The organism is Pseudomonas mangrovi (genome assembly GCF_003052585.1).
Lineage (GTDB): Bacteria > Pseudomonadota > Gammaproteobacteria > Pseudomonadales > Pseudomonadaceae > Aquipseudomonas > Aquipseudomonas mangrovi.
The window spans coordinates 1-55,858 of the sequence record NZ_QASN01000003.1; the positions used below are offsets into that span (position 1 = coordinate 1).

Here is a 55,858-nt window from a genome sequence, read left to right on the forward strand (position 1 = left end):
GGGCTCTGTTGCAAAGATTGGCGGCAGTCAGAGGTAGGCTGTCGCTCTGCGCCGATCAGGCGGCTGCTGCGAAATGGTGGTTGAGCATGCCCATGGCCTCCGTCAGCGCCGAGGGCCCAATGCCAAAAGCTCTCTCCACAAGGCGCACCTCGCCCCTGATGCCGGGCTGCAGGCACCAGGGGCGAGCCTGTCCTTTGCGCAGGGCTCGCATGACTTCGAATCCCTTGATCGTGGCATAGGCCGTGGGGATCGATTTGAAACCGCGCACCGGCTTGATCAGTATCTTGAGCTTTCCGTGATCGGCCTCGATCACGTTATTGAGATACTTCACCTGCCGGTGGGCCGTCTCCCGGTCCAGCTTTCCTTCGCGCTTCAATTCGGTGATCGCTGCACCATAGCTCGGCGCTTTGTCGGTATTGAGCGTGGCAGGCTTTTCCCAGTGCTTCAGGCCTCGCAGGGCCTTGCCCAGGAACCGCTTCGCTGCCTTGGCGCTGCGGGTCGGCGACAGGTAGAAATCGATCGTGTCGCCCCGCTTGTCGACTGCCCGGTACAGGTAGGTCCACTTGCCCCGCACCTTGACGTAGGTTTCATCCAGGCGCCAGCTCGGATCAAAGCCACGCCGCCAGAACCAGCGCAGCCGCTTCTCCATCTCCGGGGCGTAGCACTGGACCCAGCGATAGATCGTCGTATGGTCGACCGAAATGCCGCGTTCCGCCAGCATTTCCTCAAGGTCGCGATAGCTGATCGGATAGCGACAATACCAGCGCACCGCCCACAGGATCACATCACCCTGGAAATGGCGCCACTTGAAATCCGTCATCGTTCCGTCCGTCCAATCTCCGCCAAGCATGCTCAAGCTTCACGATTTTTGCAACAGAGCCTATCGCTTTACTAGCTCCAAGCCTCATGTAAAGGACAAACAATGGCTTCGATTCGGCCTTCGCAATACGCCATGCAGAACCGCACCGATGGAGGGCCGTTTCTGCGCGTTGACCTTGTGGACGAAAACGGGAATATCGTAAGTCCTGGCGCCCCATCGGCGGACATTACGCTGGTCTACTTTAGTGACGTCAGCCTGCCAGTAGACTCTCACGATTGGCTCCTCATCATGGCAGTGACAGCTGAGGAGCTCACCTTCTATCCCAAGATCTCACGCAACGACAATGATAATTATGGCAAGCCTAGGTACGGTACCATTGAGCGTATTGAGCTTGTTGATCCATCCCTTCAGCTTGACGAGCTGCCTTACGATCAAGACAGTTTGGAAGCGTTGCTGTCCGAATTACCGCCCGGATTTAGAAAAGACTGGCGCTTCGGACTAGGGTTTCTATACGAGTACCGTTTCATCCCAGCTGCGATTGGCGAACTCGATGGCGTTGACACCCTGCGAATTCAGGCTGGTGAGGCTACAGACGAGGTTAGAATAGACGGCAATCGGTACTGTTTAGGTATCAATGAGTTCGAGGAGCTGTGCTCTCGAATCGAAAAAATCAGCCGTAGGCATCAGAGAGATACTGCTGAAGACAAGAAACTAGTCTGTTATTCCGGATTGCTGCACAAAGTGAATCCAGAGCTGTATCCGGCACGCGCACGAAGGCTACCCCCAGATGTGCTCAAAGATCTGGTCAATCTAGGCAGGGACAAGCTCTCGAACCAAGATCAGCGCTCCGCCACACGCTTGGTGAAGAAGAACGCCTCCTCCATCGCACGTAACGAGCCGCGTGCGCTTTATGAACTGAAAGCGGAGATCGAGCTTGTCACGCTGGGGCAACTGATCGAGGCCTACAAGAAGATGATGTCGCGAAATCTGAACGAAGATCATTGGCATCAATTCTTTACCGACAATGCATTTATCCTAGACATGGCTTTTGGTCATCCGGTGAAAATGGTGGCGTCAAAGCCCTACGTGGGCGGTAAGCAAGTTTCCGGGCAAGGTGGCCAGCACACAGACTTCCTTATGGCTGCGAGATCGACAAGAAACCTCGCTCTCATAGAGATCAAACACCCTCAAAAGGAGCTTGTCAGCAAAAACGAATATCGTACGGATGTCTACGGCCCATCGACAGAGCTCGGCGGTTCGATAGCACAGGCCCTGAGCCAACGGGCGCTTCTTCTGCAAGATGTGCTCAGCCTGACTGCAGACATGGAGGAACGAGCTCATGCGCACGCAGTTCCTATAGTGATCATCATTGGCCGAACACCAAGCGACAAAAAGCAGCAACGCTCGTTCGAGCAGTTCAGAAACAGCCTCAAAGATATTCAGATCACCACGTTCGATGAACTTCAGACTCGACTAGAAAGCATCCATCATGCATTGCAACCAGAGGATGCTTCGAAGGCTGAAGATGTAGAGTGCAACTAACTACAGTGCAGCCCATCTTCGCCACTTAGCGATAACGAGTAGCCACGTCAAGAAAGGGGCTTCGTCCACACAGGAAAACGCAAGCCCTCTGCTTTCTTGTCCGGCACGATGAACCCAAGGCTGTACCTCGCCCGTGTTATGGCAACGTACATCTTGTTCTGCGCTGTCTCGGCATCCGCAGGGAAAGGGGCAACGCCATCCAATACGAAATGCATCTGGCTCTCCGCCGGCAGAATCAGCACGCGATCAAAACCCAATCCTTTGCTGCTGCCAAAGTTGTAGCAGCGAGCCTGAGCAGGAAGAATCTTTGCTCCAGAAGTCACGTTCCAGCGCAGTACCATTGGGTCATACGCTGCGATGTAGTCATTGACGTCAGAATGCTTGACGATGAAAGCACCAAGGTGATGGGCGAGTTCAGGTGGGATGTTTTCAACGGCTGATTCAGTCGCCTTGTAGGCGCCCTTGTGCACCGCATCGGCGATCGTACAGATCGTTTGAATGCACCTCCAATTGCGCACGAGCGCCTCTTCTTTGAAGCCCATGGACTTGAACGCTGCAATCTTTTCTGTAGCCGTTTGAGGTGCCTTGTGGCCAAAAGTTGTTTCATACACTGTCTGTCGGAAGTCGCCCACGCAGGTGATGGGGGATCTCATTACCTTGCTCAGCGCCTTGAGCATCTCATAATCCCATCCAACCAAGTCTTGCACCTCATCGAAGTAAACTTGGCTATAGATATCGCCGAGACGAATCGCAGCAGCATTCTTTGTGGCCTTCGCCACCCGGGCCGCCAGCTTCGCCAGGAAGCCTGTGTGGGCTTTCGTCCCACCCTGAGTCAGAAAGTGGTCTGGGTTGTAGCTTTTGTCCTCCAGTTGCTCTTTGCGCCCAGGCAACATATAGGTCGACCCAGGCTTTAGATGAGGATTGCGTTCGTTGAAGAATATTCCGTCAATCCGCTGCGCAAACAGCGATTGCTGATACGGCCTCACCATGTCTTCCAGATAGAACGAGAACAGGCCTTTCACCACGAACCTATCACTGGACCTGCCAAAAGCCTCCAGGAATCGGCGTCGCAACTCCTGCTGATTGCTAGTGGTATAGGTCACTACAAGTACCTTGCCACCGCGCTCAATCTCTGCAATCGACTCAGTAATGATCTTTTGAGTCTTGCCTGATCCCGCGCCAGCTATGCACAGAGTGTTAGACAAAGCTCAGTACCTCGCCAAGGAAAGCCGGATACTTGAATGGCTCAGTGGTTTCAAACAACCTGATAGCTGAGTCGACCTTCTTTTTTCCTTTGCCATCACCATCAGCGCTCTTGAACCAGTCGACGACAAATGCACGCTTGTCATCGAATGTCGGTTCCGCGACTAGCAAATTGTAGGTCACAGATGAAAGCACGATTTTAGCAAACGCCAGCAGTTCTTTTTCCGACGTAGCATTTGCCGAGATCATGGCCGGCTCAAGCGAAAATTCATTATTGTCCGTAGATGAGACAAGTTTGATATTCGGGTACGCCGCATACTCTTTTTGCGCTTCGACCACGTTCTTCGCGTAATCGCCATCGTTATCCCGCAGTACATTCACTGCGGTACCAATTTCTTTGCCAATCTCGATGAATGTCTTGAAACCCACGCCACGCACTACGATGATGTCGATCCCATCCTGCTCAGGCAGACGACCCTTATTGTTATCCTGATAAATTTTCTTAAGAACCAATTCATCAGACGGGCCTTCTACCAACACCACCTTTCTGGACAAAGCAACACGTAGGGTATCGTAGCCTGGTAGCCGCTTCAGTGTCTTCACCACCCCTTTGTCTAATAGGTGCAGTCGCTTATATGAGCCATGGAGCAAGCAGATCTTGTCGATGCTCAATTTATTCAACACATACGAACTGTGAGTGGTAAGGAACAGTTGCTTACCGTTTCGCTGATCTTCAATGTCTTGTATAAGCCTGCTAAGCTCGACGTGTGATAAGTGATTTTCCGGCTCTTCCATCATCACAAGATCAATATCTTTCGACTTGTTATGGAGTGCCAACTTGATCTGCACCTTGCTCTGCTCACCCTTTCCAATCATATGAAAAGGCACGGCATCCACCTCAAGCTGCAAGCCACTCTGTAGGGCGCCCGCCGGCATCGTGTTGGCGGCAATGGTTAGTTTCTTGTCGGTGATTCTATTATCAGAATCCAAATCCTTGTTGACCGTTCTAACTTCATCAGTAGCGTTAAAGGACTGTAGGGTCTCACGATAATTGAGACTCAGACGGTACTCCTCGTCCTTCTTGAGCGCGGTATTCAGGACATTCGAGATGTATTGATTTTTCCCGAATGTAGGATGGATGCGAGTTGGGTCGATGTAGAGTGCCCGGAACTGCTTCGTCAACGGCTTGATGACGTTCCAAGAAAAATCCATCCACTCGATTTTGTAAAACTCCACTGGAATGCTGCTAATTGGAGCCCCGGCGGCCAAGTACTCTCGATAGGCCTCTGTGAAGTCTGGATCGAAGCTCGCTCTTACTTGAACCCCCTGAGCGTCTTTCAGCAGGCTGTTGTTCGTGCCGCGGTAATTAGGCACGCTCTTCATATACGCCTCGATTACGAGAACGGGTAAGTCTGCAGGATCCTTCGGGGAGGCTAAAAATTCAGCAACCGCGTCACTATTGAATAGATCGGGAGAAAATTCACTGCTGAATGATCGACCCCGATGCTGGAAGTTGAGCACGATCTCCAATGCTTCCAAGATTGTGCTTTTTCCAGCGTTGTTATCACCAACGAATATATTGACATCCTCGTTGAACTCAAAAGTTTTATCTTTGAATTTTTTGAAATTGAGTAAACGAAGCGATTCTACAAGCACAATTCAACTCCCTCTGAGGTAGCGGCGACCAGGAGGCGCCAGGCCGCTCGTGGCAGAACGCTATTGTGCAACACCTGCCCTGTCCAGTGCGGATGCGAAGCGTCGCTGGCCGGAGATGCCTTTGAAGGAGTTGTGAAAGGTAGATTGCATCATCAGTAGTGGATAACTGAATCGCCCCTGTTGCCCTAGGTACTGTGACGTACGGTGATGGAGCGGGCGCAGCCGTTCATGAAGGGCAACTAATGGCCGGTTTCGGTCTAGATGAGGGGAAGCTTCGAATCGCCTCCGCCAATCAGCTACTGCCGTTTTGTTGTAATCAAAGGGGAGACATCTTCTTTCTATGCAGAGACTTTCCGGGCGGCGTGGTGGTCGTCCGCCACGCTCCGGGCGACTATCCGGCCGGCAAGCAGAGCGATGTGTTCACGGCCGAGTTCAGGGTAACGCGCGTGCCCCGGTGCTCCAGCATAAAGAGACGTGTTCGTTCCAGGTCGCGACCGATGATCAGGCTGAGACAGACCACTTGTGGAGCGCGATCATCGACAATGGGGGCAGGTGAGCGCGTATGGCTGGTGCAGGGGCGAGTGGGGCGTTTCGTGGTAGATCACCCCGCATATCCTGACGGCTGCCATACCCAGCCCTGATCGAACGGCAGCAACGCGTGCGCTCGTGGCATGATGGCATGACGAAGATCGACATTGCCGCGATCGAGGCTTCGCTGAAGGCTTGATCTCCACCGCCTGAAAACTGATGCTTGCCTGTAGCCATATGCGTTTCTGGGGCTGCTGCGGCCTCTCCGCGTGACTTGCAGAGCTCCGTGCCGTCATCCTCCTCTGTTGCGACTCGGTCAAGCTGAATGGATCGTTGGTCAGGAGCTTCTATAAAACGCAGGCATAATCTTGTTATGATATAGCTGGGATCAAACTCGGCAGATGAAACTGTCGTATAGATTTACTTAAGAGTTTGTGTCGTATATTAAAAGCGTAGCCTCAATGCAGTGCCTTGCTTCGGATTGTCTCTGCGCCCGATTTTGGTAGTGTCTAGCTATCTTAATCCTTCGCAAGTAGTGCGGGATGTTGCAAGGTAGGCCATGCTTATATGGCAATTTGATTTTGTAAATATTTTAATTGGAAGCTAGTATTTATGATGATGGGCGAACAAGCGTCTCGGATTAATAGTGCTGCGGAGCATCGTCGCAAAAAGCTGCGCGGCAATGTGGGCAAGGCTGTTGTAGATTACGCAATGATCGAAGATGGCGACAAGGTTATGGCCTGCGTAAGTGGTGGCAAAGATTCATTCGTAATGCTTGACGCTTTGCTGCACTTGCAAAGAGTTGCGAAAATAAAATTCAGTGTTGTGGCGGTGAATCTTGATCAGAAGCAACCTGGCTTTCCAGAGCATATATTGCCAGAGTTTTTTGAGGCTAAAGGTATTGATTATTATATAATTGACAAGGATACTTATTCCGTTGTCAAGAGTAAGATTCCAGAAGGTAAGACTACTTGTTCTCTTTGCTCTAGGCTCAGAAGGGGCACGCTTTATAGTTTTGCCGAGGAAATTGGGGCTACTAAATTGGCACTCGGTCATCATATGGATGACATGGTTGAAACTTTGTTTCTGAACATGTTCTTCCAGGCGCAAATGAAAGGGATGCCTCCTAAGCTTCTTAGCGATGACAAGAGAAATATAGTTATCCGGCCGCTCGCCTACTGTCGTGAGAAGGATATAGCAAAGGTCGCTGCCGATAGCGCATATCCAATCATTCCGTGCAATCTCTGCGGCTCGCAAGAGAATTTGCAGAGGAAAAAAATCAAGTCGATGATTGCGGAGTGGGATTCGGTAAATCCTGGCTGCGTAGAAAACATCTTTCACAGCTTACAAAACGTAAGTCCATCCCAGTTAGCTGATCGTAGTCTCTTCAATTTTATAGATCTATCCATTGATAGGTCGGATGCCCGACCGCCCTACGAATTCGAAGCAGCCGAGGTTTCATCATCCAGCGTTGAAGGCCGGATTGATGTCGTTCGGATTTTGTAAAGGTTCAAGGTGATTTTTCGGGGGGGGAAGAGGGTGTTTAGAGGTCAGGAAGACGCAAAATTTACTTTTTCGCATTTTTCTGTAAAGCCAGATTTCTATTTAATTCATTTAAAATCAACAGGTTGCGATTATTCTGATGCTGTCCAGTTATGTGTTCTTAAGCTATAAGGGAAAGACAGCTACACCATGCTCGACGTGCTGCTCTATCTGCAGAAGGTCGCGCCGATCAGCTTCGAGATAGTCGCGGTGAACATGGACCAGAAGCAGCCGGGCTTTCCCGAGCACGTGCTGCCGGCCTATCTCGAATCCATCGGCGTGCCCTACCACATCATCGAGAAGGACACCTACTCGGTAGTGAAGGACAAGATCCCCGAGGGCAAGACCACCTGCTCGCTGTGCTCGCGTTTGCGTCGCGGCACGCTCTACACCTACGCCGACGAGATCGGCGCGACCAAGATGGCGCTGGGGCATCATCGCGACGACATCCTCGAGACCTTCTTCCTCAACATGTTCTACGGCGGCACCCTCAAGGCGATGCCACCCAAGCTACTTTCCGACGACGGCCGCAACGTGGTGATCCGTCCGCTGGCCTACTGCGCGGAGTCCGACATCGAGGCCTACAGTCAGCTCCGAGAGTTTCCGATCATCCCCTGCAACCTGTGCGGCTCGCAGGAGAACCTGCAGCGCCAGGTGGTCAAGGAAATGCTGCAGAACTGGGAACGCCAGTCGCCCGGCCGCACCGAGATCATGTTCCGCGCGCTGCAGAATGTGGTGCCCTCGCAACTGGCCGACCGCAACCTGTTCGACTTCACCAGCCTGCGCATCGACGACAGTGCGACGCCGCGCTTTCTCGACGTTATGAGTCTGTAGGCCCGCAGCCCGAAGTCGTGAGGCTCGACGTGCGGCCGTCATGCTGGCGGAGCTCGTTCCTGATGCGGCTCTCACTTCCTTGAGCGTGCGCGAGGGAACCATCCGTAATGGCGCAATGCGCTGCGTTTATTGCGCCCTACGAGGTGACCCTCTGCGGCAGGCGTAGGGCGGATTAGCCGCGGCGCGGCGTAATCCGCCAGGTGACGAAGCTCAGGCCTTGATGTCCAACGGCCTCGCGCACCGAGCGCTGTTGGACCTGGCCTGATCGGCCCCAGCTACGTTCCGATGGCCCTTCTGGATCGAACACGCTTGTATCGGTCGCACCGCCCGGTGTCGGCAACAAAACCTGTGTTTTTGCCTTGAACACGAGCGGTTGGCTGCAGTAAGGTCGCTGCTCGTTCTGGAGATCCGCATGCCATCCCCATCCTGCCAACCGTCTCGTCCCTGCCGTCAGCTCGCGCTGTCTTCGGTGCGTGCGTGGCCGGTTTTTATGGGTACTGGTTTAGCCACAGGCGCGCCTGATACCCCGCAGGCGCCCTAGTAACGCAGGGTCGCCACCAGAGACGTTTTCACGAACCCCCGGTCGGCAACCCGATCGGGGGTTTTGTTTTTCGGGCCGCGACTGGCCCGCCACTGACGAGGAACCACAGATGAACAGCTACCGCTATTACCGCAATGACTGGCGATTTAGCAGCCTCAGCGCCGCCCTGACAGCACGTGAACGAACACCCGACTAGCGTCGCCGCGGGATTGCCCGCGCCGGCCAAGGAACGCCAGACATGAATGCCCCTGCTCAGCTCGTTTCAGCAACTTCCCCTTCCATGGCTCGTCGCAGCGCGCAGCCGTTGCCCAGTCCCGCGCTGCTGCGCCAGCGTCTGCCGCTGGACGAACACCTCGCTACGCGCGTCGCCCGTGACCGCGAGCAGATTCGCGCCGTGCTCGACGGGCGTGACCCGCGCCTTCTGGTGGTGGTCGGTCCCTGCTCGTTGCATGACCCCCGCGCCGCCCTTGAATTCGCCGAGCGCCTGGAGCAACTGCGCCCACAACTCGAGGACCAGTTGGTGCTGGTGATGCGCACCTACGTGGAGAAGCCGCGTACCACCGTCGGCTGGAAGGGCCTGCTCTACGACCCGCACCTGGACGGCAGCGGCGACATGGCGGCGGGACTTGCGCTGTCGCGCCAGCTGATGCTGGAGATCCTTGCGCTCGGTCTGCCGATTGCCAGCGAGCTGCTGCAGCCACTGGCGGCGGGCTACTTCGATGATCTGCTGGGCTGGGCGGCGATAGGCGCGCGCACCAGCGAATCCCAGGTGCATCGTGAAATGGTCAGCGGCCTCGATCTGCCGGTCGGCTTCAAGAACGGCACCGACGGCAGCCTGGGTATCGCCTGCGACGCCATGCGATCGGCAGAGCATCCGCATCGTCACTTCGGCCTCGATGATCTTGGTCACCCGGCGCTACTGGAGACTCGCGGCAACCCCGACACTCATCTGGTCCTGCGTGGCGGCCACGGCGGCCCCAACCACGACCCGGCCAGCGTCGCCGCAGCGCGCCAGGCTCTGCAGCGACAGGGCATTGCCGCACGAATCATGGTCGACTGCAGCCACGCCAACAGTGGCAAGGACCCGCTGCGCCAGCCCGAGGTGCTGGATAGCGTGCTGCGCCAGCGCCTGGCCGGCGACCATAGCCTGCGCGGGGTGATGCTCGAGAGCCATCTGTTCGATGGCTGCCAGCCGTTGGGCGCCAACCTGCACTACGGGGTGTCGGTCACCGATGGTTGCCTGGGTTGGGAGAGCACCGCCCGGGCGTTGCGTGACGCGGCTGAGAGGTTGCGCGGTTGAGGGTTACTCAGCTGCGCAGGTCGAGCAGCAACTCCAGTGGTTCGACCTTCTCCCAGGCGTCCTGTTTGAAGCGGTGGTGGTAGGCGTCGATCGCTGCCAGGGAGCGCGTGGCAATGCGTTCGGCTTCGCGCTGCGAGCTGGCGCGCATGTAATAGATGAGCGAGTCGCCCTCAACGCTGGATTCGAGGAACACCGATTCGATTTCCACGCCCTCGGCTTTCAGCGTCTGCAACGCCTCCTGTCGGTGGGTGGAGACGAACGCTGCCCACTCGCGAACACGCGCCAGCATGTCTGGTTTGAGGCGGACTCGCACGCAAGTGACATCCTGTTGCCTGCTCACCGGCTGCTCCACATGCCGTGGGGCTGTAGAACGAATCCCCCAGGCTCTGTTAGTGCTGGCCAGCGGGCGGGATCGGGGTGCCAGTCGCCACCCTGCTTCGGCGCGTCGATGATCGCCATGGCGGCTGTGCCGAGCGCAATTTCCAGGTGCTCGTTCGCCGACGCAGCGCCCGCGTCGTCTGCCTGCGCTGCATTGGCGAAGGCCCTGAAGCGAGGCCAGTCGGCCGAGAAACGTGCCACCAGAATTCGCGCCAGGTCGTAGGAGAGCAGGCTGGCGTCATCGCTGCGCCGAAAGGACTGGCCCGACCAGAATTCCTGGATACGCGCCTCATCCCAGAACTGCTGATGTTTCTCGCGCATCTGCTGCGGTCCGAGGTCGGTCAGCGCCGATCGGCACAACTGCGCCTCCATGTTCACGGCAATGCCCTCGTTCAGCCAGACGGGAATGGGCAGATGGCTCAGGCAGTTGTGGGTCATCTCGTGGACGATGGTCGGCTCCAGCGTGCTGAAGTCGTCCTGCACCATGGCGAAGTGGCTGCAGCCGGCATTGATCTGCATGCCCGCGCTCAAGCCAAACTCGCCGGCTTCGGGGTAATAGCGCGAGACGTAGCGGTAGTAGCTCTCGTGGTCCGCGAAGACGATCAGGATGGCGTGGCCCCACTCAGGCTGGCCGGCAAGGCCGTCGAGCAGGCGAGTGATCTGCCGGCTCTTGCAGCGGATGAAGTCGAACAGCGAGGTCAGCTGCCGGTCGGCCATGCACGAGAGGATCAGGCAGTCGCCTTGCCTGGCGAGACGGTACGAGGGGCCCAGCGCGATTCCCAGATGCGCCAGCCAGATCTGCTCTGCTTCACTCCATGCCTGGGCGCGCATCTGCTCACCCGCAAGGTCTTCGAGCCAGTCGCTGAAGGCGCCCCAATCCGGTACGGGAATGCCTTCGATACATTCGAAGCTGTCGATGATCCGGGCGGCCGGGCGTGCGGCGAGCGAGCTTACCGTCGGCTCGGTGAGGAGGTCGAAGGGCAGCGGCCGTGCCGGCGGCGTCCTGCCTGGGGTGAGCGCGGAAATGAGTGTTCTGAACATGGTGGCCGGTTGTGTTGAAGAAGGATTCCTGGCGAATGCAAGGCATGCGGCGAGCGGTGATGAGGCCGTGTGGAGCGGCCTGCTACTGCGCCACCCGGAAACCCAGGAAGGGCGCGCGGAACTCGGCGTAGTTCCAGTTCACCCGGCGCGGATCGATGTTCGGCGCGTCGAACGACCAGGCGCCGCCGCGGTAGAGGTAGCTGGTGCACTGCTGGCTGCCCGGCTCGTTCAGCGGCACGCAGCTCGATACCCATTCGCTGACATTGCCCAGCATGTCGTGCAGGCCGAAGCGGTTGGCCGGAAAGGAGCCGACCGGTGCGCTCTGTACGCCGCCCCAGTCTCCAGCGCAGCCGTTGCAGTTGAGCATCTCAGGGTCCAGCGCATCGCCCCAGGGGAAGCGGCTGTCCGCGCCCGCCAGGGCGGCGTACTCCCACTCCTCGGAGGTGGGTAGGCGATAGGTCTGCTCGGTCTTTGCATTCAGCCAGCTCAGATAGCGCTGCACATCTTCCCAACTGACGTGGACCACCGGGCGCTCGCCGCGGCCCCAGCCTTCGTCGAACGGGTACTGGCAAACCTCGCCCGCAACGCAAGGCGGATGCACCTCCCGGTTGCGGTAGGCCCAGCCGGATGACTCCTCGTGGCAGCCGCCATCCGCGACACAGGCGTCCCACTGGGCGAAGGTGACTTCCATGGCCGCGAGTTTGAACGCCTTGATCGGCACCGTGCGCTCGACGTACTCGCTCGGATCGCAGATGCGCGCCAGGTCAGGGCAGGCGAGGGTCTGCAGCTCGCCGGCGGGGATCTCCAGCATCTGCGATGCTGGCGGCTGTCCTTCGGTCGCTGCGGCGGCGGCTACGAAAAACGGAATCGCCAGGGCGAGGGGGCGGGCTTTGCGGGGGAGGCTGGAAATGTTCATGGGGACGTCCGATGTCATGGTCTGCGGTTACTGGCGCGTGGCGGGTTCAGCCGAGACCCCCTAGCAGGCCTGGTGTGGATGCTCGATATAAGGAAGGAACGCTATCCGGGCGCCCTCTTTCAGTCCGCCGACCGCTTCGCGTCCTGATGATTGCGTCGCTGCTGGTTGCGCGGCACCCTTGCTGCCTTGTTCTGACGACCCGGGTTTGGCAATGCGCGACTATCAGTGGCTCCACGAATATTGTCTGAACCGCTTCGGCTCGGCCGCGGCGCTGGAGGCGCGGCTGCCACAACCGAAGAGCGCGGATGAGCTGCGCCAACCTGGCGATGACCGCTATCTGTCGCTGATCAGCTTGCGCATCTTCCGCGCGGGGCTCAAGCACAGCCTGGTGGACGCCAAGTGGCCGGCATTCGAGGCGTCGTTCTTCGGCTTCGATCCGCACAAGGTGGTGCTGATGGGTGGCGAACACCTGGAGCGCCTGATGCAGGACGCGCGGATCATCCGCCACCTGGGCAAGCTGAAGAGCGTGCCGCGCAACGCCCAGTTCGTGCTGGACGTGGCGCAGGAGCACGGCAGCTTCGGCGCGCTGTTGGCCGATTGGCCGGAGCGCGACATCACCGGTCTGTGGAAATACCTGAGCAAGCGCGGCACCCAGCTTGGTGGCCTGTCCGCGCCGCGCTTTCTGCGCATGGCCGGCAAGGACAGTTTCGTGCCCACCAATGACGTGGTCGCCGCGCTCAAGGCCCAGGGCATCGTCGACAAGGTGCCGACCAGTCTGAAGGAGCTGGCGGCGGTGCAGGCAGCCTTCAACACCTGGCAGGAACAGAGCGGGCGACCGCTGTGTCAGTTGTCGGTGATGCTGGCGCACACGGTCAATCACTGATCGCCACAGCCGGACGGAGGCAGCCCATGCAAGAAGACATCCTGCGCGTCGCCGAGGCCATCGAACGGGCCGAACGCATTCTCTTCATTACCGGCGCAGGCCTCTCGGCGGACTCCGGGCTGCCGACCTATCGCGGACTGGGCGGGCTGTACAACGGCCGCACCGAGGAAGGCCTGCCGATCGAGGCGGTGCTGTCCGGGCCGATGCTGCGCCAGGACCCGGCGCTGTGCTGGAAGTACCTGGCCGAGCTGGGCCGCGCCTGTCTCGCCGCCCAGCCCAATGCCGGCCACGAGGCGATTGCCGGGCTGCAGCGGCGCAAGCCGCAGTGCTGGCTGCTGACGCAGAACATCGATGGGCTGCATCGCGCCGCCGGCAGCCCGCCTGCACAACTGATCGAGATCCATGGCGAGCTGGCGCCGCTGTTCTGCCAGTCCTGCGGGCGGGAAGACCCCTCGCTGCTCGCGCACCTGGACCGCCCGCTGCCGCCGCGCTGTGAAGCCTGTGGCGGTGTACTGCGGCCGCCGGTGGTGCTGTTCGAGGAGATGCTGCCCGAGGAGGCCATCGATAACCTCTACCGCGAGCTGCGCACGGGCTTCGAGGTGACGCTGGCGGTAGGCACCACGGCAAGCTTTCCGTACATCGTCGAACCGGTGCTGGAAACCCGCCGGCGCGGTGGCCTGAGCGTGGAGATAAACCCGCAGCGGACCGCCCTGAGCGAGCGTGTCGACATCCATATCCCGCGGCGGGCCTTAGATGTTCTGCCGTTGATAGCAGGTCACAAATCCGCTCAATAGAAATTGCAAATGAAGGTCGTAGACGGCATAGTCGCGCCCTTGTTGAAGTCCACCGACACGGTCGTGCCCATGCTCAAACGCTTCGCACCCCTCGTGCCTTGTGCACTCGTAGTTCTGCTGTCCGCCTGCGCCAGCCAGGCCCCGCAGCCATCGATCAGTTACAGCGCACCCGTTGCACCGCCCGAGGAAATGCTCGACGAGGAGCCTATCGACTTCCTCAGCGACAGCAGCAAATCCTACGAACTGCCTCAGCTCACCGACAGCCTGCTGGCCCACGGTCTTTCGCTGGTCGGCACTCGCTATCGCTATGGCGGCAGCTCGGCCGAAACCGGCTTCGATTGCAGCGGCTTCGTTGGCTACCTGTTCAACGAAGAAGTGGGTCTCAAGCTGCCGCGCTCCACGCGCGAGATGATCAATCTGGATGCGCCCAGGGTCAGTCGCGCCGAGCTCGAGCCGGGTGACGTCATCTTCTTCAATGACCGTGGCCGTGGCCGTGTCAGCCATGCCGGCATCTATCTGGGCGATGACCAGTTCATCCATTCCTCGAGCAGTCGCAGCGGTGGCGTGCGTGTCGACAGCCTCGAAGACAGCTACTGGAAACGCAGCTACCTGCAGGCCAAGCGCGTCCTGGCGCTGGCACCGGGCGAGAGCGAGAAAGAGGTCGAGACGCGCTGATACGGGTCTTCCAGGCTTGCGGTCAGGCGTTTCGGCCGGCAGAGTAGGGCGAAACCGCAACGGGAGCGCCCTCCATGCAGTCGATGGCACGGTTTTCACTGCTGATCTGTTTCGCCTTTCTGGCCGCCTGTGCCGGCCGCCAGGCTCCGCCACCTTCCTTCGACCCCGCGCCACCCCAGGTGCTTTCCTCGCCTACCGAAGACGTGATGTTCCGTGCCCTGGGCCTGGTCGGCACGCCATATCGCTATGGCGGCAACACGCCTGAAAGCGGCTTCGACTGCAGCGGCCTGATCGGCTTCGTCTACCGCGACGCGGCCGGCATCCAGTTGCCGCGCTCCACCCGCGAGATGGTCGCCCAGCGCACTCCGAAGGTGGCCAGCGACGCCCTGCAGACCGGCGATCTGGTGTTCTTTGCCACCGGCGGCGCACGCCAGGTCAACCATGCCGGGATCTATGTCGGCGAAGGTCGTTTCGTGCATGCGCCCTCCAGCGGCGGCACGGTGCGCCTGGATCGCCTGGAGCAAGCCTATTGGCGCAACAGCTTTCTCGAGGCGCGGCGGGTGCTGCAGCCGGAGCGGATGGCGTTGAACTGACACCGATCTGCGCGACGAGCGGCCCGCTTGTTGGGCCTCGCTTTGCTCGGCGCCAACCTACAGGTAGGTTGGGCCGCCAGGCCCAACGGGCGGGTGCGAGTTGCCTCGGAGTCGGGGTGGCAGGAGGTGGTAGTCGATGGCCCGCTTGTTGGGCCTCGCTTTGCTTGGCGCCAACCTACGCGATGATCAACTGGATCAGCCCGGCGACCAGCAACAGAGCCCAGCCGGCGAAGGCTATCAGGGCGCGGGCCATTTCCTGATTGCCTGACTGTCCCGGCAGGCGTCGCGCCAGCGGCGCAGGCCAGAGCGCCAGGGCCGCGCCCCAGCAGGGCAGCCCGTAGATGGCCCAGACCGCAGGCAGTGCGCGTGGCAGCGGGCGGTCCAGCCCCAGCCAGGCGTGCAACGGGTTGTTCTCTCCCAGTAGCGTGCTGCTCAGCAACAGTGCGCCGGCGGCCAGCAGCGCCAGCCAGCCGCCGGGCGAAGGCAGGGGTAGCTCGCCGCTGTCGCGCCAGTGCAGCCAGGGCAGGGCCAGGCCGCCGAGGAACAGTGGCAGCAGCAGCGGTGTGAACAGCCAGTAGCCATTCATGGCGCTGCTCCGTAGGCGCGTTCGATCTGCGCCACCTCGACCCGATGCCAGGCGTACCAGCGCTCGCGACCCAGTTGCTGGGCCTGGCGGTGTTCGGGATCGTTGTTCCAGGCGCGAATCGCCGCCTCGTCCGGCCAGTAGGACAGGGCGATCTCCTCCTCGCCCTCGCTCAGCGCGTGAAACGCCAGGCAGCCGTAGCGTCCCAGCGCCAGTTCGCGCAGGCGTTCGGCGCTGCGTCGATAGTCTTCGTCGAGTTGTCGAATGCGCGCGCGAAAGATGACCACGTACATCGTCATTCCCCAGGGGCGGGTGGGCAAGGCCGCGACGCACCAGGCAGCAGGCGCACGCTCTGCTCGCGGTTGAATCGGTCGCCCTCGGGCGTGCTCTGCCAGGTGACGAAGCCGGGGCGATAGACGCACCAGTTCCACAGGTACTGAGCGCTGCCGTGCAGCATGCTGGTCTCGACGCGCCACTCGGCCATCCGGTTGAAGTGCACCCAGCCCTGCGCATCGCTATGGCCGGTTTGGCGCAGATGCTCGCTTTGGCCAAAGCGGTTGCGGCTGATCAGGGTCACTTCGGCGTCCGCCACGGGCATGCCGCGCTGATCCAGCAGCTGGAGGCGGGCGGCGGGTTGCAGGGTCTTGTTGACCGGGTAGGGCACGCAGCCGGCAAGAATCGCGGCAAGCGGCAGGCCGATGAGTGCTGCCTTCATCCTGGGCTGTCCATGGCGGAGGAAGGCGGAGTTAACCAGTCGCGCTCAGCGACTGCCAGTCTCGGCGCAAGGTTCTGCGACGCCCGTCAGCCTGCGGGCCAACCCAGTTCGAAATGCGCTGCGGCGACGAAGGCGCCGTCCCGGTAATCCCAGCGCTCGACCTGCACACGCTTGTCACCGCCAGCCTGGAAATGGATGCGGTTGAAGGAGTTCGGCGAGGTCCCGCGAATGCGCGAGGACAGCGTGGTGCCGGCCTGGACGATCCAGATCTCGCGGGCCAGGCTGGGGTACTGCTGGCTCAGCGGCAGCACGTAAGGCAGGTGGATGTGCCCACCCATCACCAGATCCAGCCCCGCCTTCGCCCAGCGACCGAGCGCCGCCATGGCGCCGTGCTGCAGGTTGCTCAGGTCGGAGATTTCCATCGAGCCGAACGGCTGGTGGGCGACGACGATGCGCAGCTTGGCCGGGTCGCTGGCGGCGAGCAGCTGGCAGACCCGCTGTACCTGGGACGAGCTGACCAGGCCGTCCTTGTGCCGGCGCGGGTGGGTGGTGTTGAGGCCGATCAGCAGCAGTTGGTCGTCCTCGTGGATCGGTTCCAGGTCATCGCCGAAGGCCTCGCGATAGTTGCCGTAGGGGCTGAGAAAGCGCTGCAGGACGTTGTACAGCGGCAGGTCATGGTTGCCCGGAATCACCAGCCTGCGCTCGATCGGCAGGCTGTCGACGAAGGCGCGGGCGGCGGCGAACTGGCCAATGCGGGCGCGCTGGGTGATGTCGCCGGAGAGCACCAGCAGATCGGCGCCATGCTCGCGGACATGTGCCTGCAGGGCCTCGACCACCTCCGCCTGCTCGGTGCCGAAGTGGGTGTCGGAGATGTGCAGGATGTGGCTCATGGAGAGGGATGACCTTGTCTGCAATGAATGAGCTGCGTGGTGCGACTGTCTGGCGGTTGCGTCGGGGGCGCCGCTGCTCTAACCTCCGCCGCTTGCCTCAGGTGCCCCCCGCTTTGACGGAGGGGTGAAACAGGGAAGCCGGTTCATTCGCAAGAAGATTCCGGCGCTGCCCCCGCAACGGTAGGCGAGTAGAGAAACCGTAACACAGCCACTGTGCGGCGCACGGGAAGGCACGGTTTCGGGAATGTACGGTGCGTCCGTGCCTTCCACTCGCAAGCCCGGAGACCGGCCTGGTGCATTTCACGGCAGTGCGGCGGGCGCTGAACGGGATGCGTGGCTCCGTTCCCGCTTCCTGCTGGTTTCCGTCGTCTGCTCCTTCGACCCTGAGTCGTGCGGGTGGGCACGACGGAGACAGACCTTGTTGCAGTTCCCTCATCTTTTGCGCCCGACGGCTTTCATCCTGTTCGGTTGCGCACCCCTGAGCGCTTTCGCCGCGGAACAACCCCTGCCACTCAACCCGCAGGTGGTCACCGCTACCCGCACCCTGGCTATGCCCATCGCTCCCGTTGCCTCCAGTACCCTGATCGAGCGCGAGCAGATCGAGCGCAGCCAGGCCCGGACCCTGCCGGAGCTTTTGCGCGGGCTCGCCGGGGTCAGCGTCACCAGCAACGGCGGCCGTGGCAAGAGCAGCTCGCTGTCGATTCGCGGCACCCAGGACAAGCACGTGCTGGTGCTGGTCGACGGGGTCAAGGTCGGCTCCGCCACCTCCGGCAGCGCGGCATTGCAGAGCATTCCGCTGGAACAGATCGAACGCATCGAAGTGGTACGTGGACCGCGCTCCAGCCTCTACGGTTCCGAAGCCATGGGCGGGGTCATCCAGATCTTCACCCGGCACGGCGAGCGCGAGGGCCTGCGCCCCTGGGTCTCGCTGGGTGCCGGCAGCCGTTCCAGTTTCGATGGCAGCGCCGGGGTGGCCGGCGGCAATGGTGCCGGCTGGTTCAGCCTTGGCCTGGCCGGTGAGTCCACCGACGGCATCAACGCCCGCGCCTACCGACCGTCCGCACCACGCGCCTACGAGTCGGATGCCGACGGCTACCGCGAGACCTCCGCCTCGCTACGCGCCGGCTACCGCTTTGCCAGTGGCCTTGAGCTTGACGGCAACTGGCTGCAGGCCGAGAGCCACAGCGACTTCGACACCCGCGCCAGCAACGGCAACAGCGGCCGCTACGCCTATAACGATGGCGAGCTGCAGGTCATCGGCGGCCGGGCGCGCTTCAATCCGCTCGAGCCCTGGGCGGTGACCCTGCAGGCCGGGCACAGCGAAGACCGCTCCGACGCCTTCCAGGACGACCGCTTCTTCTCGCGTTTCGATACCGCCCGGGAAAGCTTCGGCTGGCAGAACGACTTCAGCCTGGGTGATGACCACCTCGTCACCCTTGGCCTGGACTACCGCCGCGACCGCATCGACACCAGCAGCCGCTACGCCGAGGATTCGCGCAATAACAAGGCCGGCTATGCGCAGTACATGGGCGCCTTCGGCCGCCACGGCGTGCAGCTCGGCCTGCGTCGTGACCGCGACTCGCTGTTCGGCAGCCACGACACCGGCAGCCTCGGCTGGAGTTACGAGCTGACCCCCGAGCTACTGCTGTCCGCCTCCTGGGGCACGGCCTTCCGCGCGCCGACCTTCAACGATCTGTACTACCCGGCCAGCGGCAACACGGCCGGCAACCCGAACGTGCAGCCGGAGGAGTCGCAGAGCTACGAGCTGGGCCTGGCTGGCAATCACGCCTGGGGTCACTGGAGCCTGAATGCCTTCGAGAACCAGATCGACGACCTGATCATCTGGGCCCGCGACGGTGCCGTACTGCGCCCGGACAACGTCGAAACCGCGCGCATCCGCGGTCTGGAAGCGGTGCTCGGCACCGAGCTGGCCGGCTGGGATATCGCCACCAACCTGACCTTCCTCGACCCGCGCGACCGCAGCGCCGCCAACCACGGCAACCTGCTGCCGCGGCGTGCCCGGCGCACCCTGAACATCGATCTGGACCGCGACTTCGGTCGTGTCGGTGTCGGTGCAACCCTCTACGCCAGCAGTGAGCGTTTCGATGTGGCCAGCAACAGCGAGGCCTCGCGCCTGCCCGGCTACGCCCTGGTCGATCTGCGCAGCGAGTACCGCGTAAACGAGGAATGGCGCCTGCAGGCGCGCCTGAGCAACCTGTTCGACCGCGACTACGAAACCGCCCAGACCTACGAGCAACCGGGTCGGGCCATCCACTTCACCCTGCGCTATCAGGCGCTGTGACAACCAGACGCCCATGACGGGCACCAGGAGGAACTCTCGATGATCAAGCTCTCCACCAAGGCCCAACTGGCCATCGGCATCGCGCTGGTGCTGCTGATGGCCGTCACCCGCGGTCAGCACTTCGCCAGCGTGGAGAACCTGCCCAGCGCCTCCTGGTCGATCTTCTTCCTCGCCGGCTTCTACCTGCGTTCGCGGCTGGCGTTCGTCGCGCTGTTCGCCGAGGCGGTACTGCTCGACTACAGCTCGCTGGCCAACGGCAGCATCAGCGACTGGTGCCTGTCGCCTGTGTACTGGGCGCTGGTGCCGGCCTATGGCAGCCTGTGGCTGGCTGGCCGCCTGCTGGCGCGGGTGGCGCGCGAGGACCTGCGCAGCCTGGCGCTGCTGGTGCTGACCGTGGTGGTCGCCGCCTTCATTGCCTACCTGATCTCCGGCGGCATCTTCTACTTCTTTTCCGGGCGCCATCCCGAGGCGAGCGTGGAAGGCTTCGTCTGGCGCATCGGCCACTACCTGCCGCGCCATCTGAGCAACCTGGCCTTCTACGTCGGCTCGGCGCTGCTGCTGCACGTTGCGATCGTCTCGGCGCTGCGCCTGCGTCAGGCCCAGGAAGCCAACCGATGAGCGAGTCGGCCGAACGCGATGCGCGCCACGCCGCGCGCATGCAGCGCAAGAAGGCGCTGATCGACCAGAAGATCGCCGAGGCCCAGGACGAGTACGGCCTGCTGCTGGTGCACAGCGGCAACGGCAAGGGCAAGAGCAGCTCGGCGTTCGGCATGCTCGCCCGCGCCCTTGGCCACGGCATGCGCTGCGGCGTGGTGCAGTTCATCAAGGGCGCGGCGAGCACCGGCGAGGAGACCTTCTTCCGGCGCTTTCCCGACGAGGTCAGCTATCACGTGATGGGCGAAGGCTTCACCTGGGAAACCCAGGACCGCCAGCGCGACATCGCCAAGGCCAGTGAAGCCTGGGCCGTCGCGCGCCAGCTGCTCAGCGATGAAAGCATCGGTCTGGTGATCCTCGACGAGCTGAACATCGCCCTGAAGCACGGCTATCTGCAGCTTGAGCCGGTGCTCGCCGACATCCAGGCGCGGCCGCTGAACCAGCACGTGGTGGTCACCGGCCGCGGCGCGCCGGCGGCGCTGATCGAGGCAGCGGACACCGTCACCGAGATGACCTTGGTCAAGCACGCCTTCAAGGCCGGGGTGAAGGCACAGAAGGGCGTGGAGTTCTAACGCTTTTCTTCAGTGCAACGCGCCGCCGGGCTTTTCCCTCTCCCTCCGGGAGAGGGTGCCGCAGGCGGGTGAGGGATGGCGAGGTATGCAGGCAGGTGATCTCGGCTGGTATGCAGGGCAGGTTCCTGCCGCCAGACGCATCCCTCATCCGCCGCTGCGCGCCACCTTCTCCCGGTGGGAGAAGGAAAGTCAGGAGCGTCGTTGCGCAGCGCGCTGCCCGGCTTTTTCCCTCTCCCGCCGGGAGAGGGTGCCGAAGGCGGGTGAGGGATGGTGGGTGCTGCAGGGTGCTCGGTGCCGCCAGACGCAATCCTAATCCGCCACTGCGCACCACCTTCTCCCGGAGGGCGAAGGCCAACCAGCACAGAGGAACGACGATGACCGATCAGGCAACCCAGACGCTCGAACCCCGCACCTGTCCGGCGCTGCTGATCGCAGCACCGGCCTCGGGGCAGGGCAAGACCACGGTGACCGCCGCCCTGGCACGCCTGCACAGTCGTCAGGGCCGGCGGGTACGGGTATTCAAGTGCGGGCCGGACTTTCTCGATCCGATGATCCTCGCCCGCGCCAGTGGTCAGCCGGTGTATCAGCTGGATCTGTGGATGGTCGGTGAAGATGAAAGCCGCCGGCTGCTCTGGGACGCGGCCGGCGAGGCCGACCTGATTCTGATCGAAGGGGTGATGGGCCTGTTCGACGGCACGCCGTCGGCCGCCGATCTGGCGCGGCGCTTCGGCGTGCCGGTGCTAGCGGTGATCGACGGCAGCGCCATGGCGCAGACCTTCGGTGCGCTGGCCCATGGACTGGCCAGCTTCCAGCCCGACCTGCCGTTTTCCGGGGTACTGGGCAATCGGGTCGGCAGCGAGCGCCACGGGCAGATCCTGCGCGATGCGTTGCCCGCCGCCTTGCGCTGGTACGGCGCGCTACCGCGAAGCAGCGAGGTGGAACTGCCCAGCCGCCACCTGGGCCTGGTCCAGGCCGAGGAGCTGGCCGACCTGGACGCAGGTCTGGACGCTGCCGCCGATGCCCTGGCGGCCAGCGCCGACACCTCTCTGCCAACACCGGTGGACTTTGCCGCGCCGCCGGCCCGGCTGCTGGAAAAATCCCTGGCCGGGGTGCGCATCGGCGTGGCGCGCGACGCCGCGTTCGCCTTTCTCTACCAGGCCAACCTTGACCTGCTCGCCGAACTCGGCGCGCAGCTGAGCTTCTTCTCGCCGCTGGCCGATGCGGCGCTGCCCGAGGTCGATGCCCTCTACCTGCCCGGCGGCTACCCGGAGCTGCACCTGGATCAGTTGGCGAACAACCAGGCCATGCGTGCGGCAATCCGAGTCCATGCCGAGGCCGGCAAGCCGCTGCTGGCCGAATGCGGCGGGCTGCTTTACCTGCTCGACGGCCTGAGCGATGTGCAGGGCCGCCGCGCGCCCATGCTCGGTCTGCTGCCGGGCGAGGCCCGTCTGCAACCGAAGCTCACCGCCCTGGCGCTGCAGCAGATCGAGCTGCCCGAAGGTGGCCTGCGCGGCCACACCTATCACCACTCCAGTCTGGACACCACGCTGACGCCGCTGGCCTTCGGCGAATGCCCGAACTACCGCCGTACCCGCGAAGCCCTGTATCGTCGCGGCCGGCTGAATGCCAGCTACATCCATTTCTACCTGCCGTCGAACCCGGCAGCCGCCGCGGAGCTGTTTCGACCATGACTTCCCACGCCTACAGCGAGGCCGAGCGCGCCGCGCTCTACCGGGTAATCGGCGAGCGCCGTGACATGCGCCACTTCGCTGGCGGTGAGGTCGCCCCCGAGCTGCTTGCGCGTCTGCTGCAGGCCGCCAACCAGGCGCCCAGCGTCGGCCTGATGCAGCCCTGGCGCTTTTTGCGCATCAGCGATGCGAAGCTGCGCGAGGGCATAGGTGCACTGGTCGAGGCCGAGCGCCAGCGTACCGCCGAGGCGTTGGGCGAGCGCGGCGAGGCGTTCATGAAGCTCAAGGTCGAGGGCATCCGCGACTGTGCCGAGCTGCTGGTGGCGGCGCTGATGGACGGCCGCGAGCAGCACGTCTTCGGCCGCCGCACCCTGCCGGAGATGGACCTGGCCTCGCTCGCCTGCGCGATCCAGAACCTCTGGCTGGCGTCCCGCGCCGAGGGCCTGGGCATGGGCTGGGTGTCGCTGTTCGACCCGCTCGCGCTGGCCGAACTGCTCGGCATGCCGGCCGGGGCCAAGCCGGTGGCAGTCCTCTGCCTGGGGCCGGTAGCCGAGTTCTACCCGGCGCCGATGCTCGAACTGGAGGGTTGGACCCAGGCGCGGCCGTTGGCGGAGTTGGTGTTCGAGAATCGCTGGGGGGAGCAGGGGTGAGGGTTGCCCAGGGCTGCGTTGTGCGCGTGCCAGTTCGCGTGCGTTCGCCATTTATCGAGTTGGTTGATCGCTCTGGTTTCGCCCTGCCGGGCGAGTCCCTTTTTTCAGTCGCCCGGATGGCCGGCCCCAAAAAAGGAACCAAAAACGCTTGCCCCGTCGTCCGGCCCTGCGCTGCGCGCAGGGTGCCCTCGCTGCATCGTCGCTCCAAGGGGCCGTGGCTAGGCGTCCCCCGACAGAAGGGCCATCCATGGCCCTCTGCGCCTTTCGCCGCATCCCTGCGGCTCACCCCGCTACGCGACGATTCCGCTCAGCCGGACGAAAGGGGCGCTGGGTGTCGCCCGCGAGGCTGTGCAAGGCAGGCTGCTTCGCTTTTCGTAGGGTGGATAACGGCGCAGCCTTATCCACCGGACGGACTGTCGACTTTCAACGAAACGACCAGACGCGCAGGAGCCGGGTTCCCCTTCCGTCCGGTCGAGTGCAGGTGTCGTGCAGGGGGCGAGCGGCCGGGATGGCCGCGAGAGGCAGGGTTGGGCCAGGGATGGCCCATGCCTGCCGGCCCCCGGAGCGGCGCCGGAGCGAGGGGAGTCTGGCCGCGTAGCGGGCAGACCCGGATGTCGGGGTGCCCTTTTTCTTTGGTTACTTTCCTGTTGGGCAAGCAACAAGAAAGTGACTCGGCCGGGGGGCCGAAACCCGTTCCGGCGAGACACGCAGACAATGAGCCGTACACCAAATCCCCGGGCCACGCTTCGTACGGCCCCCGTTGGGCCTCGCGTCGCTCGGCACCAACCTACGCCGAGGGTGTCCATAGGTCAGGCCGTAAAGCCCCCGGAGTCGGCGGGGCGCGCTCATGAGCCTGTTCCTCAGTTGCTTGGCCGCCATCCTCCTCGATGCCTTCCTCGGCGAGCCGCGCCGCGCCCACCCGCTGGTCGCCTTCGGCCGGCTGGCAAACTGGCTCGAACGGCATTTCAACGGCCCTCTGTCGGCGGACGGCAGCGGCCGCGCCTGGCGCAGTCACGGCGTCACCGCCTGGTGCCTGGCGGTGCTGCCGCTGACCACGCTGGCCTGGCTGCTGGAGCAGATCCCCTATCTGGGGCCGCTGTTCGCCATCGGCTGCCTGTACCTGGCCCTGGGAATGCGCAGCCTCTATGAACACGCCTTGCCGGTGGCACAGGCGCTGCGCCTGGGCGACCTGACCGAGGCGCGCAAACGGGTCGGCTGGATGGTCAGTCGCGATACCTCGGTGCTGGATGCCGAGGGCGTGGCACGGGCCGGTACCGAGTCGGTGCTGGAGAACGGCAGCGACGCGGTCTTCGCCGCGCTGTTCTGGTTCATCCTGGCTGGCGCGCCGGGGGTGGTGCTGTATCGGCTGAGCAATACCCTGGATGCCATGTGGGGCTACCGCACGCCGCGGCTTGCGCGGTTCGGCTGGGCTGCGGCGCGCATCGACGATGTGCTCAACTATCTGCCGGCGCGGCTGGTCGCGCTCAGCTACGCGCTGCTTGGGCGTACCGCGCTTGCGCTGCGCTGCTGGCAGCGGCAGGCACCTGCCTGGGACAGCCCCAACGCCGGTCCGGTGATGGCCGCCGGGGCCGGTGCGCTGGGCGTCAGCCTGGGCGGTGCGGCGGTCTATCACGGTCGCAGCGAGGTACGTCCGCCGCTCGGCGAGGGGCCACCAGCGCGGGCGCGGGATATCGAGCGGGCGCTGTCGCTGGTGCAGGGAGCAGCCGGGCTCTGGCTGCTGGCATTGTTGTTGTGGGGAGTTGTACATGCTTGAACACGGAGGTCGCCTGCTGCAGGCAGCGCTCAAGTACCGCATCGAGCCGGCGCAGTGGCTGGACCTGTCCACCGGCATCGCGCCTTTCACGCTGCCGCTGCCGGCGATTGACGCCAGCGCCTGGCAGCGTTTGCCGGAGACCGAGGATGGCCTGGAGGCGGCGGCGCGCGACTATTATCGCGCCGCGGAGCTGCTGCCGCTGGCCGGTTCCCAGGCGGCGATCCAGGCCCTGCCGCGGTTGCGTGGGCGCAGCCGGGTCGGGGTGCTCTCGCCCTGTTATGGCGAGCATGCGCATGCCTGGCGCCGCGCCGGGCATGACCTGGTGGAGTGTGCCGAGGGGGCGATACGCCGCGCGCTGGACCGGCTCGACGTGCTGGTCGTGGTCAACCCCAACAATCCCACCGGCCGGCTGATCGAGGTGCAGCAACTGCTGCACTGGCATGCGCGGCTGGCCGAACGCGGCGGCTGGCTGATCGTTGACGAGGCCTTCATTGACTGCACTCCCGAGCACAGCCTGGCAGCTGAAAGCCACCGGCCCGGGCTGATCGTGCTGCGCTCCTTCGGCAAGTTCTTCGGTCTGGCCGGGGCGCGCCTGGGCTTCGCCCTGGCCGAGCGCGATCTGCTGACCTGCCTGCAGCGCGAACTCGGTCCCTGGACGCTGAGCGGGCCCAGCCGGCTGCTGGGTCGCAGCCTGTTGGCTGACGTTGCGGCGCAGCAGGTCCAGCGTGCGGCCCTGCTGAGTGCGGGTGAGCGCCTGGCGGAGCTGCTGCGCCAGCATGGCCTGGCGCCGCTGGGCGGCTGTGCGCTGTTCCACTGGCTGCTGCATGAGCAGGCTGCGCAACTGTTCGACTTCTGCGCCCGGCGCGGCATCCTGCTGCGCCTGTATCGCAACCCTCTAGGCCTGCGTTTCGGCCTGCCCGGCGACGAAGCCGGCTGGCAGCGCCTGGACGCCGCCCTGCTGGCCTGGAACGAGGAGAACCCATGAGCCTTACGCTGATGGTCCAGGGCACCACCTCGGACGCCGGCAAGAGCACCCTGGTGACCGCGCTCTGTCGCTGGGCGCGCCGCCAGGGTGCCGCCGTGGTGCCGTTCAAGCCGCAGAACATGGCGCTCAACAGTGCGGTGACGGCCGACGGCGGCGAGATCGGCCGCGCCCAGGCGGTGCAGGCCCAGGCCGCGGGGCTGGCGCCGCACACCGACATGAATCCGGTGCTGCTCAAGCCCAACAGCGACATCGGCGCCCAGGTGATCATCCACGGCCGCGCGGTGGCGAGCATGGATGCGGTGGCCTACCACGACTACAAGCGCGTCGCCCGCGAGGCGGTGCTGGCTTCGCATGCGCGGCTGAGCGCGGCCTATGAGCTGGTGATGGTGGAAGGCGCCGGCTCGCCCGCGGAGATCAACCTGCGCGCCGGCGACATCGCCAACATGGGCTTTGCCGAGGCGGTCGACTGCCCGGTGATCCTGATTGCCGACATCGACCGGGGCGGGGTATTCGCCCATCTGGTCGGCACCCTGGCGCTGCTCTCCGACAGCGAGCAGGCGCGGGTGGTCGGCTTCGTCATCAACCGTTTTCGCGGTGACCTGGCGCTGCTGCAGCCGGGCCTGGACTGGCTCGAGCAGCGCACCGGCAAGCCGGTGCTGGGCGTGCTGCCGTACCTCACCGACTTGCACCTGGAGGCCGAGGACGCCATCGATGCGCGCCAACTGGCCAAGGCCGGGCGCCTGCTGCGGGTGGTGGTGCCGGTGCTGCCGCGGATCAGCAACCACACCGACTTCGACCCGCTGCGCCTACATCCCCAGGTCGATCTGCAATTCATCGGCCCTGGCGAATCCATTCCGCCGGCCGACCTGATCATCCTGCCCGGCTCGAAAAGCGTGCGCGCCGACCTTGCACGGCTGCGCGAGCATGGCTGGGATGCGGCTATCGCCCGGCACCTGCGCTATGGCGGCAAGCTTTTGGGCATCTGCGGCGGGCTGCAGATGCTCGGCAGGCGTATCGCCGATCCCTTGGGCCTGGAAGGGCCGGCCGGAGAGAGCGACGGGCTCGGTTTGCTGGACTTTTCCACCGAGCTGGCTGCGGAAAAACAGCTGCGCAACGTCAACGGCCGGTTGTGCCTGGAGGATGTGCCGATCAGTGGCTACGAGATCCACGCCGGGATCAGCAGCGGGCCGGGGCTGAATGGCGCGGTCGGGCTGGACGATGGCCGCAGTGATGGCGCCCTGAGCGCCGACGGGCAGATCCTCGCCACCTACCTGCACGGACTGTTCGAACAGCCGCAGGCCTGCGAAGCCTTGCTGCGCTGGGCGGGGCTTGAGCAGGTCGAGGCGTTCGACTACCACGCCCTGCGCGAGCGCGACATCGAGCGCCTGGCCGACCTCGTAGAGGCGCACCTGGATGGCGAGCGCCTGCGTACACTCTGCGGCCTGCCGACGAAGGAGACATCCACATGATCGAACTGATCCTGGGCGGCGCGCGCTCGGGCAAGAGCCGCCTGGCCGAGCGGCATGCCGCCGAGTCGGGGCTTGCGGTGCACTACATCGCCACCGGCCAGGCGCGCGATGGCGAGATGGCCGAGCGCATCGCCCATCATCGCGAACGGCGCCCGGCACACTGGGCGCTGATCGAGGAGCCGCTGGCGCTGGCGCGTGTGCTGCGCGAGCAGGCCGCGGAAGATCGTTGCCTGCTCATCGATTGCCTGACCCTGTGGTTGAGCAACCTGCTGCTGGACGCCGATCCGCAGCGTTTTGTCCGCGAACGCGATGCGCTGCTGGACTGCCTGGCCGACCTGCCGGGGCGGATCATCCTGGTCAGCAACGAGACTGGCCTGGGCGTGGTGCCCATGGGCGAGCTGAGCCGGCGTTTCGTCGACGAATCCGGCTGGCTGCATCAGGCCGTCGCCGAACGCGCGCAGCGGGTGATCTTCACGGTGGCCGGGCTGCCGATGGTGCTGAAGGAGAGCAACGCATGAACGACAACTGGTGGCAGGCCGCCTGCCGCATCCCCGACGCCGAGGCCGAGCGCTGCGCGCTGGTGCGCCAGGGCCAGCTGACCAAGCCCGCCGGCTCGCTCGGCCGGCTGGAGAGCGTGGCGGTGCAGCTGGCCGGGCTGCTCGGCGAGGAACGGCCACTGCTTGAGCGGCTGTGGATCGGCCTGTTCGCTGGCGACCACGGCGTGGTCGAGGAGGGCGTGTCGCTGTTCCCGCAGGCGGTGACCGGCGAGATGCTGCGCAACTTCGTCCGTGGTGGCGCGGCCATCAGCGTGCTGGCGCGGGCCCAGGGCGCGACCCTGGAAGTACTCGATCTGGGCTGCGCGGTGCCGCGTGAGGCGCTGGCCGGGGTGCGCGAGCTGCACCTGGGGCCGGGCACCGCCAACTTCACCCGTGCGCCGGCCATGAGCCAGGCGCAGTGCGCGGCCGCCCTGACCGCCGGGCGAGAGTCCGCCCAGCGCGCCTTGGATGCCGGCAGCCAGCTGTTCATCGCCGGCGAGATGGGCATCGGCAACACCACCAGTGCCAGTGCCCTGGCCTGCGCGCTGCTGAGTGAAACCCCGCAGCGCCTGACCGGCCGCGGCACCGGCCTGGATGATGCCGGCGTGCGCCACAAGGCCGAGGTGATCGCCCGTGCGCTGGCGCTGCACGGTCCCGATATCGACAGCCCGCAGGAAGCCCTGCGTCGCCTCGGCGGCTTCGAGATCGCCGCCATGACCGGCGCCTATCTGGGCTGTGCACAACTGGGTATACCGGTGCTGGTGGATGGCTTCATCTGTACTGTCGCGGCGCTCTGCGCAGTGCGGATGAACCCGGGTTGCCGCGACTGGCTGCTGTTCGCCCACCGTTCGGTCGAGCCGGGCCACAGGTTGCTGCTGGCCGAACTGGATGCCGAACCGCTGCTCGATCTGGGTCTGCGCCTGGGCGAGGGCAGTGGCGCTGCGCTGGCGGTGCCGCTACTGCAGCAGGCCTGTCTGCTGCATGCGCAGATGGCCACCTTCGCCGAGGCCGCGGTGTCGGCGCCCGACGCATGAGCCTGCGTCTGGACCTGCTGCGCCACGGCGAGACCGAGCGGGGCGGCGGCTTTCGCGGGCGCATCGACGATGCCCTGACCGCTGATGGCTGGGCGCAGATGCGCCAGGCGCTGCAGGGTCGCGGCGGCTGGAGCGCGCTGGTCAGCTCACCGCTGCAGCGTTGCCGGCTGTTCGCCGAGCAGCTGGCGGCGTCCCATGGCCTGCCGCTGCAGCCCGCGTCGGGGCTGCGCGAGCTGGATTTCGGAGACTGGGAAGGCTTGAGCGCGGCGCAGCTGATGGACACCAGCAGCGCCGAACTGGGGCTGTTCTGGGACGATCCCTACGCCTTCACCCCGCCCGGCGGCGAGCCCCTGACGGCCTTCGAGGCGCGGGTGCTGGAGGCGCTGACAAGGCTGGTGGATGAGCATGCCGGCGGCCATCTGTTGGCGGTCACCCATGGCGGGGTGATTCGCCTGCTGCTGGCGCGCGCCCGCGGCCTGCCAGCGGCGCGTCTGCTGCAGGTCGAGGCCGGGCATGCCTGCCTGTTTTCCCTGCAGGTGCGCCTGCACGAGGGTCGGCTGCTGCTAGAGGAATTGCCGTGATGCCCTTTCTGATCGCCCTGCAGTTTCTCTCCAGCCTGCCGCTGCAGCTGCCGCGCATGCCCAGCCCCGAGGAGCAGGGCCGCTCGCTGCTCTGCTACCCGCTGGTCGGGCTGCTGTTCGGCGTGCTGCTGCTGGCGGGCGCCTGGCTGCTCGAGGATGCGCCGCAGGTGCTGGCCGCCGCGCTGTTGCTGGCGCTCTGGGTTGCACTTTCCGGAGCGCTGCATCTGGACGGGCTGGCCGACAGCGCCGATGCCTGGCTCGGTGGGCTGGGTGATCGCGAGCGCACCCTGGAAATCATGAAGGACCCGCGCAGCGGGCCGATGGCGGTGGTGGTGCTGGTGCTGCTGCTGCTGCTCAAGTTCGCCGCGCTGCTGGCGCTGCTGCAGGCCGGGCAGTGGCTGGCGCTGCTGCTGGCGCCGCTGCTGGCCCGCGCCAGCCTGCTCGGGCTGTTCCTGACCACGCCCTACGTGCGCGTCGGCGGCCTGGGCGCGGCCATGGCTGCGCACCTGCCGCGCGATGCCGGCTGGCGCGTGCTGTTGCTCACTGGCCTTGCCTGTCTGCTGGCCGGCTGGAGCGGTGTGCTGGCAGTGCTCGCAGCGCTGGCGGTGTATCTGCTGCTGCGTCGTCAGTTGCTCCGCCGCCTTGGCGGCACCACCGGAGACACCGCCGGCGCGCTGCTGGAACTGAGCGAGTGTGCAGTGCTGGTGCTGCGGGCACTGGTCTAGCAACCCCTGGGGTGTGCCGTTGCCCGCCGCTCAGCCTGGAGTCGTGCCTGTGCCGGACGAGCTGCTCTTGAGCAACTCGACCAGGATCTGGGTGGCCGGGCCGAGGCTGCGATCCTTGTTGGCGTACAGGTAGAAGCGCGCGCTGCGCCGCCCGCCGTTTTCCAGCGGCAGGTGCTTGAGGCGGCCCTCGCGCAGGTCACGTTCGATCAGATGGCTGGGCAGCCAGGCAAAACCCAGGCCGCTGCCGACGAAGGTGGCCGAGGTCGCCAGGCTGCCCACCGTCCAGCGCTGTTCGGCACCGAGCCAGCCGGAGTCCCGTGGCTGCAGGCGGCCGGAGTCGCGCACCACCACCTGCATCTGGCTTTCCAGGTCCTGGCTGGTGAGTTCGCGCTGCAGCTGTTGCAGCGAGTGCTGCGGATGCGAGACGGCGACGAATTCGACATCGCACAGCGGTACGCCCAGATAGCCGCGCAGGTCCAGGGCGCTGATGGCCAGGTCGGCGGTACCTTCGTGGAGAACTTCCTCCACCCCCGACAACACCTCCTCGCGCAGGCGCACCCGACAGCCACGGCTCTGCGGCATGAACGCCTCCAGGGCGCGTACGACCTGGGCCGTGGGGTAGGCCGCATCGACCACCAGGCGCACCTCCGCCTCCCAGCCCTGATCCATGTGGAAGGCCAGCTCTTCGAGCTGGCTGGCCTGCTTCACCAACTGCCGCGAGCGGCGCAGCAGCACCTCGCCCGCCTCGGTAAGCACCGCCTTGCGCCCATCGATGCGCAGCAGCGGCACGCCCAGTTGCTCCTGCATGCGCGCCACCGTGTAGCTGATCGATGATTGCGAACGGTGCAGTACCTCCGCCGCCTGGGCGAAGCCACCCTGGTCGACCACCGCCTGCAGGGTCCGCCATTGCTCCAATGTCACACGCGGCGCTTTCATCCGACGCTCCTATTGCCTACTCTGGCGGTCCCCTGCCGGAGACCGAACAATGAAAAAACTCTGCTGTGCCCTGCTGAGCCTGTTGCCGCTGACCGCCTTCGCCTATCCGATCGAGGTGGAAAAATCGCTGAACGGGGCGGAAGTGTCCTACGACGTGCAGGAAGTCGCGCCGAACATCGGTGCCATCTTCCTGGTCAACCAGGGTCAGTCAGCCGCCCGCTGCTCGGCGGTATTCCGCAATGGACCCGAAGCGCCGCGCACGCGCAAGGTGCTGCTGCAGTCGGGTGAGAAGGCCAATCTCAACGTGCGCTTCACCCGTGACATCCTGCGTCTGCGCATCCGCCTCGAATGCGGGCTGGAATGATGGTCGCATCGACAATTTAGATCAAATCTAGCTGATATTTCCGATTTTTTATCGAAAATACCCTGGGTAATCTTTCTCCATCGCCACCCACATTGGAGAAACACCATGTCCCAGGTCCTCGTCATCGAAAGCAGCGCCCGTCAGCAGGATTCGGTCTCGCGTCAGCTGACCGCCGAGTTCGTCCGCCAATGGCAGGCGGCCCACCCGCAGGATCGCGTCCAGCTGCGCGATCTGGCGCGTGAGCCGGTGCCGCACCTGGATGCCGACCTGCTCGGCGGCTGGATGACCCCGGCTGAGCAGCAGAGCCCTGCCGAGCAGGCTGCACTGCAGCGTTCGGAGCGGCTGACCGCCGAATTGCTCACGGCCGACGTGCTGGTGCTCGCGGCGCCCATGTACAACTTCGCCATCCCCAGCACCCTAAAGGCCTGGCTCGATCACGTGCTGCGCGCCGGGGTGACCTTCAAGTACACCGACAAGGGCGCGCAGGGGCTGCTGCAGGGTAAGCGTGCCTTTGTCCTGACTGCCCGTGGTGGCGTCTATGCCGGCAGCGCCATGGATCACCAGGAGCCCTACCTGCGCCAGGCGTTGGGTTTCATCGGCATTCACGACGTGCAGTTCGTGCATGCCGAAGGTCTGAACTTGGGTGGGGAGTTTGCCCAGCAGGGGTTGCTCAAGGCGCGCCAGCGACTGGCGGAGCTGGCTCCGGCGGCCTGAACGCTGCGGTAGCGGGACTGGGCAGCGATGCGGCGACAGCCGGCGCAATGCCCTGCGGTTATTGCGCCCTACAAGGCGGCGTGTGGTTGGCTAGTCCAACCGCACCCGATAGACCTCCGCCAGCGAAATCAGACGCTGGCGGGCCAGTTGCAACGCACTCTGGGTCAGCGGACTCATGCCGTCGTCGATCGCCTGCTGCTCGATCCGTTGCGCCGAAACAGCCGGCTGGATCAACGCGCGCAAGGCGGGCGTGACTTCCAGCAGCTCGTAGGCCGCGACCCGGCCGGAAAAACCCAGCCCGCGGCAGTGCTCGCAGCCCTTGCCGATGTGGAAGCGTTCGTCCGCGCCAAGGCCGAGGGCTGCGCGCACGTGTGCCGGTACCTGTTCCTCGACCAGGCAGTGCGGGCAGTTGCGCCGCACCAGGCGCTGCGCCAGCACCCCGATCAGGCTGGCATTGAGCAGGTAGGGCGCGATGCCGATCTCCAGCAGGCGGGTGACCGTGGTGGCGGCGCTGTTGGTATGCAATGTGGACAGCACCAGGTGACCGGTAAGGGCGCTTTCGGTGGCCATCAGCGCGGTTTCCTGGTCGCGGATTTCGCCGACCATGATCACGTCCGGGTCGTGGCGCAGGATATGGCGCAGGGCGCGGGCGAAGGTGTAGCCGATCTGCGGCTTGACCTGGATCTGGCGGATGCCATCGATCTGGTACTCCACCGGGTCCTCGACGGTGATGATGTTCACTCCGCTGGCGCGGATGGCATTGAGGGCTGCGTAGAGGGTGGTGCTCTTGCCCGAGCCGGTGGGTCCGGTGACCAGCAGGATGCCCTGGTTGTGGCTGATCAGATTGCGAAAGCGCGCGGTGTCGCGTTCGCTGAAGCCGATCTGCTCCAGCGTCTTGAGGCCCTGGCCGGTGTCGAGGATGCGGATCACCACGCTCTCGCCATGCACGGTCGGCATGATCGACAGGCGCAGGTCGATGTTGCGGCCGTCGCGCTGTACCAGGTGGCGGCCGTCCTGGGGCAGGCGGCGCTCGGCGATGTTCATGCCGCCGATGATCTTGATCCGGCTGACGATGGCGCTGAGATTGCTCGGTTTGATCCGCCGCACCTCGACCAGCACGCCATCGATGCGCAGCAGGATGCGCACGTCGTGCTCACCGGGCAGCAGATGGATGTCCGAGGCGCGCCGGCTGATCGCGTCCTCTAGCAGCGTGTTGACGAAGCGCACGGTCGGCTTGTCTTCCGCTAGCTGCTTGATCCGGTGCAGGCTCAGCGCTTCCTCGTCGGCTTCGTTCTCCGGCAGCTGCAGGGCGGTGGCGCCGCCGTAGCTGCGGTTGATCGCCGCGTCGACTTCATGGGCGTCGGCCAGCACGGCCTCGACCTGGCGGCCTGTGACGAACATCAGCACGTGCGCCAGGTCACTGCGGGTCGGGTCCGGAGTCGCCACCAGCAGGCGGTGCTCCAGCGACATCAGCGGGATCGCCTGGTAGCGCCGGGCGATCTCCTCGGGCAGCAGCGCCAGCGCGCTCTCCTCGATATCGAAGTCCGCCAGGGCGACGCGCGGAATGTCCAGCTGGCGTGCGATGCCACTGGCCAGGCGGTCGGCGTCGATCATCTTCAGGCGCAGCAGTACCTGCCCCAGACGTCCGGCAGCAGGGTTCTGCCGCTGATGTTCGAGAGCCTGCTCAAGTTGCTCCGCATGCAGATCGCCACCGGCCACCAGCAGCTCGCCGAGGGCGGCGTCCTGACGGGCAGGGCAGGGATGTTGCTCGAGAAATTTGCGCAGCGCTTCGCGGGACTTCAGCGGACTGGTCATGGGCGGCTCGTCGAACAGCGGAGGTCGATCACAGTCTAGTGTCGCCAGGCGCGCCCCAGGGCGATCTGCATCAATGCCGACAACTATTCCGGACCAGCGCAGGTGAAGCGCACCCTTGATGCCTGGCTGAGGTCGAGTGCGCCGGGTAGATCGATCAGAAGCTGCCCATCCGCAGGTGGCATGAAGCGACCGTAGGCCAGCAGCTCGCCCGGCGCATTCTTTGCGGACAGCTGGTAAGCCATCACCGCCGAGACACAACCGCATTCACCGCGATGCCTGCGTTGCTGAATGCGCCCGCTCAGCTGCGGTGGATTGCCGGGCAGCAGTCGCAGGCGGTCGATCTCGACGCACGGAGCCAGCGAGTTGAAAAGCCGCAGCGGCGCCGCGCCATCCGCGAAGACGGAGGGAGCGCTGCTCAGGAGAACGGCCAGCAGGGCTCTGTGCGCTGTGCTCATTGCAGGGTCTCTCCAGAAGGTGAACGGCGAGCCTAACCCAGGCGACCGCAGTCGCCTACGGATGAGCCGAAAAAGCCGGCCGGTGGCGCATTGCCGGGGATGCCTGGTTGAGACTTCTTGGCGAGTGCTGGTCCGTGGTGACGGGGCGGCCGGGCAGGGGGCGGCGCAGAAGAGATTGCAGCGACTCGCCCGAATGGCCTGGCGAGGCCCGACCTGCCGAGGCCTGACCTACCGAGGCCCAACCTGCTCGCCTGCCAGGTAGCTTGCCGAGTAGATCGTGGGTAGCCAGTTCGGTCTGACCTGCAGCCGGCCGGGAACGCGGCATCTGGACGGCTGGGTGGCGGTCCGAACGGGTTGCAGTGGCTCCGGTGTTGCCCTCAACCGAGCGCACACGTGCCCGCGGCTCGCCTCGTCGTGTAGTGCTGCCCTTGCCGCCGGCGCCTGCTTCGGTAAGCTGCCCGGCAGATCGCCGCTGGAAAAGGACATCCCCATGCTGCACACCCTCGCTGTACACAACTATCGCTCGATCAGTTCGCTGCTGGTGCCGCTGGGTGCGCTCAACGTGATCACCGGCGCCAATGGCAGCGGCAAATCCAATCTCTATCGGGCCCTGCGCCTGCTGGCGGAAACCGCCCAGGGCGGCGTGGTGGCGGCGCTGGCGCGCGAAGGGGGCCTGGCGTCGAGTTTCTGGGCCGGACCGGCCAACCTGTCGCGACGTATGCGCGAGGGCGAGGTGGCGATCGAGGGCGGCCCCTCGCGCGGGCCCAAGCGGCTGCGGCTGGGCTTCGCCGGCGAGGACTTCAGCTACGCCATCTCGCTGGGGCTGCCCGATTCCAATTCCGGTGAGGACCGCGAGACGCCCAGCGCCTTCGCCCTCGACCCGCAGATCAAGCTGGAATCGATCTGGGCCGGGGCGGCCTATCGACCGGCTTCCCTGCTGGTGGAGCGCAAGGGGCCGATGCTGCGTGCCCGCGAGGGGCGCGAGTGGCAGGTGCTGGCACAGCATCTGGCCACCTTCGACAGCCTGTTCAGCCAGGTCGGCCGCGACGCCAGTTGCCCGGAGGTTTTCCAGCTGCGCGAGATCATCCGCGGCTGGCGCTTCTACGATCATTTCCGCACCGACGCCGACGCGCCGGCCCGTCAACCACAGCTCGGCACCCGCACCCCGGTGCTGGCACATGACGGTCGCGATCTGGCCGCAGCCCTGCAGACCATCCGCGAGATTGGCGATCCGCATGCGCTGGATGCTGCCATCGAGGATGCCTTTCCAGGGTCGCGCCTGCGTATCGAGGTAAACGACGGCCTGTTCACCGTGCATCTGCAGCAGGACGGGCTGCTGCGCCCGCTGAGCGCCGCCGAGCTGTCCGATGGCACGCTGCGTTATCTGCTGCTGGTGGCTGCCCTGCTGACGCCGCGGCCGCCGTCGCTGATGGTTCTGAACGAGCCTGAGACCAGCCTGCACCCGGATCTGCTGCCGGCGCTCGGGCGCCTGATCATCCAGGCTTCGGCGCGCAGCCAGGTCTGGGTGGTATCGCACGCCAACCGCCTGATCGCGACTCTGGAAGCGCATCCCGAATGCAACGCCGTGGTCCTGGAAAAGAGCCTGGGCGAAACCCGCGTGGCCGGCCGCGGCCTGCTCGACGAACCGCTCTGGCGCTGGCCGGATGCCTGAGCCGTAGCGCCGCATTTCCCTCTCACGCCGGGAGAGGGTGCCGCAGGCGGGTGAGGGATGCCCCGGCGTGCAGGGTCTTTCCATCCGTAGGGTGGATGACGCCTTGTTCATCCACCGGGGGATCGTCTGGTGGATGGGTCGAGCGCCATCCACCCTAAGGTCGGGACCAGCCGGTATGCAGCGGCCGTCTCCAACGCATCCGGCGCTGTGCGCCACCTTCTCCCGGGGAGAGAAGGACCGCTGCGGGGCGATGGTGCAGTGTGTTTGTCAGGGCACACACCGCTTTTCCCTTTCCATCGGGAGAGGGTGCCGAAGGCGGGTGAGGGATGCTCCACGCAACTCGCGGCTGCTTTCGAACCGGGCACCAGGCACCCTGCCGTGCCAGCCTTCCCTGGCTCTGCGCCGCGCGCTACCGTCTCCCGAAGAGAGAAGGACAGCAGTGGGGCGATGGCGCTGTAGTTTTTTACTCCAGCACGCCGTGCTCGGCGAAGAACTGGTCGCGCAGCTCGCGCTTGAGTACCTTGCCGATCGCGCTGCGCGGCAGTTCGTCGGTGAGGATCAGGCGATTCAGGCGCTGGGTCTTGCCGACGCGCTGGTTGAACCAGGCAAGGATCTCCTCTGCGCCCGCGTTGCTCTCCGGGCGCAGCACGGCGTAGCCCACCGGGGTTTCGCCCCAGCTGGTCGAGGGCACGCCGACCACGGTGACGTCGGCCAGCGCCGGGTGCTGGCGCAGTTCGGCCTCCAGATCGCTCGGGTAGATGTTGAAGCCGCCGCTGATGATCATGTCCTTGCGCCTGTCCATCAGGGTCAGAAAGCCGTCGGCGTCGAAGCGGCCGACATCCCCGGTGCGGATGAAGCGCTTGCCGCTCTTGTCGTACCACTCGGCCTCGGCGGTCTTCTCGGGCTTGTTCAGGTAGCCCTCCATCATCGCTGGCGAGTGCCCGACCACTTCGCCGATCTCGCCGTAGGGCAGCTCGTTGCCATCCTCGTCGATCACCCGCATGTCGTGGCCGTCGAGCGGCTGGCCGACGCTGGCGAGCTTTTCCGGATGCAGGTGCGCCATCAGCATGCAGGAGCCGCCGCCTTCGGTCATGCCGTAGAACTCGACCAGCCCGCCTGGCCAGCGCTTGAGAATGTCGGCCTTGAGTTCGGCATGGAAGGGCGCGCTGGTGGAGAACTTCATGTGGAAGCTCGACAGGTCGTAGCTGTCGAAGTCGGCACGGTTCATCAGGCGTTGGTACTGCACCGGCACCAGCATGCTGTGGGTCGCGCGGTGCTGCTGGGCCAGTTGCAGGTAGCGGGCGGCATCGAATTTGGCCATCAGCACCAGGGTTCCGCCCAGGCCCAGCGTCGGCAGGAAGGACACCAGCGTGGTGTTGGAGTACAGCGGCGTCGACATCAGGGTGACGCAGTCCGGGCCGTAGCCAAAGGGAATGCCGCGAACGATGTGCGCCCAGCGCATGCCGTGGGACTGGACGATACCCTTGGGCTCGCCCGTGGTGCCGGAGGAATAGATGATGTTGAAGTGCATCGCCGGCGTGATCTCCACCGGCGTCGGTTTGCCCTGACGCAGCCACTGGCTGAAACCGCGCGTGCGATTGCTGTCATCCAGACTCAGCAGCGCTGGCAGTTGCGCCTCGATGGCGGCCAGCGCCTGCTGCACGGGTGCATCGACGAACACCAGCCTTGCTGCCGAGTCGCGGATCATGGTCTGCAGGCTCTCGGCAGTCGAGGACGGCGCCAGCGGGGCCACCACCACACCGGCGCGCAGCGCACCGAGGAACAGCACGGCATAGTTGATCGAGTTGCTGGCGCAGATGGCGATCGAGTCGCCGGCGGCGAGGCCGTCCTGCTGCAGGCTGAAGGCGACCTGGTCGAGCAACTGGTCCAGCTCGCGGTAGCTCAGTCGCTGCTCGTCTTCGATCAGCGCCGGATGTTCGGGGCGGCTCGAGGCGTTGGCGCTGACCAGGGCGGACAGGGTGGAGAAGGGGCTGTCGAGGGTCAGGGGGCTGTGGGTCATGACGCGGCGCCTTATTGTCGGACAAGAGGACGGAATGGCTCTAGTCTGGACTTTGCAGGCAGGCTGTGGGAGCGAGTTGTCGCTACCGAATACCCGTCGATCAGAATCATGGATGCAGTCGGGCCGGGCTGTACGGCGCTGCAACGCCCCGGCATTGCGCCGGAGCGAGCGGGGCGGTGGCTCAGTCCTGGCGGCTGGTGACTTCCAGCAGGTGATAACCGAACTGGGTCTTCACCGGGCCCTGGACCACGTTCACCGGGGCGCTGAACACCACGGTGTCGAATTCCTTGACCATCTGCCCCGGACCGAACGAACCCAGGTCACCGCCCTGGCGGCTGGACGGGCAGGTCGAATTGTCCTTGGCGATCTGGGCGAAATCGGCGCCGGCTTCGATGGCGGCTTTGAGTTCGTTGCACTTGGCTTCGCTGGAAACCAGGATGTGGCGGGCGGTGGCTCGGGCCATGGGTAAGACTCCTGTTGGATGAAGGCGCCGAGCCTACCGTACTGAACGGATGTTTCAAGCCTGCTGCGCTGCTCGCACGGCTTCGCCTGGTCGCAGCACTGGCAGGCATGAGATTGGCGTGGAGGCAGGGATGTTGGCTTGTGCGGGCGGATGGGGTGGGGTCGTGCATCGGCACGCAGGGTGCGCCGAGAGGGGCGTCCCGCTCGGGGTGAAGCCCGGCAGGCTGTTCACGGCACAGCGCCGCGCGTCAGAAGCGCGCGGTGCTGCGAGTGAGGAAGATCAATGCGTCGAATGGCTGCCGAGCAGGGTGGTCCCGCCCTTCTTCTCGTGCTTGGCGGCGCGCTTTTCCTGGGCGCTCTTCAGTGGCTTCTTCTTGCTCTCTTTGTGCGGTGAGGTGCCTTTGCTCATGTTCTCTACCCCTTTGGGTGCGATGACGACTCGCCGCGGATGGCGGCGAAGCCCGGGTTCGGCCATCGAGCCGACCCACTCCGGCAGCCTAGTCCTTAAATCGTCTGCGCAGCGACAATGCCGCCCGACGGTCGCATCCCGCGAGCGACCGGGAGCGGCATGCGGGGGCTAGCGGCGAGTGCTGGCGAAAACGCGGATCTCGCCAATCGGGTAGCTGCGCATCGGGCTCGGCCGACGCCGCCCCACCGAGTTCGGCGTGACCAGCATCGGCTGGTTGATACCCCGGTGTTCGAGGACGATCTCGTAGCCCAGGGCACGGTTGTCCGCCGCTACCAGCAGGTAGTAGTCGCCACTGTGCGGCGCCAGCCCGCTCATCCGCAGTGATACCCCACGGGACCCGGTCAGCGCCTGGCTGGGATGCTCGTCGACCAGCGTGCCGTCCGCGTCGAGCAGAAACACCGCAGGCTTGAGACCGTACTTGGCGTTCCCCGAGCAACTGATGCAGTCGGAGACGATTTGCAGGTTGTACAGCTGCTGCGCTTCAAGGGTTATCCGGAAGACCCGGTAGTTGCTTGGCAGATCGTGCAGCAGCAGGCGCGGTTGATCCTGGCCGATCTGGTATTGCGGGGCGCGGCCGGGGTCGATCTGCAACGGCGCCACCGGGGCCAGGCGCACGGCTTCGGCAAGGCTGGTCGCCAGGGGCGTGGTGCTGGTTCGGACCTGGCTGTCGAACAGGGTTTTCGGGTCGGTGGTGCAGGCACCGAGCAGAAGCAGGGAAAGCAGCAGAACGAGGCGGGTTGGCATGGCGTGTCCTTACGCGAGGGGATGTACGAGTTTCAGGGTAGTCGAGCAGAGCGCAGATTTCCGGCGGGCGCCAAGGATGCCACAGGCGGGAAGTTGAGGCTGCAAGCGGGCGCACGAAAATGCGCCGCGGCGTCTGACAGATCCCTCTCCCGGTGGGAGAGGGAAAAGCCAGGCTCGAGGCACTGCATGCCCACTATCCCGTGCCATCGCCCCGCAGCAGTCCTTCGCCCTCCGGGAGAAGGTGGCGTGCAGCGCTGGATGACGGATGGCCGTTGCTGCAGAGTGCCCGGTTGGCTCCTGTCAGGGCAGCACCAGGGCCGAGCTGCCCATCGCTGCGGCGATGGTTGAGACGAAGTTGTTGGCCGCGATGTTGGCTTCGGTAGACAGCTTCGAACCGACGGTCGCGGTCGCCTTGGTGTAGGCCATCTGCGCGTCGAAGTAGGCCTTCTGCAGGCGCTCCTGCTCGCTGACCTCAGTGGCTTTCAGGCGCTGGGCGTAGACCTCGCGCAGCGGGCCGGTGTGCTGCTCGTAGGCCTCTTCGAGCCTGGGCAGCTCCTTCGGCGCGCGGACCAGGTGGCGCGGCGCTCTGGCTGCCTCTTCATCACGCTGGGCGGCGAAGTAGCCAGGCATCTCGTTGCTCTGCTCGAAATACTCGACGAACTCGTCGCGCCGAAAGATCTTGCTGAAGATATTGCCACCGTGCTCGGTGACATGGCCGGTGACTTCCTCCGGGAACGGCTCCTGAACCGGGAAGCGCCAGGTCTTGTCGATGAACAGCTGGTTGCGCAGTTCCAGGCTGCCGGTGAAGGGCACGCCGTCGAGCACGATGGTGCTGTGGATGCTGCCGAAATTCTTCAGCTTGGATTCGTCGGTGACGTAGGTTTCGCGAGCGATCACGTAGTCGCTCAGGGTCGGGTTGATCAGCCCGCCAACACCGCCCTTGTAGACGATGAACTGCAGCTCGCCGAGCTGCTCGCTGCGCATGCTGTGCAGGCCAGGTTCGAGGCTTATCTCGTAGCTGACGCCCGAAGGGATCAGGTAGGCGGTGCCGTCGATGTCCAGCTCCAGGTTGGTCGAGGTGGGGTTGTCGATCGTATAGGTCACCGCGTCGCTGCAGCCGGCAAGCAGCAGGCTGGTAAACAGGCAGAGCAGGAGTTTCTTCATGGGGGCGAGAGTCCGTTCAGGGCGAGGAGTCGCAGCACTTCATGCGCGCATGAAGTCGGCTGCGCGGGCCCTTATGCAGAACAATTCACACCCTGTCCAGGCGCTGTTGAGCGGGACGTGAAGCCCGTCATCACTCGGCCATGATCTGCCGGTAGCGACGCTGGTATTCCTCGTAGGACAGGCCTTCGCGCATCAGTTGCTCGACCTGCTGCTGCTTGTAGGCGGCAGGCGACAGCGGCGCAGCCGGGTTGGCCTCGACTTGCGGCGCGACTACCCGCGGTGCGCCGGCGGGGAACAGTTGGCTGGTCAGCTCGGCGATCTTGTTTTCGGCGTCGATGAACTTGTCCATGCGCCCGCCGCCCATCTTGGCGTCGTAGTTGGCATGGCCGACCTGGCGACCATCCTGAAACACGCGGATGTCGGCATAGACCATGTACATCGCCAGATCCCAGGCCCAGTTGGCGGTGTAGGCGGTGGTCAGCGGGCAGGCCGAGGTGCTGGTGCCGGGCTGCTTCTCGCTGACGATGAAGCCCTTCTGCTGTAGCTGCTGGCGATAGGCCGTGTGGAAGCCTTCGCGCAGGCCGCGATCCGGGATCATGCAGATCTCGTTGCTGGTCGGCGCCGCCAGTGTGGCCGGGGTGACGTTCTGCTTGATGCTGCAGCCGCTGATGGCGAGCAGGGCGAAGACGGCGAGAAGAATACGCATGGGAAATCCCTTTGGAACAGCTTGATGAGGTGAGCGCAGGCGCTTGGGCCGGCACTCTAGCCATGTGGCGGTTTGCCATCAAGGCCTGGATCTCTCAGGCTGCGAGTCGCCCGCTGCATCCCTCACCCGCCTTCGGCACCCTCTCCCGGAGGGAGAGGGAAACGCCGTGCAGGCTCGCAGCCCTGCATGACCACCCCCCACGCCATCGCCCCACAGCTGTCCTTCTCCCTGCGGGAGAAGGTGGCGCGCAGCGCCGGATGAGGGATGGTTCGGCGTGCAGGGTGCTGAAACCCAGACTGGCAATAGCGCGCCGTCCCGGCCTGCACTCAGCGCTCAGCGGCGGATGGTCTTGAGCAGATCGTCCGGGCTGATCGAGGCGACCACGCTTTGGCTGCCCAGCAACGGCAGATCGAGAATGTGCCCCTTCATCTTGCCGATCACGTGCATCTCGCAGGGCTTGCAGTCGAACTTCAGTGTCAGCACCTCGTCACCGTGCACCAGCTGCATCGGCGCGACCTTGGTGCGCACGCCGGTGACGCCCTTGGCCTGCTTGGGGCAGAGGTTGAAGGAGAAGCGCAGGCAGTGCTTGGTGATCATCACCGGCACCTCGCCGGTTTCCTCGTGGGCCTCATAGGCCGCATCGATCAGCTCGACGCCGTAGCGTTTGTAGAAGGCGCGCGCCTTGTCGTTGTAGACGTTGGCGAGGAAGCTCAGGTGCGCCTCGGGGTAGACCGGCGGCGGCACGCTGACCGGCTTGCGCCCGCCACGCGGATGCGCCGCCAGGCGCGCCTCGGTGAGGTCGTCGATGACCTGGTTGCGCAGCGCCTTGAGCTGCGAATTGGGCACGAACAGCGCCGCACCTTCGATGCTCACCTCCTCGGCGTGGTAGCGGGTTGCGCCGAGTTTGCCGAGCAGCTCGCGCAGTTGCTCGAGCGCCTGCTCGGGCTTGTTCGCCGCACCGAAGGGGCCGGGCAGGCTGGCGCTGGCCACGATGCCTTCCTCGCTGCTGGCGCTCAGGCGAATCGCCTGCGGATCGAGCACCACCGACCAGCGCAGGCCGACGCGACGTTCGGCGGAGGGCTTGAGCAGCGCTTGCTGCCAGTTGTGGTCGAGGTTGCGATTGAGCGGGTGCTGCGGACGCAGGCGGGCAAGCGCCGCGGGCATCTCGTTAGGCTCGACGCGGTAGCGCCAGCGCGGCGCGCCGGCGTCCTCATGGTGCGCCAACTGCTCGACCACGCTGGCGCGAAAACCCACCACCTCGCGCTTGACCAGCACGTTGAGGCCATCGCCGTTGGACAGCGGCTCGTGGGTCACGGCGATCAGGTCGTGCCTGCCGACCTTCTCCACCTCGCCGACCAGCAGGCCGGTGAAGGTCGGCGAGTCGAAGGCGCCGATGTCGATCTTGCGCTCGCTGACGAAGTAGTCGGTGCTGCCGCGGTGGAAGGTCTTGTCCGGATCGGGGACGAAGAAGTGTTCGGTACGACCGCTGGAGGCGCGCGCCAGCTCCGGCCGGCTGGCGAGGACGTCATCCAGGCGCTGGCGGTAGTAGGCGGTGATGTTCTTGACGTAGCTGACATCCTTGTAGCGCCCCTCGATCTTGAACGAGCGCACGCCGGCATCGACCAGCGCCGCCAGGTTGGCGCTCTGGTTGTTGTCCTTCATCGATAGCAGGTGCTTCTCGAACGCCACCACGCCGCCATGCTCGTCCTTGAGGGTGTAGGGCAGGCGGCAGGCCTGCGAGCAGTCGCCGCGGTTGGCGCTGCGCCCGGTCTGCGCGTGGGAGATGTTGCACTGGCCGGAGAAGGCCACGCAGAGCGCGCCATGGATGAAGAACTCCAGCGGTGTGTCGACCTGCTGGTGGATCTCGCGGATCTGCGCCAGGTCCAGCTCGCGCGCCAGCACCAGTTGCGAGAAACCGGCCGCGCCGAGGAAGCGCGCCTTCTCCAGGGTGCGGATGTCGCACTGGGTGCTGGCATGGATCTCGATCGGCGGGATGTCCAGCTCCATGACGCCCATGTCCTGAACGATGATCGCATCGACCCCGGCGTCGTACAGCTGGTGGATCAGCGTGCGCGCCTTCTCCAGCTCGTCGTCGTGCAGGATGGTGTTGAGGGTGACGAAGACCCGCGCATGGAACAGGTGGGCGAAGCTGACCAGCCCGGCGATGTCCGCCACGCTGTTCTCCGCGTTGTGCCGCGCGCCGAAACTCGGCCCGCCGATATACACGGCGTCGGCGCCATGCAGGATGGCCTCGCGGGCGATCTCGGCATCGCGAGCGGGGCTGAGCAGTTCCAGATGGTGGCGGGGCAGGGACATGGCGCGTGACCGGCTAAAGGGCGGGGCGGGCATTGTAATGGCTGGCGAGGCTTTTGCGGACGGCACTGACTGCTGGGGTGACGGGCGCGGTTTGAGCGGTGGGTGTGGGTAACAATGCGGGCCCGGGGTGGCAGACGCCGATGCAGGCGCACTTGCTGCTGCGCTCGCGCTGCACCCGCGCTGCACCCGCGTCGCGACAGGGGCCATCGCTGCGGCCTCAGCTATGTCGCCAACCGCGCGCCGCTCACCGCTGCGGGTGGCTTTCTTTGTTCGCGCAATCGCGCATCATGGGTGGGTCCGCATTCAGGAGAGCCCCATGCGCAGCCCCACCGTCTTGCGTCTTTGCATTCTTCTCTCAAGCCTGTTCGGCAGCGCCGTCGCTGCAGCCGATGAGCAAGCCCGTCTGCTCGAATCGATCAACAGCTACCGCGCCGAGGTGCAGCGCTGCTCCGGCGAGCCGAGCGAGATACTGCCGCCGCTGTCGGTGGACAAGCGGCTGGTGCTGTCGGTCGGCATCGGCGGTCTGGAAGAGTCGCTCGGCCGTAGCGGCTATCCGTTGGCCAACGTGCGTGCGATCAACCTGTCCGGTCCGCGCGATGCGCAGGCGGCGATGGCGGTGCTGCGGCAGAGCTTCTGCAAGTTGCTGCTGGATGCGCAGTTCATCGATATCGGGATCAGCCGCCAGGAGCGCGAATGGCGCATCGTTCTCGGGCGCCCCCTGCTCACGGCGCGGCTGGGCGACTGGCAGGGTGAAGGCAAGCGCCTGCTGGAGGCGGTCAACCAGGCACGTAGCCAGGCGCGTCGCTGCGGTAGCCAGGAGTACCCTGCCGCCGCCGCGCTGGTCTGGAATGCCGAACTCGGCATCGCCGCAGAGGGCCACAGCCGGGCCATGGCCAACGGCAACTTCTTCAGCCACCAGGACCCTGACGGCCGCGTTCCCGGGGACCGTGCCGAATTGGCCGGCTACCACGGCAGCCGCGTCGGCGAAAACCTCGCCGCCGCCCTCGACGCCCCGCAGCGGGTGGTCGACGCCTGGCTGGCCAGCCCCGGCCACTGCGCCAACCTGATGAGCGCCCAGTTCAGCGAACTCGGCGCCGCCTACGCCGAGGACCCGAAGAGCGATGCGGCGATCTACTGGACGGCGTTGTTCGGGTCGCCTTGACCGGGTCGCGCTGACCGGGGCGTCCTGAAGAGGGTCGTCCAGACGGGGGAGAGGCTGCTAGCAGGGCAGCGAGTCGCCTGAGAGATACTTACCCTTTGGCAGTCTCTCCCGGAGCGCGGCGCTTCGAGGCGTCGCGTGGCCCCACGCAGCGTCATCGACTTCAGCTGTCCTCCCGTCGGGAGAAAGTCGCGCGGCGGCGGGCTGTGGCGGTTGTAGGGCGCTTGGTTTCGCACGCTGAACCACCGCACGCGTGCCGACTCTCCGCGGCGTTATCTGTTTTGCGGGATCGATCTAGGGTGCGGGTTCAAGCAGATGCCGTTCGAAGAAGTCGATGATCAGCGCGTTCAGGCGGGGCACTTCCGTCGCACGGTCGAAACCCGGCGGGTCGCCAATCAGTTCCTCCAGCAATGCGTCATCGATCGCGGGGAGCGGCGCCAATAGCGCGCCGTGGCCGCCCTGTTCAAGATCGCTCAGATGCTCGCAACTGCCACAGGCCTGCAGCAACGCATCGCTGTGATAGAGGGGTATCAGCCAGCGGTCCTGGCGAGCGCTGATGATGCCGACGGGTATGGGGGGAGAGGCCAATGTACGCAGGTCGAAATCCGCCGCGAGCGGTACGCCGGAAACCACGGCAGCAACGCGCCGGTCCTGATGTGCGTGCATGTGCGGATCTTCAAAGCGGCGACGTATGACTCTCCGTGCGGCCCATTGCTTCAGCGGGTCGAGGATGCCGCCGTTCAAGCGAGTGATTAGTCCGACACAGGTCTGGAAGTCCTCGGCCAGATGTTCGTCGCAGTGCTGGCGGAATCGCGCCTCCGACCACTGGCCGCCGGCCAGGCTGAGCATGGTGTGACCTCCTGCGGACATGCCATAGGCGCCGACCCGGTCCAGTGCAAGATCGAAGCGGTCGTCATCCTGCACCGCGTCGATCGCGGCAGATACCTCGAGTGGACGCCGTTTCCAGCTCTCCGGACCCGGCGCGCTCGGGTCGTCGGAGTTGTCGCCGGCATGGCTCGGCATCGCCACCACAAAGCCGGCCGCAACCAGCGCTTGCGCCAGTTCTCGATAGAGCCATGGCGAGCCGCCAGAGCCATGGGAAATAACCACCAGCCGGTCGTTGCCAGGCTCCGGCTGGCCGTCCCAGGCGGCCTGGAATACGAAGTCGCCGCGTTCTACCCGACGTTCTGTCGAGGATGATGGATAGAACAGGGTGACGGCGCCACCATCCCTGGCGCTGCGGATTTCGCTCACGCCGGTGGTGGCCCACGCCGCGTTACTCAGCAGAGGAAGCAAAGCGCCGAAGGCGGCCATGCAGAGGGTCAAGCGCATGTTCGGGTGTCCTGTAGGTAAATCGCCACGCAGGCCGTGATGGCGGCTATCGCACCGATCCATGACCGGGTCAGGCCAGCGGGTTCGATGGGCCCGCCGTGCCGCAGCGCGCGGAGGCCGTTCGACATGCAGCGGCCACCGCGATCCAGCCACCGGTCCCCGGTCAGCGCGACGGTCGCAGCGCCGCCCGTATGGCGTCGGACGTTCCGGGGCGGCTTGCTGTAATGCGGTGACTGGTCGGTCATGCCTGGTACTTTGGCAGCCCCCACGGGATGGGCGGCGTGCAGCCGTCACGGCCCCGTTAGAAATGTTGCGACTCGACCGGGTAAGGCCGTGCTCACTGGCGAATGCAAAAGTGAATCAGGTTGTCGAAAGCGGCAGCGCCCGTTCGACTAGTCAGGCCATCCCGGCAACCCGCAAACAAAAGGAGAAGGCCATGCCCAGCACCATCCGTCTGCACCGCGTCCTGCGCACCTCGCCAGAACGTCTCTATCGCGCGTTTCTCGATCCGGATGCCAAGGCCAAGTGGCTGCCGCCGAACGGCTTCACCGGCAAGGTCCATGCGCTCGATGCCCGAGTCGGAGGTGGCTACCACATGTCCTTCAGCAACTTCTCCACCGGTACCAGCCACAGTTTTCGTGGCCGCTATTTGGAGCTGCTCGAACACCAGCGCATCCGCTACGAGGACCAGTTCGACGACCCGGGCCTGCCGGGCACCATGCAGGTCACGGTGACCTTCACGCCGGTTTCCTGTGGCACCGAGCTGAACATCACCCAGGAAGGCATCCCAGACGCGATCCCGACCGACGCCTGCTACCTCGGCTGGCAGGAATCGCTGACGCTGCTGGCGAAGCTGGTCGAGGTCGAGATTCCGGACCAGTGATGCGACAGCGGGTAGCCTGAACCATCCCTCACCCGCCTTCGGCACCCTCTCCCGATGGAGAGGGAAAAGCCGCGGCGCCTTTGGCGCAGCATTCGGCGGTACGTGAGACGCAAGTAGTGTCCCGGCACCGCTGCGCGACGGCCTGTCAGAGAACGTGGCGCCGCTGCAGACGAGTCGGAGGGCGCGGGTGATGCTCAGTCGATCACTTGTTGGCCACGCTCTGTCGCTCGCTACGCAGCTCGGCGATGGCGTGGTGGGTGATCTGCACGGCGGCGCTGATCGACAGCAGCGCCATGATGGTCGCGACTATGAGGTCCGGCCAGCCGACGCCGGTGCCGAACACCCCCAGCGCGGCGAGCATCACGGCGAGGTTGCCCAGCGCGTCGTTGCGGCTGCATAGCCAGACGCTGCGCATGTTGCTGTCGCCGTCCCGATAGGCGAAAAGCATCACTGCGACCGCGACGTTGGCCAGCAGCGCGATGGTCCCGACGACGCCCATGGTCGAGGCGTGCGGAACACTGGCATCGAGAAAGTTGTCGACCGCGACCGCCAGAATGAAGACTCCGAACAGGCCCATCGTCAGCGCCTTGGCCAGTGACGCGCGTGCCCGTGTCGCGACCCCCAGGCCCAGCACGAACAGACTGACGCCGTAGTTGGCCGCATCGCCGAAGAAGTCCAGGGAGTCGGCCAGCAACGAGACCGAGCCCGAACGCACGCCAGCGCCTATTTCCAGCGCAAACATGAGCAGATTGATGATCAGTGCGATCCACAGGATGCGCCGGTAGGTTCCGGTCGCGGCCGAATCGGTGCACCTGCTATTGCAGCAATTTCCCGCCATGAGCATCGCCTCCAGCTATTGATGGCAGTACCCTAAACCCTGTAGCCGCTACAGGGTCAAGCGATGCAATTCACCATCGGCAAACTCGGCAAGGCCACTGGCGTGAACCTGGAAACCATCCGCTATTACGAGCGCATCGGCCTGCTGCCAGCCCCTGCCCGTACTGAGGCGGGGTATCGAACGTTCGGTGAGCCGGATGCGCAGCGACTGCGCTTCATCAAGCGTGGCAGAGAGCTGGGCTTCTCCCTGGAGGAAATTCGTGGGCTGGTTGCGCTGGCGGACCAGCCCGGGCGATCGTGCGCCGATGTCGATCTGCTGGTGCGGTCCCATCTGGTCGAAGTCCGCCAGCGCATCGCCGATCTGCGACGGCTGGAAACCGAGTTGCAGCGCCTGGCGGGTTGCAGCGAGTCTTCAGTCAGCGAGTGCCGCATCATCGACGCCCTTTCCAGCGGGGCGGGCAAGGTCGGTTAGGCCAGACCTTTCCGTGCGTGCCGGCGGAACGGTGGCGCGTCGCCAGAGCGCTATCACCGACGCTGGGATATGATGCGCGCCCCGCCTACCGACGCCCCCAGCATGCCCGGAAACGCCCTCTACACCGACCTGTCGGGATACTACGATCTGATGTGTGCCGACATCGACTACAGCGCGCAAAGTCACTGTGTGCGCAGGTTGCAGCAATTGTTCGGCAAAGCCGGCACGCGGCATCTTGATCTGGCCTGTGGAACCGGTCCGCACGTACGCCATTTCCTCGATGCAGGCTTTCTCAGCAACGGGCTCGACATCAATCAGCCGATGCTCGACAAGGCGGCCCTGCGCTGCCCGGAAGCGCAGTTTTCCCTGCAGGACATGTGTGACTTCAGCGTCGACCAGCCGTTTGACCTGATCACCTGCTTTCTCTACTCGATCCACTACAGCGGCGGTATCGAGCGCTTGCGCGCCTGTCTCGCGGCGGTGCACGCGGCGCTTGCTGACGGCGGGCTGTTCTGCTTCAACGCCGTGGACAAGAACCGCATCGACAACGCCTCCTGCGTCTCGCACCGTGCTCGCCATGCCGACGGCGACTTCAGTTTCACCTCCGCCTGGCACTACCCGGGCAGTGGCGAGCAGCAGTCGCTGAAGCTGTTCATCGAGCGCAGCACTGACGGCCAGAGCCAGGTCTGGCATGACGAGCATCCGATGGTTGCGGTGAGCTTCGACGAATTGGGCGAGTTGCTGCGGCCGTATTTCCACGTGCAGGTGCTCGAACATGACTACGAGAAGATCCTCCCCTGGGACCAGGCTTCCGGGAACGCGCTGTTTGCCTGTGTGAAGATCTGACGCCTGGTGCCCTGTGCGGCAATAGCGCCGTTCAGCGATGTGCCGGGTTGCGTTCGGGTGAACCGGGACCGTGTTGACCATTCGACAGCCGGTCACGGTGGATAAGGACAGCGTTATCCACCCTACGTCATCGGCTCATCCGCTTCCGCCGACGCATCGACAGATGCCAGATCCGATGGCTGCCATGCTCTGCGTGGGAGCCGGTGCTCTGACGCTCTGCTTTGGGCAGTGGTGTGGGGCGAGCAGGGGTTGCGGCGGACGCAGAGGTGCCCAGAGCGGCGTTCCCACGCGGAGCGTGGGAACGATCAGCCAGCCAACGATCAGCCGCCCGTGACGATCAGCCCTGCGAGCCAGCCGGCTGGCTCACAGGGCCGGATCAGGCCGCCACCACCGAGACCGGAACGCCGTTGAACACGGCGTTGCCGGAGAGTACGTCGACCACCTGGTCATCGGTGATGTCGTTGACGTTGATGCCCGGGTTGCTCTGCGCTACGCGCAGGGCTACGCCTTCGCGGTCGTGGCCCCAGCCGTGGGGCAGGCAGACCACGCCGGGCATGATGTCGTCGGTGACCTGCACGCTGACCAGCAGCTCGCCGGTGCGCGACATGATGCGTGCCTGCCTGCCGCTGGAAAGCCCCAGGCGCGCGGCGTCCGCGGGGTTGATCAGCAGGGCGCAGCGGTCCTTGCCTTTGACCAGGCGCTGGCTGTTGTGCATCCAGGAGTTGTTGGTGCGCAGGTCGCGGCGGCTGACCAGCATCATTTCGCCGTTTGGTGCGCTGCGCAGTTCGGCCATCGCCCGGCCCAGATCGGCGACCAGCTCCGGCGGCGTCAGGCGCAGGCGCTGCTCGGGGGTGAACAGGTAGCCGGGGAAGGACGGGCGCATCGGTCCCAGATCGAGGCCATGCGGGTAGCGCTTGAGCACCTCGACGCTCAGTGGCTCGTCGTGGCGGATCGGCTCGCCGTGGAGCCCGCACTGGTTGTACTCGTTAAAACCCTGGCCGTAGGGGCCGGTGCGCAGGCCGTGGTCGAGGATCTGCTCGGGCGCGGGCATCGGCCGCGCGGGCGGCGCGTCCGGGTTCTTCAGTGCCTCGATGCGCTGGGCCAGGCCGAGGACGATGTCCCAGTCGCAACGGGTGCCTTCCGGCGCCTCGAACACCGGCTCGCTGTAGCGCGCCAGGTTGCGCACCGCCAGCATGTTGAAGACGATGTCGTACTGCTCGTGCTCCAGTGGCCCGGTGGGCGGCAGGATGATGTCGGCGTGGCGCGAGGTCTCGTTCAGGTAGAAGTCGATCGAGACCATGAACTCCAGCTGCTCCAGTGCCTCGTCCATCTGCCGGCCGTTGGGCGTCGACAGCACCGGATTGCCGGCGACGCAGACGAAACCGCGCACCTGGCCTTCGCCGGGGGTAAGCATTTCCTCGGCGATGGTCACGGCCGGGAAGTAGCGATCGAATTCCGGCAGGCCACGGGCACGGCTCTGGTAGGTATTGAAGCTGCCCATCGCCCGGCTCTGCGCCTTGTTGAACGCCGGGGTGGTGAACATCATGCCGCCGGGGCTGTCGAGGTTGCCGGTGAGAATGTTCAGTACCAGCATCAGCCAGTGGTTGAGCGCACCATAGCTCTGTGTGGCGACGCCCATGCGGCCGTAGCAGACCGCCGATTCGGCGGCGGCGAATTCCTCGGCGATGCGCTTGATCTCGTCCACCGCGATGCCGCAGCGGGCGCTGGCCTGCTCGATCGACACGCCGTCGAACAGCGGCTCCAGCGCGCCCCAGTTGTCCGCCAGCTCCTGCAGGCGGCCGGGCTTGCTCAGGCCCTTGTCGAGCACGTGACGGATCAGCCCGAGCAGGAAGAAGGCATCGGTGGCGGGGCGGATGAACAGGTGCTGGTCGACATAGCGCGCCGACTCGGTACGCCGCGGATCGACCAGGACCACCTTGCCGCCGCGCTCGCGAATCCGTTCCAGGCGCTTGAGGATGTCGCCGGCGGTCATCAGGCTGCCGTTGGAGGCGGCAGGATTGGCGCCGAGCATCAGCATGTAGCCGGTACGGTCGATGTCGGGGATGGTGAACAGCTGGCTGTGGCCGAACATCAGGTAGGACACCAGCTGGTGCGGCATCTGGTCGAGCGAGGCAGCCGAGGAGATGTTGCGGGTGTTGAGCACCTTGCGCAGCGCGTTGGAGCCCATCATCAGGCCCAGGTTGTGCGAGGAGGGGTTGCCCCAGTAGCCGGCCACGGCATCGTCGCCATGGCGCTTCTGGATGTCCGCCAGTCGCGCGGCGACCTTGTCCAGCGCGCTGTCCCAGTCGATCGGCAGCCATTGCCCGTTGACCTTCTCCAGCGGCGTGCGCAGGCGGTCCGGGTCGTTGTGCAGATCCTGCAGGGCATAGCCTTTGGGGCAGATGTGGCCTTCGCTGTGCGGGTCGTTCTCGTCGCCGCTGATCGACAGGATCTGCTCGCCCTGGGTTTTGATCACCACCCCGCACATGGCTTCGCAGAGCGTGCAGGCGCGGTGATGAGTCTTCACCGGCAGGCGGGTCTTGGCTTCCTCGCGGGCGCGGGCGTCACGGATGACCTGCAGCATCTGGGCAATGTCGACCACCTTGCGCCGGGTGCGGCCCTCGACGCGGCCGCGGGCCTGCTCGTGCTGGTCCAGCAGACGCCAGTCGGCCAGGCTCACGCTCTCGACCTGGCGCGACTGCAGCAGGTCGGCGACGTCTACTTCGCCCAGCGTCGGCAGGCTGTTGCCGAGGTCATCCAGCAGGCGCTGCACGCTTTCGCTGGCGCACTGGCGGTTACTGCCGATCACGCCGCTGGCGCCACGCTTGATCCAGCCGGCGACGTAGTCACGATGCTCGGCGTGGCCGTTGATGCGGCCCTGTTGGTGGGCCATCACGCCGCGTCCACTGTCGAACGGCAGCTCGTCGATGGCCGAGCCCTGGTAGCCGATGGCGTGGACCACCAGGCTGGCGGGAATCTCGAGGGTCTGCGCGGCGGGACGGGCTACCAGCGTCCCCTGGGCGTCGCGAACCAGTTCCGTGCGCTGCGCCTGCACGCTGGCGACCTTGCCCTCGCGGGCGCTGAAGCCGGTCGGGCTGGTGTAGAACATGAAGCGGATGCGCTTGCCTTCGCCCTGCGGACGGGCGGCGATCTCGCGCAAAAGGGCGATGTTCTGCCGCGCTTCGGCGAACTCGGGCTGCTCCAGCTGGTGTGCGGTGGCGTCGTCGAGTGCGAGATCCGCGGGGTCGACCAGCAGTTGCAGGCCATCGATGGCCATCAGCTGTTCCAGTTCCTTGGGCGTGAAGGCCGCCTGGGCCGGGCCGCGACGGGCCAGCAGGCGCACTTCCTCGATACCGCTGGCGGCCAGCGCCTGCAGCGCGTGATCGGCGATGTCGGTCTTGGTCAGTTGGGCGTGGGGCAGTACCAGCAGGCGGGCGATATCCAGCGCGACGTTGCCGATACCGATGATCACGGCGCTTGTCCCGTCCATCTGTGGCGCCAGCGCAGCCTGGTCCGGATGGCCGTTGTACCAGCCGACGAAAGTCGACGAGCCGAAGATGTTGCCACTGTCGGCGCCGGGCAGCGCCAGCGCGCGGCTCTGCGAGCCCCCGGTGGCATAGATGACGCCATGGTAGTGCTGGCGCAGTTCGCTGCTGGACAGGTCGCGGCCGATCTGCACGTTGCCGAAGAAGCGGAACTGCGGCGACTCGGCGATGCGCTCGAAGCCGGCGGTGACCGACTTGATCCGCGGGTGGTCCGGCGCCACGCCGTAGCGCACCAGCCCGAAGGGCGTGGGCAGGCGTTCGAACATGTCGATGCGCGCGGCCGGCATCTGCTTCATCAATGCCTCGGCGGCGTAGAAGCCGCTGGGACCGGAGCCGACGATGGCGAAGCGCCCCGGCAGTCGTTCCAGCGGGCTGCTCGCCTGTTCGCCGCTCTTGATGCTTTCGCGGATGACCGGGTGGGTTTTCGCGCCTTCCGCGTTCAGCGTGATGAAGGAGATCTGCTCCGCCGGCACCATGCTCTGCGGGAAGATCGCACCTTCCGGGCAGGCCGAGATGCAGGCGTTGCAGTCGATGCAGACCTCGGGGTCGATGAACAGCATGTCCGGTGCCTCGCGGAAGGCTTCGACCGGGCACACGTCGACGCAACTGGTGTGCTTGTTGCCGATACAGCTCTGGGTGACGACGTACGCCATGATCTTCTCCGCACGGGGCTGGCAAAGCCCTTAGCGTATGTCCGGCCTTGCCCGGCTGTATTGGCAGCACGCGCCGGATTGACATTTTGTGCCAGCGTTCCGATAGTGCCGCCCATGAGCACCAACGACAGCATCCCATCCGGCTTCATCGAAACGCTGCAGAGCTACGTGCGCGAGCGCGATCTGCCGGCGGCTGCATTGCTGCAAGAGATGAGCCGCGACCTGGAGTCGCCCAGCGTCTCGGCGCTGCGCTTCTGCGACCTGCTGCAGGCCGTCTGGGAGCAGGACCCGGTCAGCGCGCTGGGCATCCGCCTGGGTCTCTCGGGTCAGCCACGACAGTTCGGCGTGGTCGGCTACATGGTTTCCTCCTGCGGCACCCTGGGCCAGGCGCTGGCGCGCTACCAGCGCTATCAGGACCTGCTGCAGGGCGGCCTGATCGCGCGCTCCCGGCTCAAGGACGGCGTGCTGCACATGCGCTGGACCCAGGCCGTGGCCAACACGCCACTGGCCAGCGAGTTCAGCCTCGCGGTCTTCGTCGCCCTGTGCCGGGTGCTGATCGGCCGGGCGGTGACGCCGATTCGCGCCGGCCTGCCGTTTCCACGGCCGCAGGATGTCGGTGTCTACCAGGCGCTGCTGGGTTGCCCGGTGGACTTCGAGCGTGACGCGATCGAGCTGGCGATTCCGGCGCATCTGCTGGCACTGCCGATCTCCAGCAAGGACCCCTATCTGCTGCGCCTGCTCGAACAACAGGCCCAGGCGTTGCTGGCGCAGCAGCCACAAGTGGAGGACCGTGAGACCGGCGTGTTCTTCCAACGGGTGCAGGAGCAGGTGCTGGAGTCGATGAAGAACGGCGACGCCAGCGCCGAGTCCGTCGCTCAAGCGCTGGGCTGTTCGCTGCGTACCTTCTACCGCCAGCTGCGCAGCGCCGGCTACAGCTACCGCGGCCTGCTTGCGCACACCCGCCAGACCCTGGCCCGCCAGTATCTGGCCGACCCGGCGCTGGCGCAGACCGATGTCGCACTGCTGCTCGGCTACTCCGAACAGAGCTCGTTCATCCGCGCCTTCCGCAGCTGGACCGGCATGACCCCCGGCGAATACCGCAGCCAGCTGGCGCGCAACCAGGGCAACCGGGCGGGCTGAGTGAACCGCGGGACGCAGTCCGTAGGGTGGATCGGGGCGCGTAGCTGACGCTGTTTTCATCCACCGAGCGGTGGTTGTCGGAAACCGCCTGCCGCCGCCCAAATTCCTCGCGTTCACCGCTCTGCCGCGTTACTGCGGGCCGGGACGCCAGAGCTGCCTTGCCTCGCAGAGCGTGGCCAGGATCAAGGCAGATCCGCCACGGCCTGTTTACTATCGATGCCCGCGGCATCGCCTCTCGCTGGAAGGATCTATGAACAAAAGGAATCTTGCGTTTTTCGCTCAGAGCTTTCTCGCCTTGTGCCTGGCGATCCAGGTGTGGGTCTGGCTGATCTACATCGGCGTGTTCTGGTCGTCGGATTCACTGGTCTCGCTCGGCGATCTGGTGCACTCGGTCGGCCCGCTCAAGGCCGCCTGGAAAGCCTTTCTGGCCATGCTGGTGCCCACGCTGCTGATCAGTTTCTTCGTGCGGCAAAGACTGTCGGCGGGCCTGCGTACCCTGCTCTACGCCGCGCTGGGTTGTCTTTGTGGCGCGCTCTGGCTGTTGTACCTCGCCGGGCAGAGTGTCGGTTTCTTCCTGCAGCAGGCGCGGCTCTACCTGGCGGCGGGCGCTCTGGCAGGCCTGGTCTACGGCCTGATCATGGGCATGTCGCTGAAGGTCTCGGCTGACCAGGCGGGGCAGTCTGTCCGCAGGCGCAACCTGCTCGGTTCGCTGGGTCTGTTCGCGGGCGGCGCCGGTTTGCTGGGCTCGCT

At 64.9% G+C, this 55,858-nt stretch carries 51 protein-coding genes, 3 pseudogenes and 1 riboswitch (1 of these 55 cut by a window edge); of the genes and pseudogenes, 30 read left to right on the top strand and 24 right to left on the bottom strand.

What is annotated here, in order from left to right:
• Positions 1-55: 55 nt before the first annotated feature.
• On the bottom strand, positions 56-820 hold the full coding sequence (locus DBO85_RS02425) for an IS6-like element IS6100 family transposase (protein WP_001389365.1): 765 nt from the start codon (positions 818-820) through the stop codon (positions 56-58).
• 102 nt (positions 821-922) lie between these two features.
• Here DBO85_RS02425 and DBO85_RS02435 point away from each other — a divergent pair, with 102 nt between their 5' ends.
• Entirely contained in the window at positions 923-2,362 is a 1,440-nt protein-coding gene (locus DBO85_RS02435; RefSeq protein WP_062832661.1) for a Shedu immune nuclease family protein, read from the top strand.
• A gap of 47 nt (positions 2,363-2,409) precedes the next feature.
• Here the strand turns inward: DBO85_RS02435 and DBO85_RS02440 are convergent, their stop codons facing one another.
• Together DBO85_RS02440 and DBO85_RS02445 are read right to left on the bottom strand one after the other, a co-directional pair.
• Complete coding sequence (locus DBO85_RS02440; RefSeq protein ID WP_062832662.1) at positions 2,410-3,567, bottom strand: UvrD-helicase domain-containing protein; 1,158 nt, start codon at positions 3,565-3,567, stop codon at positions 2,410-2,412.
• Positions 3,560-5,221 (bottom strand): ATP-dependent nuclease, encoded by a 1,662-nt coding sequence (locus DBO85_RS02445; RefSeq protein WP_062832663.1) that lies wholly within the window; start codon positions 5,219-5,221, stop codon positions 3,560-3,562. Before DBO85_RS02445 ends, DBO85_RS02440 begins: the two co-directional genes overlap by 8 nt.
• Before the next feature lie 291 nt (positions 5,222-5,512).
• Between DBO85_RS02445 and DBO85_RS02450 the strand changes: the two are divergent.
• From DBO85_RS02450 to DBO85_RS02470, 4 genes and pseudogenes are all read left to right on the top strand, one after another.
• Positions 5,513-5,948 (top strand): annotated as a pseudogene (locus DBO85_RS02450) (VOC family protein).
• Between the two features lie 413 nt (positions 5,949-6,361).
• Positions 6,362-7,255 carry a tRNA 2-thiocytidine(32) synthetase TtcA gene (ttcA, locus tag DBO85_RS02455; RefSeq protein ID WP_108104971.1) on the top strand — a complete coding sequence of 298 codons (894 nt, stop codon included), beginning with the start codon at positions 6,362-6,364 and terminating at the stop codon, positions 7,253-7,255.
• A 168-nt stretch (positions 7,256-7,423) separates the two neighbouring features.
• Positions 7,424-8,125, top strand: a pseudogene (gene ttcA, locus DBO85_RS02460) (tRNA 2-thiocytidine(32) synthetase TtcA); the annotation flags it as partial.
• A 779-nt stretch (positions 8,126-8,904) separates the two neighbouring features.
• Positions 8,905-9,966 carry a 3-deoxy-7-phosphoheptulonate synthase gene (locus DBO85_RS02470; RefSeq protein ID WP_108104973.1) on the top strand — a complete coding sequence of 354 codons (1,062 nt, stop codon included), beginning with the start codon at positions 8,905-8,907 and terminating at the stop codon, positions 9,964-9,966.
• 7 nt (positions 9,967-9,973) lie between these two features.
• Here DBO85_RS02470 and DBO85_RS02475 read toward each other — a convergent pair whose 3' ends face one another.
• From DBO85_RS02475 to DBO85_RS02485, 3 genes are all read right to left on the bottom strand, one after another.
• Positions 9,974-10,306 carry a DUF6176 family protein gene (locus DBO85_RS02475; protein WP_108104975.1) on the bottom strand — a complete coding sequence of 111 codons (333 nt, stop codon included), beginning with the start codon at positions 10,304-10,306 and terminating at the stop codon, positions 9,974-9,976.
• Complete coding sequence (locus tag DBO85_RS02480) at positions 10,303-11,385, bottom strand: hypothetical protein (protein ID WP_108104977.1); 1,083 nt, start codon at positions 11,383-11,385, stop codon at positions 10,303-10,305. The genes DBO85_RS02475 and DBO85_RS02480 overlap by 4 nt, the downstream gene beginning before the upstream one ends.
• 82 nt (positions 11,386-11,467) lie before the next feature.
• The gene (locus tag DBO85_RS02485; protein ID WP_158268864.1) at positions 11,468-12,301 is read right to left on the bottom strand and encodes a formylglycine-generating enzyme family protein; all 834 of its coding nucleotides are present in this window, start codon (positions 12,299-12,301) and stop codon (positions 11,468-11,470) included.
• Between the two features lie 211 nt (positions 12,302-12,512).
• Between DBO85_RS02485 and DBO85_RS02490 the strand changes: the two genes are divergently transcribed.
• The 4 genes from DBO85_RS02490 (at position 12,513) to DBO85_RS02505 (ending at position 15,246) form a co-directional block, all read left to right on the top strand.
• Positions 12,513-13,184, top strand: a complete 672-nt coding sequence (locus tag DBO85_RS02490) for a DNA-3-methyladenine glycosylase I (RefSeq protein ID WP_108104981.1) — start codon at positions 12,513-12,515, stop codon at positions 13,182-13,184.
• A 26-nt stretch (positions 13,185-13,210) separates the two neighbouring features.
• Positions 13,211-13,978 (top strand): NAD-dependent deacylase, encoded by a 768-nt coding sequence (locus tag DBO85_RS02495; RefSeq protein ID WP_108104983.1) that lies wholly within the window; start codon positions 13,211-13,213, stop codon positions 13,976-13,978.
• A gap of 9 nt (positions 13,979-13,987) precedes the next feature.
• Positions 13,988-14,653, top strand: a complete 666-nt coding sequence (locus DBO85_RS02500) for a C40 family peptidase (RefSeq protein WP_456107126.1) — start codon at positions 13,988-13,990, stop codon at positions 14,651-14,653.
• A 74-nt stretch (positions 14,654-14,727) separates the two neighbouring features.
• Positions 14,728-15,246, top strand: coding sequence for a C40 family peptidase (locus DBO85_RS02505; RefSeq protein ID WP_108104985.1), 519 nt, complete (start codon positions 14,728-14,730; stop codon positions 15,244-15,246).
• A 175-nt stretch (positions 15,247-15,421) separates the two neighbouring features.
• Here the strand turns inward: DBO85_RS02505 and DBO85_RS02510 are convergent, their stop codons facing one another.
• The 4 genes from DBO85_RS02510 to DBO85_RS02525 form a co-directional block, all read right to left on the bottom strand.
• On the bottom strand, positions 15,422-15,832 hold the full coding sequence (locus DBO85_RS02510; RefSeq protein WP_108104987.1) for a hypothetical protein: 411 nt from the start codon (positions 15,830-15,832) through the stop codon (positions 15,422-15,424).
• Positions 15,829-16,122, bottom strand: a complete 294-nt coding sequence (locus tag DBO85_RS02515) for an antibiotic biosynthesis monooxygenase family protein (protein ID WP_108104989.1) — start codon at positions 16,120-16,122, stop codon at positions 15,829-15,831. Before DBO85_RS02515 ends, DBO85_RS02510 begins: the two co-directional genes overlap by 4 nt.
• A 2-nt stretch (positions 16,123-16,124) precedes the next feature.
• Positions 16,125-16,544, bottom strand: coding sequence for a hypothetical protein (locus tag DBO85_RS02520; protein ID WP_108104991.1), 420 nt, complete (start codon positions 16,542-16,544; stop codon positions 16,125-16,127).
• An 86-nt stretch (positions 16,545-16,630) separates the two neighbouring features.
• Entirely contained in the window at positions 16,631-17,434 is an 804-nt protein-coding gene (locus DBO85_RS02525) for a metallophosphoesterase family protein (RefSeq protein WP_108104992.1), read from the bottom strand.
• Between the two features lie 82 nt (positions 17,435-17,516).
• A riboswitch (cobalamin riboswitch) is annotated at positions 17,517-17,742 on the top strand.
• A gap of 110 nt (positions 17,743-17,852) precedes the next feature.
• On the opposite strand from DBO85_RS02525, the gene btuB reads away from it, so the two are divergent.
• The 12 genes from btuB to DBO85_RS02585 all read left to right on the top strand — a co-directional run bounded on the left by btuB (position 17,853) and on the right by DBO85_RS02585 (position 30,404).
• Complete coding sequence (btuB, locus tag DBO85_RS02530) at positions 17,853-19,736, top strand: TonB-dependent vitamin B12 receptor (RefSeq protein ID WP_108104994.1); 1,884 nt, start codon at positions 17,853-17,855, stop codon at positions 19,734-19,736.
• Between the two features lie 39 nt (positions 19,737-19,775).
• Positions 19,776-20,354 (top strand): hypothetical protein, encoded by a 579-nt coding sequence (locus tag DBO85_RS02535; protein ID WP_108104996.1) that lies wholly within the window; start codon positions 19,776-19,778, stop codon positions 20,352-20,354.
• Positions 20,351-20,962, top strand: coding sequence for a cob(I)yrinic acid a,c-diamide adenosyltransferase (gene cobO / locus DBO85_RS02540; RefSeq protein ID WP_108104998.1), 612 nt, complete (start codon positions 20,351-20,353; stop codon positions 20,960-20,962). Before DBO85_RS02535 ends, cobO begins: the two co-directional genes overlap by 4 nt.
• A 374-nt stretch (positions 20,963-21,336) precedes the next feature.
• Complete coding sequence (locus DBO85_RS02545) at positions 21,337-22,653, top strand: cobyrinate a,c-diamide synthase (protein ID WP_108105000.1); 1,317 nt, start codon at positions 21,337-21,339, stop codon at positions 22,651-22,653.
• Positions 22,650-23,300: a 5,6-dimethylbenzimidazole synthase gene (gene bluB, locus DBO85_RS02550; protein ID WP_108105002.1), complete on the top strand. Its 651-nt coding sequence runs from the start codon at positions 22,650-22,652 to the stop codon at positions 23,298-23,300. The genes DBO85_RS02545 and bluB overlap by 4 nt, the downstream gene beginning before the upstream one ends.
• Positions 23,301-24,147: 847 nt before the next feature.
• Positions 24,148-25,074, top strand: coding sequence for an adenosylcobinamide-phosphate synthase CbiB (cbiB, locus tag DBO85_RS02555; RefSeq protein ID WP_108105004.1), 927 nt, complete (start codon positions 24,148-24,150; stop codon positions 25,072-25,074).
• On the top strand, positions 25,067-26,059 hold the full coding sequence (gene cobD / locus DBO85_RS02560) for a threonine-phosphate decarboxylase CobD (RefSeq protein ID WP_108105006.1): 993 nt from the start codon (positions 25,067-25,069) through the stop codon (positions 26,057-26,059). The genes cbiB and cobD overlap by 8 nt, the downstream gene beginning before the upstream one ends.
• On the top strand, positions 26,056-27,528 hold the full coding sequence (locus tag DBO85_RS02565; RefSeq protein WP_108105008.1) for a cobyric acid synthase: 1,473 nt from the start codon (positions 26,056-26,058) through the stop codon (positions 27,526-27,528). The genes cobD and DBO85_RS02565 overlap by 4 nt, the downstream gene beginning before the upstream one ends.
• Entirely contained in the window at positions 27,525-28,046 is a 522-nt protein-coding gene (gene cobU, locus DBO85_RS02570; protein ID WP_108105010.1) for a bifunctional adenosylcobinamide kinase/adenosylcobinamide-phosphate guanylyltransferase, read from the top strand. Before DBO85_RS02565 ends, cobU begins: the two co-directional genes overlap by 4 nt.
• Positions 28,043-29,098: a nicotinate-nucleotide--dimethylbenzimidazole phosphoribosyltransferase gene (cobT, locus tag DBO85_RS02575; RefSeq protein WP_108105012.1), complete on the top strand. Its 1,056-nt coding sequence runs from the start codon at positions 28,043-28,045 to the stop codon at positions 29,096-29,098. The genes cobU and cobT overlap by 4 nt, the downstream gene beginning before the upstream one ends.
• On the top strand, positions 29,095-29,679 hold the full coding sequence (locus DBO85_RS02580) for a histidine phosphatase family protein (protein WP_108105014.1): 585 nt from the start codon (positions 29,095-29,097) through the stop codon (positions 29,677-29,679). The genes cobT and DBO85_RS02580 overlap by 4 nt, the downstream gene beginning before the upstream one ends.
• A complete protein-coding gene (locus DBO85_RS02585; RefSeq protein ID WP_108105016.1) occupies positions 29,676-30,404 on the top strand; it encodes an adenosylcobinamide-GDP ribazoletransferase in 729 nt (242 codons plus the stop codon). The genes DBO85_RS02580 and DBO85_RS02585 overlap by 4 nt, the downstream gene beginning before the upstream one ends.
• A gap of 30 nt (positions 30,405-30,434) precedes the next feature.
• On the opposite strand, the gene DBO85_RS02590 is transcribed toward DBO85_RS02585, so the two are convergent.
• On the bottom strand, positions 30,435-31,340 hold the full coding sequence (locus DBO85_RS02590) for a LysR family transcriptional regulator (RefSeq protein WP_108105018.1): 906 nt from the start codon (positions 31,338-31,340) through the stop codon (positions 30,435-30,437).
• Positions 31,341-31,389: 49 nt separating this feature from the next.
• Between DBO85_RS02590 and DBO85_RS02595 the strand changes: the two genes are divergently transcribed.
• Together DBO85_RS02595 and DBO85_RS02600 are read left to right on the top strand one after the other, a co-directional pair.
• Entirely contained in the window at positions 31,390-31,704 is a 315-nt protein-coding gene (locus DBO85_RS02595; RefSeq protein ID WP_108105020.1) for a 3-phosphoglycerate kinase, read from the top strand.
• A gap of 105 nt (positions 31,705-31,809) precedes the next feature.
• Entirely contained in the window at positions 31,810-32,418 is a 609-nt protein-coding gene (locus DBO85_RS02600) for an FMN-dependent NADH-azoreductase (RefSeq protein ID WP_108105022.1), read from the top strand.
• Between the two features lie 90 nt (positions 32,419-32,508).
• Here the strand turns inward: DBO85_RS02600 and DBO85_RS02605 are convergent, their stop codons facing one another.
• Positions 32,509-34,233: a GspE/PulE family protein gene (locus DBO85_RS02605; protein WP_158268865.1), complete on the bottom strand. Its 1,725-nt coding sequence runs from the start codon at positions 34,231-34,233 to the stop codon at positions 32,509-32,511.
• 83 nt (positions 34,234-34,316) lie between these two features.
• Entirely contained in the window at positions 34,317-34,688 is a 372-nt protein-coding gene (locus tag DBO85_RS02610; RefSeq protein ID WP_108105026.1) for a DUF2195 family protein, read from the bottom strand.
• Between the two features lie 490 nt (positions 34,689-35,178).
• Between DBO85_RS02610 and DBO85_RS02615 the strand changes: the two genes are divergently transcribed.
• A complete protein-coding gene (locus DBO85_RS02615) occupies positions 35,179-36,360 on the top strand; it encodes an AAA family ATPase (protein WP_108105028.1) in 1,182 nt (393 codons plus the stop codon).
• Between the two features lie 463 nt (positions 36,361-36,823).
• Here the strand turns inward: DBO85_RS02615 and DBO85_RS02620 are convergent, their stop codons facing one another.
• From DBO85_RS02620 to DBO85_RS02650, 7 genes are all read right to left on the bottom strand, one after another.
• On the bottom strand, positions 36,824-38,380 hold the full coding sequence (locus DBO85_RS02620) for a class I adenylate-forming enzyme family protein (protein WP_108105030.1): 1,557 nt from the start codon (positions 38,378-38,380) through the stop codon (positions 36,824-36,826).
• A gap of 181 nt (positions 38,381-38,561) precedes the next feature.
• Positions 38,562-38,843, bottom strand: coding sequence for a peptidylprolyl isomerase (locus DBO85_RS02625; protein WP_108105032.1), 282 nt, complete (start codon positions 38,841-38,843; stop codon positions 38,562-38,564).
• A gap of 279 nt (positions 38,844-39,122) precedes the next feature.
• Positions 39,123-39,251 (bottom strand): hypothetical protein, encoded by a 129-nt coding sequence (locus tag DBO85_RS19510; protein ID WP_267895597.1) that lies wholly within the window; start codon positions 39,249-39,251, stop codon positions 39,123-39,125.
• 168 nt (positions 39,252-39,419) lie between these two features.
• Positions 39,420-40,055, bottom strand: coding sequence for a hypothetical protein (locus DBO85_RS02635; protein WP_108105036.1), 636 nt, complete (start codon positions 40,053-40,055; stop codon positions 39,420-39,422).
• A gap of 300 nt (positions 40,056-40,355) precedes the next feature.
• The gene (locus DBO85_RS02640) at positions 40,356-41,219 is read right to left on the bottom strand and encodes a hypothetical protein (protein WP_108105038.1); all 864 of its coding nucleotides are present in this window, start codon (positions 41,217-41,219) and stop codon (positions 40,356-40,358) included.
• Between the two features lie 130 nt (positions 41,220-41,349).
• On the bottom strand, positions 41,350-41,925 hold the full coding sequence (locus DBO85_RS02645; RefSeq protein WP_108105040.1) for an Sbal_3080 family lipoprotein: 576 nt from the start codon (positions 41,923-41,925) through the stop codon (positions 41,350-41,352).
• A 333-nt stretch (positions 41,926-42,258) separates the two neighbouring features.
• Positions 42,259-44,241 (bottom strand): peptidase U32 family protein, encoded by a 1,983-nt coding sequence (locus DBO85_RS02650; RefSeq protein ID WP_108105042.1) that lies wholly within the window; start codon positions 44,239-44,241, stop codon positions 42,259-42,261.
• Between the two features lie 316 nt (positions 44,242-44,557).
• On the opposite strand from DBO85_RS02650, the gene DBO85_RS02655 reads away from it, so the two are divergent.
• The gene (locus DBO85_RS02655) at positions 44,558-45,403 is read left to right on the top strand and encodes a CAP domain-containing protein (protein ID WP_108105044.1); all 846 of its coding nucleotides are present in this window, start codon (positions 44,558-44,560) and stop codon (positions 45,401-45,403) included.
• A 291-nt stretch (positions 45,404-45,694) separates the two neighbouring features.
• On the opposite strand, the gene DBO85_RS02660 is transcribed toward DBO85_RS02655, so the two are convergent.
• On the bottom strand, positions 45,695-46,732 hold the full coding sequence (locus DBO85_RS02660) for an alpha/beta hydrolase family protein (protein WP_199286981.1): 1,038 nt from the start codon (positions 46,730-46,732) through the stop codon (positions 45,695-45,697).
• Positions 46,733-47,168: 436 nt separating this feature from the next.
• On the opposite strand from DBO85_RS02660, the gene DBO85_RS02665 reads away from it, so the two are divergent.
• Complete coding sequence (locus DBO85_RS02665) at positions 47,169-47,615, top strand: SRPBCC family protein (RefSeq protein ID WP_108105046.1); 447 nt, start codon at positions 47,169-47,171, stop codon at positions 47,613-47,615.
• A 202-nt stretch (positions 47,616-47,817) separates the two neighbouring features.
• Here DBO85_RS02665 and DBO85_RS02670 read toward each other — a convergent pair whose 3' ends face one another.
• A complete protein-coding gene (locus DBO85_RS02670) occupies positions 47,818-48,453 on the bottom strand; it encodes a cation transporter (RefSeq protein WP_108105048.1) in 636 nt (211 codons plus the stop codon).
• Positions 48,454-48,516: 63 nt separating this feature from the next.
• Here DBO85_RS02670 and DBO85_RS02675 point away from each other — a divergent pair, with 63 nt between their 5' ends.
• Entirely contained in the window at positions 48,517-48,924 is a 408-nt protein-coding gene (locus tag DBO85_RS02675) for a MerR family transcriptional regulator (RefSeq protein WP_108105050.1), read from the top strand.
• Between the two features lie 102 nt (positions 48,925-49,026).
• Positions 49,027-49,770, top strand: coding sequence for a class I SAM-dependent DNA methyltransferase (locus DBO85_RS02680; RefSeq protein ID WP_108105096.1), 744 nt, complete (start codon positions 49,027-49,029; stop codon positions 49,768-49,770).
• Between the two features lie 376 nt (positions 49,771-50,146).
• Here DBO85_RS02680 and DBO85_RS19360 read toward each other — a convergent pair whose 3' ends face one another.
• Positions 50,147-52,303 carry a molybdopterin oxidoreductase family protein gene (locus tag DBO85_RS19360; RefSeq protein ID WP_267895598.1) on the bottom strand — a complete coding sequence of 719 codons (2,157 nt, stop codon included), beginning with the start codon at positions 52,301-52,303 and terminating at the stop codon, positions 50,147-50,149.
• An 885-nt stretch (positions 52,304-53,188) separates the two neighbouring features.
• Positions 53,189-53,968 (bottom strand): annotated as a pseudogene (locus tag DBO85_RS19560) (4Fe-4S binding protein); the annotation flags it as partial.
• A gap of 114 nt (positions 53,969-54,082) precedes the next feature.
• On the opposite strand from DBO85_RS19560, the gene DBO85_RS02690 reads away from it, so the two are divergent.
• Positions 54,083-55,108, top strand: a complete 1,026-nt coding sequence (locus DBO85_RS02690) for an AraC family transcriptional regulator (RefSeq protein WP_108105054.1) — start codon at positions 54,083-54,085, stop codon at positions 55,106-55,108.
• 250 nt (positions 55,109-55,358) lie between these two features.
• A protein-coding gene (gene petA, locus DBO85_RS02695) for a ubiquinol-cytochrome c reductase iron-sulfur subunit (RefSeq protein WP_108105056.1) crosses the window boundary here: on the top strand, positions 55,359-55,858 show its 5' portion. 502 nt of this gene lie beyond the right edge of the window; the window shows 500 of its 1,002 coding nt (coding positions 1-500); its start codon is at positions 55,359-55,361; the stop codon falls past the right edge of the window.

Coding starts and splice junctions, on each gene's coding strand:
- DBO85_RS02425 (WP_001389365.1), bottom strand. CDS start 820: ATGACGGATTTCAAGTGGCGCCATTTCCAGGGTGATGTGATCCTGTGG.
- DBO85_RS02435 (WP_062832661.1), top strand. CDS start 923: ATGGCTTCGATTCGGCCTTCGCAATACGCCATGCAGAACCGCACCGAT.
- ttcA (WP_108104971.1), top strand. CDS start 6,362: ATGATGATGGGCGAACAAGCGTCTCGGATTAATAGTGCTGCGGAGCAT.
- DBO85_RS02470 (WP_108104973.1), top strand. CDS start 8,905: ATGAATGCCCCTGCTCAGCTCGTTTCAGCAACTTCCCCTTCCATGGCT.
- DBO85_RS02480 (WP_108104977.1), bottom strand. CDS start 11,385: ATGTTCAGAACACTCATTTCCGCGCTCACCCCAGGCAGGACGCCGCCG.
- DBO85_RS02485 (WP_158268864.1), bottom strand. CDS start 12,301: ATGAACATTTCCAGCCTCCCCCGCAAAGCCCGCCCCCTCGCCCTGGCG.
- DBO85_RS02490 (WP_108104981.1), top strand. CDS start 12,513: ATGCGCGACTATCAGTGGCTCCACGAATATTGTCTGAACCGCTTCGGC.
- DBO85_RS02495 (WP_108104983.1), top strand. CDS start 13,211: ATGCAAGAAGACATCCTGCGCGTCGCCGAGGCCATCGAACGGGCCGAA.
- DBO85_RS02500 (WP_456107126.1), top strand. CDS start 13,988: ATGAAGGTCGTAGACGGCATAGTCGCGCCCTTGTTGAAGTCCACCGAC.
- DBO85_RS02505 (WP_108104985.1), top strand. CDS start 14,728: ATGCAGTCGATGGCACGGTTTTCACTGCTGATCTGTTTCGCCTTTCTG.
- DBO85_RS02510 (WP_108104987.1), bottom strand. CDS start 15,832: ATGAATGGCTACTGGCTGTTCACACCGCTGCTGCTGCCACTGTTCCTC.
- DBO85_RS02515 (WP_108104989.1), bottom strand. CDS start 16,122: ATGTACGTGGTCATCTTTCGCGCGCGCATTCGACAACTCGACGAAGAC.
- DBO85_RS02520 (WP_108104991.1), bottom strand. CDS start 16,544: ATGAAGGCAGCACTCATCGGCCTGCCGCTTGCCGCGATTCTTGCCGGC.
- DBO85_RS02525 (WP_108104992.1), bottom strand. CDS start 17,434: ATGAGCCACATCCTGCACATCTCCGACACCCACTTCGGCACCGAGCAG.
- DBO85_RS02535 (WP_108104996.1), top strand. CDS start 19,776: ATGATCAAGCTCTCCACCAAGGCCCAACTGGCCATCGGCATCGCGCTG.
- cobO (WP_108104998.1), top strand. CDS start 20,351: ATGAGCGAGTCGGCCGAACGCGATGCGCGCCACGCCGCGCGCATGCAG.
- DBO85_RS02545 (WP_108105000.1), top strand. CDS start 21,337: ATGACCGATCAGGCAACCCAGACGCTCGAACCCCGCACCTGTCCGGCG.
- bluB (WP_108105002.1), top strand. CDS start 22,650: ATGACTTCCCACGCCTACAGCGAGGCCGAGCGCGCCGCGCTCTACCGG.
- cbiB (WP_108105004.1), top strand. CDS start 24,148: ATGAGCCTGTTCCTCAGTTGCTTGGCCGCCATCCTCCTCGATGCCTTC.
- cobD (WP_108105006.1), top strand. CDS start 25,067: ATGCTTGAACACGGAGGTCGCCTGCTGCAGGCAGCGCTCAAGTACCGC.
- DBO85_RS02565 (WP_108105008.1), top strand. CDS start 26,056: ATGAGCCTTACGCTGATGGTCCAGGGCACCACCTCGGACGCCGGCAAG.
- cobU (WP_108105010.1), top strand. CDS start 27,525: ATGATCGAACTGATCCTGGGCGGCGCGCGCTCGGGCAAGAGCCGCCTG.
- cobT (WP_108105012.1), top strand. CDS start 28,043: ATGAACGACAACTGGTGGCAGGCCGCCTGCCGCATCCCCGACGCCGAG.
- DBO85_RS02580 (WP_108105014.1), top strand. CDS start 29,095: ATGAGCCTGCGTCTGGACCTGCTGCGCCACGGCGAGACCGAGCGGGGC.
- DBO85_RS02590 (WP_108105018.1), bottom strand. CDS start 31,340: ATGAAAGCGCCGCGTGTGACATTGGAGCAATGGCGGACCCTGCAGGCG.
- DBO85_RS02595 (WP_108105020.1), top strand. CDS start 31,390: ATGAAAAAACTCTGCTGTGCCCTGCTGAGCCTGTTGCCGCTGACCGCC.
- DBO85_RS02600 (WP_108105022.1), top strand. CDS start 31,810: ATGTCCCAGGTCCTCGTCATCGAAAGCAGCGCCCGTCAGCAGGATTCG.
- DBO85_RS02605 (WP_158268865.1), bottom strand. CDS start 34,233: ATGACCAGTCCGCTGAAGTCCCGCGAAGCGCTGCGCAAATTTCTCGAG.
- DBO85_RS02610 (WP_108105026.1), bottom strand. CDS start 34,688: ATGAGCACAGCGCACAGAGCCCTGCTGGCCGTTCTCCTGAGCAGCGCT.
- DBO85_RS02615 (WP_108105028.1), top strand. CDS start 35,179: ATGCTGCACACCCTCGCTGTACACAACTATCGCTCGATCAGTTCGCTG.
- DBO85_RS02620 (WP_108105030.1), bottom strand. CDS start 38,380: ATGACCCACAGCCCCCTGACCCTCGACAGCCCCTTCTCCACCCTGTCC.
- DBO85_RS02625 (WP_108105032.1), bottom strand. CDS start 38,843: ATGGCCCGAGCCACCGCCCGCCACATCCTGGTTTCCAGCGAAGCCAAG.
- DBO85_RS19510 (WP_267895597.1), bottom strand. CDS start 39,251: ATGAGCAAAGGCACCTCACCGCACAAAGAGAGCAAGAAGAAGCCACTG.
- DBO85_RS02635 (WP_108105036.1), bottom strand. CDS start 40,055: ATGCCAACCCGCCTCGTTCTGCTGCTTTCCCTGCTTCTGCTCGGTGCC.
- DBO85_RS02640 (WP_108105038.1), bottom strand. CDS start 41,219: ATGAAGAAACTCCTGCTCTGCCTGTTTACCAGCCTGCTGCTTGCCGGC.
- DBO85_RS02645 (WP_108105040.1), bottom strand. CDS start 41,925: ATGCGTATTCTTCTCGCCGTCTTCGCCCTGCTCGCCATCAGCGGCTGC.
- DBO85_RS02650 (WP_108105042.1), bottom strand. CDS start 44,241: ATGTCCCTGCCCCGCCACCATCTGGAACTGCTCAGCCCCGCTCGCGAT.
- DBO85_RS02655 (WP_108105044.1), top strand. CDS start 44,558: ATGCGCAGCCCCACCGTCTTGCGTCTTTGCATTCTTCTCTCAAGCCTG.
- DBO85_RS02660 (WP_199286981.1), bottom strand. CDS start 46,732: ATGCGCTTGACCCTCTGCATGGCCGCCTTCGGCGCTTTGCTTCCTCTG.
- DBO85_RS02665 (WP_108105046.1), top strand. CDS start 47,169: ATGCCCAGCACCATCCGTCTGCACCGCGTCCTGCGCACCTCGCCAGAA.
- DBO85_RS02670 (WP_108105048.1), bottom strand. CDS start 48,453: ATGGCGGGAAATTGCTGCAATAGCAGGTGCACCGATTCGGCCGCGACC.
- DBO85_RS02675 (WP_108105050.1), top strand. CDS start 48,517: ATGCAATTCACCATCGGCAAACTCGGCAAGGCCACTGGCGTGAACCTG.
- DBO85_RS02680 (WP_108105096.1), top strand. CDS start 49,027: ATGCCCGGAAACGCCCTCTACACCGACCTGTCGGGATACTACGATCTG.
- DBO85_RS02690 (WP_108105054.1), top strand. CDS start 54,083: ATGAGCACCAACGACAGCATCCCATCCGGCTTCATCGAAACGCTGCAG.